We start from the raw sequence: 57671 nt of genomic DNA on the forward strand, positions 1-57671 counted from the left end.
ATCACCGAACTGGACATCCAAGGCGGCTCCGCGCAGACCTACCAGTCGGTGACCAACGACTGCCTGGCCGTGTCCCGCTGCGTCGGCATCACCGTCTGGGGCGTACGCGACAGCGACTCCTGGCTCGGCGCCAACACCAGCCCCCTGCTGTTCGACACCAGTGGCAACAAGAAGGCCGCCTACACCTCGGTCCTCAACGCCCTCAACTCGGCCACTCCCAACCCCACCCCGACGCCGACCCCCACTCCCACGGTGACTCCCACCCCGAACCCCACCCCGACCCCGACCCCGACGCCCACGCCGGGCACCGGGGCGTGCTCGGCGACGTTGAGCACGGTCAGCAGCTGGCCGGGCGGCTTCCAGACGACGGTGACGGTCACCGCGGGCTCCTCGGCGGTCAACGGGTGGACCGTGCAGTGGACCTGGCCGAGCGGGCAGAGCTTCAGCAGCGTGTGGAGCGGAACGCCGACCGTCTCCGGCTCCAACGTGTCGGTGAAGAACGCCGCCTACAACGGGTCCATCCCGGCGAACGGGTCCACGACCTTCGGCTTCACCGCCAACGGTTCCGCGGCCACCCCCACCGCCACCTGCACCAGCCCCTGACCGGCAGGTAGGTGGGTCCGGCCGGTGTCCGCACCGGCCGGACCCGGGAGCGCCACGGCGTGGCGGCCATGACAGAGCAGCGGCCGGCGGACCGGCCGGGCCGGTTCCGCCGGGTTCGGGCCGGGTGGTGGAGACACCACCCGGCCCGAACTCATTGTGCGCGGCTCACCCGTCCCACGGACTCAGGCGACGGTGGCGGTGCCGACGAGGGCGCGGGCCTGCCCGGGGCTGAGCGTGCGGCCCTGGGCGAACAGGTCGGTGAACAGGCCATCGCCGAGCGCGGCCCGCGCCATGCCGGTGGCGCGCCGGGCGTCGCCCTCCTCCGCGGGCGTGACGGTCAGGCTCGCCGACTCCCGGACGGCCGCCGCCGCGCCGAGCAGTCGAGCGGCGAGAGCGGGGCGTCCGCCGAGCGCGCACGCGCCCGCCATGCCGGACAGCGCCAGCGCGATGTCCCCGGAGGCGCCCAGGTCCATCGCGATCGTGAACGCCTCCCCATGCCTGGCGAGTGCCGCGTCCGCGTCCCCGCGCAACTCGGCGACGTAGCCCAGTTCGATGAGCACGCTCGGCGCGTACAGCGGTCGTCCCGGCCCGGTGCCCTGCCGGTCGGCGGCGCCGGCGAGGTTGCGCAGGTGCTCCTCGGCGACGTCCAGATCGCCCTGCCTGCGCGCGGCGAAGGCGAGGCCCATCTCGGCGAACACCGCGCCCAGAGGAGATGCCTGCTCGGTGGCCAGCTCCAGCCCTTCCTCGCAGTAGGCGCGCGCCGCCGGGTGGTCGCCGCACTGCATCGCGATCCAGCCGAGCCAGGACAGGCGGCCGGAGACGTCGGTCCAGAGCCCGAGGTCGGAGGCGATGCGCAGCCCCTCCAGGTGCAGGTGGTTGGCCCGTTCGTGGTCGCCGGTGAGGCCCGCGTGCGCGCCCAGCCACTCGGTGGCCTGCAGCAGGCCCCACCGGTCGCCGAGCTCGCGGAACAGCGCCGCGCTGCGGGCGCCGTCCCGTTCCAGCGCGGCCGTGTCTCCTCGCACATGCGCGTGCTTGGCCCGCAGGCCGAGCGCCGCCGCCACGCCCCACGCGTCCCCGCCGGCCTCGAAGGCGTCCAGGGCCCGGGCGATCGAGGCGCCCGTGGCGGCCACGTCGCCGAGGTCGATCTCGGCGAACGCGAGAAACCACTCGGCCCTGGCTCGTGCCCCTGGGTCGTCCACGCCGTCGTAGGCGCGCAGCGCCTCCTCGTGGCGGGCCGGCCAGTCCGCGATGTCGCCCAGCAGGAACGAGATCCCGGTGTGCCAGGCCGTCGCCCGCGCCCGAGCGCTTCGCAGCCCCCCGGCACCCGCCGTCCCCGGCATCGTCGCGGCCGGTTCGCCGGACGCTCCCGACGGCGCGCGTGAGTCGGCCGCTGTCGGCGCCGGCGGCGACTCGGCGGTCGCGGCCAGCGCCGCCCGGAGGGAGCGGCGGGCCTCGTCCAGGCGGCCGCGCAGGAACCAGTACCAGGTCAGCGCGTTGACCAGGCGCAGTGCCACGCCCGCGTCCCGTTCGCACAGTGCGCTGTCGAGCGCGGCGCGCAGGTTGGCGGCCTCGGCGTCCAGGCGCCGCAGCCACCGTCCCTGCTCGGGGCCGTACAGGTGCGGTTCGGCGCTCTCGGCCAGAGCGGTGTAGTACCGGCGGTGCCGCCCGGCCATCCGCCGCGACTCGCCCGCCTCGTCCATGCGGTCGGCGCAGTAGGCGGCCACCAACTCCAGCAGGCGGTAGCGCGGGGCGTCGTCCCCCCGGTCGGTCATCACGACGAGCGAGCGGTCCACCAGCCGCGCCAGCACCTCGCCGGTGTCGTCGTCCTCCGCGCGGACGGCGTGGGCGGCCTCCAAGGTGCAGCCGTCCGCGTGGACGGCCAGGCGGCGCAGGACCGTGCGCTCGGCCGGGGTGAGGAGCTGCCAGCTCCAGTCGATCATGGCCATGAGCGTCTGCTGGCGCGGCGGCGCGCCGCGGTGCCCGGTCGCCAGCAGCCGGAACCGGTCGTCCAGCCCCGCGACCAGGCCGCGGATCCCGAGCGCCCGCACTCGCGTGGCCGCCAGCTCAAGGGCGAGCGGGATGCCGTCCAGCCGCCTGCACAGCAGCGCGACGGCCTCGGCGTTCTCGGGGGTCAGCGTGAACCCGCGCGCCGCGGCGCCCGCCCGGTCCACGAACAGGCGGACCGCGCTGAAGTGCTCCAGCGTCGCCGGGTCGGCCCGCCCGGCCGGGCCGGGAACCTCGAGCGGCGGGACGGGCCACACCACCTCACCGGCCAGGCCCAGGGGCTCGCGGCTGGTGGCCAGCACGCGCAGCCCCGGCGCGGCGCGCAGCAGTGAGGCCGCCAGCTCGGCCGCCTCCTCGATCACATGCTCGCAGTTGTCGAGCACCAGGAGCATGCGGCGGGTGCGAATCGCGCGGGCCAGCCGCTCGACCGGCCCGGCCGGCTCGCGGGGCCCGGCGACGTCGCGGACGTCCAGGACGGCCATCACCATGTCGGTGAGCGACTCCAGCGCGTCGCGGGCTCCGGCCCGGTCGAACGCGCCCAGCTCGGCGAGCCAGGCTCCGTCGGGACAGGACTCGGCCAGCGGGGCGGCGGCCTCCATCGCCAGCCGGGTCTTGCCCACCCCGCCGGAGCCGGTCAGCGTGACCAGCCTGGCGTGCTGGAGTGACGCGCGCACCTCGGCCACCGCGTCCTCGCGGCCGATGAGCCCGGCGATCGCCGTGGGCAGGTTCGACCTCGGCCGCGCCACCGCCCCCACGCCGGCCGGGTCGTCGCCCGCGTGGTCGTCTCGCGCCGGGCCGAGCCTTTTCGAGCCGTCGTCGCCCGCGTGGTCGTCTCGCGCCGGGCCGAGCCTTCCCGAGCCGTCGTTTCCCGCGTGGCCGTCTGGCGCCGGTCCGAGGCTTTCCGAGCCGTCGCCTCCCGCGTGGTCGTCTGGCGTCGGTCCGGACATGCCGGGGTAGGCGAATCGGGCCGCCGCGTCCAGAGGGACGGTCAGCGCCGGGTCCTGAGAAAGGATCGACCGGTGGAGGGCGGCGATCTCGCGGCCGGGGTCCAGCCCCAGATCCTCCGCCAGGTGGGTTCGCAGGCGCTCGTAGCTCTCCAGCGCCTCGGCCTGCCGTCCGTCCCGGTACAGGGCGAGCATGTGCAGGGCGCGCGGCCGTTCCCGTAGCGGGTGGCGGGCCACGTGGTCGCCGAGGTCGTCGGCGACCACGGCGTGCAGGCCGAGCGCCAGCCGCGTCTCGGCGAGGTCCTCCAGCGCGGTGAGCCGTCGCTCCTCCAGCGTGGCGACGCTCGCCTGGAGGAACGGCTCGTCGGCGAAGTCGGCGAACGCCGGCCCCCGCCACAGCGCCAGGGCGCCGGACAGCAGGCCGGCCCTGGCCCGCGGGTCGCCGGTCTCGCGCGCCTGGGCCGTCATCGCCGCGAACCGCCGGGCGTCGACCGCGGCGACCTCCGCCCGCAGCACATACCCGGGCGGAGGTGACACGACCAGGTCGCGGCCGCCCGGCTCGGCGTCCTCCAGCGCTCGGCGCAGCTGGGAGACCTTGGCCGACAACGTGCCGGACGGGTTGCCCGGCGGCCGGTCGCCCCACAGGTGCTCGACGAGCCGGTCGGCGGACACCGGCCGTCCTTCGTACATCAGCAACGCCGCCAGCAGGGCGCGGACCTTCAGGCCGGGCACCGTGACGGGGACGCCGTCACCGGTCCACACCGCCACCGGTCCGAGGACCCCGAAACGCATGACCTTCACGATAACGCGCCCCGGACCCACCCCACCGCCCCGCGCGCCGAACCGGTCTCCGGTGGGATGCGGCGGGTCAACGGGGGGTGAGGGCCTTGGCGATCAGGGCGCTGATCTGGTGGTAGGCGGTGTAGTCGCCGGGGGAGACGGTGGTCTTGGCCAGGGCGGTCACGACGCCACTGGCGGTGTCGGCGTAGGCGGCGGTGCCGCCGCTGCCGGCCATGCCGAACCGGGTGGGGGCGTCCAGCGGACCGGAGAAGCCGATGTCGTAGCCCAGGCCCCGGGTGGCCGGGAACCCGATGACCTCGTCGACGCCGGTCACCGCGGCGGTGGTGATCTCCCGCAGCCGGTCCGGGGAGACCAGGCGCACCCCGTCCACCTCGTCCATGAGGGCGGCGTACACGCGCGCGATGGCGCGGGCGGTCATCACGCCGCCGGCCGGGATGTCGGCGGTGAGCACGTCGGGCCGGTTGCAGTAGGCCGCCGTCGGCATCGCCGCCGGCGGCGCCGCGGTCCAGCCGTCCACCACCCTGAAGAACGGCACCTGCTCGGCCATCGCCGCCATCATCTCGGGGGTCATCTCCATGGCCCCGCCCGCCGGGTCCGCGAGGCGGGCGACGCGGCCGAGCTCGGCCGACGGGACGCCGAAGTACAGCTCGTCGGCGACGCCCAGCGGCGCCGCCACCTCCTGGCGGAGCACCTGCGAGATCGGCGTGCCGGTGACGCGCCGGACGATCTCGCCGACGATGTACCCGTACGACTGCGGGTGGTAGCCCGTCTTGGCGCCCGGCTCCCACCACGGGACGGCGCCGGCGATCGTCGCGCACATCTTGTGCCAGTCGATGAGGTCCTCCGGTGTGGTGTCCACCGGCAGGGCGGGCACGCCCGTGGAGTGCGTCAGGGCGTGCCGCACGGTCGCGCCCTGCTTGCCGTGCGCGCCGAACTCCGGCCACAGTTCCACAATGGGCATGTCGTAGGACAGCGCGCCGCGTTCGGCCAGGACGTGCACGACGGCCGAGGCCGCCCCCTTGCCGGTCGAGGTGACGTGGAAGGGCGTGTCCGGCGTGACCGGCCTGCCGGTCGCCGCGTCGGCCGTGCCCGCGACGGCATCGACGACGAGCTCGCCGCGCCGGTACACGGCGACCTGGAGGCCGAGCTCCGCGCCGGAGGCGACGAGCCTGTCGATGGCGTCCTGGACCTGCTGCTGAACGTCCTTCATGAGTGTTCCTTTTAGATGGTGAGGTGAGGTCGGGAGGCCGGCGCACGGGTGATGACGACGGCTCTGGTGAGTCAGTGAGTGAAGGGGCGTCTGGTCCGCGCGTCGCGTAGTGCGTGGGCCCACCAGGTCAGCTCGTCCAGCACCGTCTTGACCGTCGTGTTGCAGGTGGCGGTGGCCTTGGGCCAGGTGCCGTCGGAGGCGTACTGCTCCCAGTAGCACGGCAGGCTGACCGCGCCGCGGATGGCCACCGCGTGCAGCTCGGCGAAGATCTCGCGCAGGTGGGCGGTGGCGTGCAGGCCGCCCGACTCGCGGCCGTAGGCCACGAAGGTGACCGGCTTGGCCCGCCACTCGTCGTAGAACCAGTCGATGGCGGTCTTGAGCGGCGCGGGGAAGCTCCGGTTGTACTCCGGGGTGACCACCGCGAACGCGTCGGCGGCGCCCAGCCGGGGGCCGAGAGCCCGCACCTGGTCGGGGAGGGTCTCGTCGTGGTCGCGGAGGGTGTCGGGCAGCCGGGCCTCGGCCAGGTCCACCAGGTCGACCTCCAGGTCGTGGCGTTTGCGGGCCTGCGCCGCGAACCATGCGGCGGCGGTGGGCCCGAACCGGCCCTTGCGGGTGCTGCCGACGATGACCGCCAGCCTCAGCGGTCCGCTGTCCGTCATCTCCGGCCTCCCTCGGGTCGTCTCGGCGCCGTGGTCTCGACTGTGCCGGGAGGCGTTTACGGTTTGCTGCCGAGCACCCGTCAACAGACCGCAAGGCGCGTCGCGCACTGGGGAACGACCGGCGCGGACTAGCGCGGACCGGCGCGGGCCAGCGCGGGCCAGGGCGGGCCGGCGTGGCCGGGTGCGGCGGCCGTCCACCGGCCACCCACCGGCCGTCCGCGCGCGCCGGCGACCCGGGCGCGAAGGATCGGACGGGCTCAGGGGGAGGCGCGCAGCGTGAGGGACAGGCGCGGGGCCAGGGTGGTGTTGCGGCGGTGGCCGAGGCGGTGGACGGCCAGCTCGAGCGCGTCGCGGGACCCGACGAGGACCACCCACGAGCGGGCCCGGGTGACCAGGGTGTAGAGCAGCCTGCGCTGCAGCATGACCCCGCCGTACTCGGCGACGAGCGGGGCGACCACGATGGGGTACTCGCTGCCCTGTGAGCGGTGCACGCTGATGGCGTACGCGTGCGTCAGCTCGTCGAGGCGGTCGAAGCCGTAGGTCACCGGGCCGCCGTCGTCGATGTGGATCTCCACCAGGCGCTCGGCCACGTCGATCGCGGTGATCGTGCCCGTCTCGCCGTTGAAGACGCCCTTGTCGTAGTTGTTGCGGATCGGCATCACCCGGTCGCCGACGCGGAAGACGGTGTCGCCCGACCAGTGCTCGGCCTTGCCCTCGCCGGCCGGGTTGAGCCGCTCCTGCAGGACCCGGCCGATGGCGGCGGTGCCCGCGGCGCCCTTGCGCATCGGGCACAGCACCTGCACCTGGTCGGCCGGCACGTTCTGCTTGCGCGGGATCGCCTCGGTCGCCAGGTGGACCACCCGCTTGGCGACCTGCTCGGGGTCGTCCAGTTCCTCGAACCAGAAGCCGCCGTCGCCCGGCAGCGCGGGCACCTCGCCCGCCCGGACGCGGTGGGCGGCGCGGATGATGGCGCTGCCGCCGGCCTGGCGGAAGACGTGGGTCAGCCGGACCCGGGGGATCTCCTCCACGCGCAGCAGGTCGGCGAGGACGCTGCCCGGGCCGATGCTCGGGAGCTGATCGCCGTCGCCGACCAGCAGCAGGTGGCTGCCCGGGGTGAGGGCCGAGGTGAGCCGGGTGGCCAGGTGCAGGTCGAGCATGGACGCCTCGTCCACCACGATGAGATCGGCCTGCGCGGGCGTCTGCTCGAACAGCGTTCCGGAGCCGGGGTCGGGCTGGTGGGCCAGCATGCGGTGGATCGTCGTGGCGGGCAGGCCGGTGAGCTCCGACAGCCGCTTGGCCGCCTTGCCGGTGGGCGCGGTGAGGGTGACCGAGCCGCCCATCGCCCGCACCGTCGCGGCGATCACCCGCACGGTGTGGCTCTTGCCGCAGCCTGGGCCGCCGGTGAGGACCGAGACCGTGCTGGTCAGCGCCGTGGTGACCGCCGCGCGCTGGTCGTCGTTGAGGCCGGGGTCCTCCTGGAACGGGCGCATGGGCAGGGTGGAACGCGCGTGGTGCAGGCGGGCCAGGTTGGCCGCCAGCCGCACTTCGCGGGCATGCTGCTCCTTGGCGTACACCGCGGTCTGGCGGGCGTCGGTGAGGGAGGCCTCGACGACCACCCGCCGCTCGGCCGCCAGGGCGTCCACCATCTGCCGGACCAGCTCGTCGTCCTGGCCGAGCAGGTCGGCGGCCTGGGCGAGCAGGGTGGGCAGCGGCAGGAAGCAGTGCCCCGAGCCGGCGGCCGCGGCCTCCAGCCGGTCGATGATCGCGGCCTGGACGCGCTGCGGACTGCGCTCCGGCACCCCGGACCGCAGGGCGATCTTGTCGGCGGTGGTGAACGCGATGCCGCGCACCCGGCCGATGAGGCGGTACGGATCGCGGGTCAGGATGTCGGCCGACTCGGCGCCGAACGCCTGGTACACCTTGGCCGCGAGCAGCGGGCTGACCCCGAAGCCCTGCAGCACGACCATCAGCGCGGCGACGGCCTTCTGCTCGGCCCACGCCTCGACGATCTGCGCCTGGCGCACGGGGCCGATGTTGACGACCTCCCTGAGCCGGTCGGGCTCGGTGTCGATGACGGTCAGGCTGGACTCGCCGAAGTGGCTGACGATCGCGTGGGCCAGCCGGGGGCCGATGCCGCGGATCAGCCCCGAGCCGAGGTACACCCGGATGGCGCGGACCGTGGACGGCGCCACCCGCTCGCACGCGGTGACCGTCATGCGGCGGCCGTGGCGCGGATGATCCTCCCAGTCGCCGGTGAGCCGCAGCGTCTCTCCGGGTTGCACGCCCGCGAGGACGCGGCCCGCGGCGACGAACCCGGGCGCATCCTCGGCGCTCATGCGGGCGACCGTGTACTCGTCCTCGCGGACGTACACGAGCTGCTCGACGGAGACCTCCACGAGACAGATACAACCACCCGGCACCGACACCGGCGGTAATCCCGTCGCGGCGCCGGCGCGCGGATCCTAGGCTCTACGCTGTGCGCAAGCCCATCCTGCGTCCCACGGCGCGCGTCCTGGTGGCCGACGAAGCCGACCGGCTGCTGCTGCTCCACTTCCACGACGCCACCTGGCTGACGCCGGGCGGCGGCATCGACCCGGGCGAGACGGTGGAGGTCGCCGCGGCCCGCGAGCTGCGGGAGGAGACCGGCCACCGCGTCACGCCCGACCTGCTCGGGCCCGTGGTCGCCACCACGGCCGGTCACTGGCGCGGCGGCTGGGACGGCAAGATGTACTACTCGGTCGAGACCTTCTTCTTCCTCCGGGTGGCCGAGCTCGTCATGGACACCTCCGGTCTCATGGAGTACGAGCGGCGCGACATGGTCGGGCACCGCTGGTGGACGCTGCCCGACCTGCGGGTCACCGAGGAACGCGTCCGCCCACTGGGGCTGGCGGGCCTGCTGGAGCGGCTGTACGCGGGCGAGGTGCCGGACGAGCCGGTGGCCCTGCCCTGGCACCATCCCGAGTTCGCGCACCTGCCCGTCCCGCCGCCCCGCCGCTGAACGGCGGGGACGGCCGGCGACGCCGGGCCGCCCCGGTCACCGGGGCGAAGCCCTGTCTCCGAGGTCACCCCGGTCACCCGAGTCATCCCCACGCCGGCACGGGCGCCCCCGGGGGTCAGCCGGCGAACGGCGGCGGGCTGTCGGCGCCGAAGATCTGGCGAACCTCCGACTCGCCCGCCCAGCCCGGCCAGTGCTGCTTGTGCAGGTCCATGAACGTGGTCGAGAACTCCACGGCCGCTTCCTTGGAGGCCGCCTCGATCATCGCGTAGCTGGCGATGACCTCCTTGGCCTCGGTGAAAGGCCCGTCGGTCACGGTGACCTCGCCGGAGGAGGCGACCCGGATGCGGGTGGCCATCACGGTCGGGGCCAGACCGCCGGTGTCCAGGAGCACGCCGGCCTTGGCCATCTCCTCCCCGTAGCGGAAGATGGCGTCCATCAGCTCCTTGGGGGGCATGCCCGCCGGCGAGTTCTCTTCGGTCTTCAGAAGAAGCATGTAGCGCATGGTGGTGCTCCTTGTACGTGCGTGGGTCCGGGGAGGACGAGCCGCGTGTCTCGCGGCCTCTGCTCACGCGTCGACCGGGAGAAGGCGCATTCGACACGACCGGCGAATCTTTTTCCACCGATTTCGCGCTGCCTCGGGCGCGGCCCGTCCGTGCCCCATCATGCACGCAGGCGGCACCCGCGTCCTCGGTGTCGCCGGCGACCGCAGCGATCGGCGGGCGGCCTCAGGCCGTCGTCTCGGCGCGCCGGCGCACGTGCTCGGCGAATTCCAGCCACTCCTCGGCCACCGCGCACGCCAGGTCGGCGATCATGTAGGCGCAGTGCGAGGGCATGGTCCCGCTGAGGTCCTCCCAGCCGCGCACCCCGGCCGTGTGCTCGTTGAGCCAGCGCAGCAGCGTGCGCCCGGAGTCGGTGAAGCGGACCGAGGGGTCCCGCTGGAGCTGGTGGAGGATCGCCGCAGGGTCCTTGGGCCGGTCCGCGCGCCCGGCGGCGGCGACCCGCCGCAGCCGGCGCTCGGCTCCCGCGGGCTCGCGGCGCTCGTCCCGGGCGCGCTGCTGCGGCGGGATGGGGTCCTCGCCGCGCATCATGCGGTTGCGCACGTCGCGGGCCGTGCCGAGCGAGATGCCGGCCTGCTCGGCCACCTGGCGCAGCGACGCGTCGGGGCGGGCGGTGAACAGCTCGCAGGCGCGGCGCCGGCCCTCGGCGCTGGTGAGCGGCCGGACGCGGCCGTCGCGCCCGATGCGGCTGAGCGGCTGCGGCACGCCCGGCGTGGCCGCGCGGCGGATGGTGTCGACGGTCTTGGCCGACAGGCCGGTGACCGAGGCGATCGCCCGGTCCGACCACTGGGGCCGCGAGACGACGATGCGGGCGGCGGCCGCCTCGCGGTCGGCGAGCGACAGCGGCAGGCCGTGGGCGGTGTTCGCCTCCACGGCCATGACGAACGCGGTCTCCGCGTCCCCGTCGAAGAGCCGCACCTTGATCTTCTCGTCGCCGCGCAGCAGGGCGGCGCGCAGCCGGTGCATCCCGTCGATGACGCGCATGGTGCCGCGGTGCACAAGGATGGGCGGCAGGTCGTCGTCGGACTCGGCGAGCAGGCGGGTGTGCCCGGCGTCCTCGCCGGAAAGGCGCGGCGAGTCGCCGGGCGACAATGCGCTGATCGCCATTATCTCGTAGTCGCCGGCGTCATTGGCGACCGCCGAGAGAAGCATCCCGCACGGCGTGACGCGCCGGTCGGCGAGCGCGTTCGCCTCACCTGCGGTCGTGATGTCTGCGGCCGGCATCAGGACACCTCTCCCCGTGTTCCGTCGGCGCCACGCGTTCATGCGCACGCCTGGCCATAGGCGGCTGATCCGCGACATGCCGGATGCGTGAAATCGGTGAACGGTGATGGAGCCCTATCGTCATGCGCCGGGACGAACGCCGCATCTTCCCTGTTGCTGTCCTGCGCGAGAACGTGGCCGCGGCCCGGTCGTGACCGGTGTACCCAGGCTGTGGAATAACACGAAAAAGTGGAACTCTGGGGTTGCGCGGCTGCCGGGAAACGGGTATTGGAGATGCCGGGCGCGGCGGACCACCCCAGAATTCCCCGCCATTAACGCCGCTCCGCTTGCCCTGCGCATGCCGGCTCCCCAGAATTTCTCTGGTAACCGTTCCGCTTTTCTTCGCCAGCGAAGACCCGGGCCGCGTGACGGGGAATTCGCGCGGCGGCGATCTCACGGAAGGCGCGCGCCCGCGAGACGGCGACCCCGGTCCATGGCACGCCGGAGCCTGATCGGGTTCCGGCCCGAGTGAGGAATGCGATGGCTCAGCAGACGCTCGAGAAGAACGGCATGGCGATCCCGTACGCCGGATGGTTCCTCGTCCAAGCCAACGTGATCATGATCACTCCCCTGCTCGTCCCGGTGGCGAACCACTTCCACGTCGGCCTGGCCGCGGTCACGCTCGCGCTGACCGCCTACCTGCTGCTGTTCGGCGTCATGCAGCCGTTCTACGGGCTCCTGTCGGACTCCGCCGGACGGGTGCGGGTCATGCGCCTCGGGCTCGCCGGGGTGTCGCTGGGCAACCTCATCGCGGCGCTGGCCCCCAACGTCGCGCTGCTGATCACCGGCCGGGCCGTGGCCGGGGCGTTCGCCGCCGCGCTGGCGCCGGTGACCGTGGCCTACATCGGCGACCGGGTGCCGCCGGGACGGCGCCAGCGGGTGATGGCCGGCCTGATGTCGGTCGCGGCGATCGGCACCGCCACCGGCACCATCAGCGCCGGCGTGCTGAACGATCTGATCAACTGGCGGGCCGCCATCTTCCTCGTCGCGGCGGGGGCGGCGGTGCTCGCGGCGCTGTACGGCAGGCTGCCGGAGACGCTGGCCGTCAAGACCAGCGGCCGGGACGCGCTCAGGCGGCTCGGCCAGGTCTTCCGCGGCGGGTGGTTCCGCTTCCTGACGATCTTCGCCTTCTTCGAGGGCGCGGCGATGGTCGGGTTCTACAACTTCTTCAGCTCCGCGCTTCAGGTGCACGGCAAGAACGCGGCGATCGCCGGCATCGTCACCGGCTCCTACGGCCTCGGCGCCGTGGTCGGCGGAGTGATCGTGCGTTCGATCGACTCGCGCGTGACCGCCGCCGGGCTGTTCGGCGGCGGCTGCACGCTGCTGCTCGGGGGCTTCCTGGCCGCGGCCTTCAGCCAGACCATTCCGGCGATCCTGGCGGCCGGCCTGCTGGCGGGAATGGCCCTGGCCATCGCGCAGTCGACCATCCAGACCTGGATGATCGAGGCGTCGCCCCCCGACGTGCGCGGCACGGCCGCGGCCGTGGTCGCCTCCGCGGTGTTCACCGGGGCCGCTCTGAGCACGGCCGCCGTCGGCGGGCTCGCGGCCGGCGGCCAGTTCCGCCTGCTGTTCGGCATCGCGGCGCTGGTGACCCTGCCCGTCACGATCGTGGGCGCGCTCGCCCGGGCCCGGTTCTCCCGCGCCACCGTCCCCGCCTGACCCCGGCGCCGCCGCGCGCCGCGAAGCCACACCAGACCTACGAACCGAACTGGAGATACCCGACATGACACGGACGGTTGTTGTCACCGGAGGGGGCACGGGCATCGGCTACGCCGTCGCCGCGGCCTTCGCCGAGCAGGGCGCGCACGTCTACATCACCGGGCGGCGCGAGCCGGTCCTGGCCGAGGCGCGTTCGCGGCTCGGGGACGGCGTGAGCACCGTCGTCTGCGACGCCACCGACCCCGACCAGATCGAGGCGCTGCGCGACCAGCTGCCCACGACGGTGGACGTGCTGGTCAACAACGCCGGCGGCAACCGCGACCTGGACGGCCCCGGCCCCGGCGCCCCGCAGTTGGGCGCGGTCGGGCTGAGCGGGCAGGGGCCGCGCACGCCGGACAACCTGCACGCCCTGGCCGCGGCGTGGCGGGCGAACCTGGAGGGCAACCTGGTCAGCGCGGTGCTGATGACGGCCGCCCTGGACAAGCAGCTCGCCCCCGGCGGCGCGGTCGTCCACATCGGGTCCTTCGCCGCCGACCGGGGCGCGGGCTCCTACGGCGCGGCCAAGGCCGGGCTGAACTCCTGGAACCTGTTCCTGGCGCGCCAGCTCGGCGCCCGCGACATCACCTCGAACGTGGTCTCGCCCGGGTACATCGCCGACACCGAGTTCTTCCGCGACCGCAACGGGCAGCAGTTCCACGACGCGCGGGTGGCCGAGACGATGAACGGGCGCGCCGGTTACCCCGAGGACATCGCCGGAGCGGTCGTCTTCCTGGCCTCCCCGGCGGCCCGGCACGTCACCGGTCAGGTGCTCAACGTCAACGGCGGCGCGCTCACGACCCGCTAGGCGACGCGGCCGGTGCGCTGGACGAGCCGTCCGACCTCGTGCGCGCATCCCCAGGACAGGCCGACCCCGGCGCCCGCGTGCCCGTAGTTGTGGATGACGCGGGCGCCGCCGACCGTCTCCTCCTCGAGCCGGACGCGGGGACGGCCGGCGCGCAGGCCGGTCTCCACGCCGAGGACGCGCGCGCCGGCGATGCGCGGGTCGACGGCGGCGCAGCGGGCGATGATCTCCTCGGTCTGGACGGGGTCGGGCTCGCGGCTCCAGTCGTCCCTGGTGGCGGTGCCGCCGCAGACGAGCCGGTCGCCGTGCGGCATGAACGCCGTCAGCTTGGGGCCCTTGCTGAACTCGTAGAAGTAGTCGGTGACGCCGGGGTTCTCGACGATCACGTGCTGGCCGCGCATCGGACGGACCTCGGGGTCGCCGGCCAGGCGCTGGGCGTAGGCGCCGGTGCAGTTGACGACGACCGGTGCCTCGGCGGCGGCCTCGTCCAGGGACGCCACCGAGCCGATCTCCAGGGCGCCTCCGGCGGCCACCAGCCGTTCCGTCAGGTGCTCGAAGTAGGCCGGCATGTCCACGATGGGCACCGTCATCCGGAAGGCCAGGGCGAAGCCGGGGTGCTCCTCGGGCGCACAGGGCTCGTAGCCGGGCAGCCGGTGGATCCAGGAGGCGTCGGCGATCTCGGTGCGGCTCGCCCACCGGCCGGGGGCGACCCGCACGCCCGTGCCGGGCTGCCCGGCGAGCCGGGCGAAGGTGTCCAGGCCCAGGCGGTGCCAGGCGGCGACGGTCTCGTACGGCTCCCAGCTCGCGGTGTCGGCGGGGTCGGACAACAGGGGACCGCTCAGCACGGCCATGGCGGCCGCGGAGGTCGTCTCGCGCGGCGGCTGGTCGCCGCGCAGCCGCACCGCCAGGCCCTGTTCGGCCAGGTGCACGGCCGTGGTGAGCCCGATGACGCCGGCGCCGACGACCAGAACATCTGTGCGCTCTGTCACGCGTTCACTCCTTGGTCACTGAAAATCGGTCACAGGAAAGCGGCCGCCGCTCCTCGGTCACGAGAGAGGGCCGCCGCGGAAGGACGGGGGGCGTGACGGAATGCCGGACGGCATGAATCCCCCCATGGTCCTGGAAATCACTGAGCCTGCATTGTCGGGTGGCTCCGCGTGCCGGAGCAAGGGTGCCACCGCCCGTAGGGGGCACCCGAAAACACCCATAAAAGGGATGAAGAATCCTATTTCGCAATACCTGTGCACGCGGCCGCATGGAGCGCCGATGTGGGATATTCGCAGGTGCCCCGTACGATCCGACGAGCATCCGCGCATGGATGCCTTTCCCGTGAATCGAGGTCGATGACGTGCCCGAGCAGACCGCCGACCCCGGCGTCCAGCAGCCGGTCCAGGTCAGCCCGATCGGTTACGTGGTGACCGGCTACGCCCGGCCGCAGGACGCCCCGGCGCAGGCCACGGAGAACTACGGCGAGCCCGGCAAGGTGGTCGTCTACGACCGGTTCGCCGACGGGCTGGCCGGCCTGGAGCGATGGTCGCACATCTGGCTGCTGACCTGGCTGCACTCCCAGGACGACGACGAGGCCGGAGCGCTGAAGTGCGTCCCGCGCGGCGGGGCGAGGGGCGGCGGGCACCGGGGGGTGTTCTCCACCCGCTCACCGAACCGGCCGAGCCGTCTCGGGATGAGCCTCGTGCGCGTGCTGCGCGTCGAGGACGGCGTCGTCCACTTCCAGGGCGTCGACCTGGTCGACGGCACCCCGGTCCTGGACATCAAACCCTGGGTCCGCGGCACCGACATCCCCCCGGACCTCCCACGCTGACCACCTCGCGCGTGCCATCACCCGGCAGGTCGGGGAGATCACGGGCACACGGCGAAGGGCCCGCGACCGGGGGGTCGTGGGCCCTTCTCGTCCAGCCAGGCGGCGCGTACGCGGTCCGCAGCCGGTGCGCCGCCCGTGTTCGTCGTGCCGGCGGTGCCGCCGTCAGGGGCGGGCGGCGATGCCGTAGGCGCGCACCTCCATGAGGTCGCCGCTGAGGTAGCCGTCGTGGGGGCTGGTGGGCCCGGCCGCGTGGGTCGGCAGGCCGCCGACGACGACCTTGCGGATCGACGGCTCGCGCAGCAGGATCCGCGCCAGCTCCTCGTCGTCGCTCACGACCGACAGCGCAAGCGTGTCCTTCAGCGGCGTGACCGGGTCGCGCCGGCTCCACGGCAGCACCCACACGCACGCGAACGGCAGCTCGATGCCGCCGCCCGGGTGGTCGGGGCGGTCGCACACCAGCACGGCCGGCCGCAGCGCCGCCGACCCGTCGCCGAGGTCGGCCACCCCGCCGTCCTGGTACAGCGGAGCGGTGACCTCCACCGCCCCGGCCAGCCGGGACGACAGGTGCGCGCGCATCGCCCGCGCCTGCTCGATCGGCATGACCGGAAGTTGCGCCTCGCTGGTCTGGGGCGGAGCGGCGACCAGGGCGGCGAGCCGCCGGGCGATGGCCTGCCCGAGCTCCATCGGGTCGCCGTCGGTGAACACGGCGCTGGCGTTGGTGCACCGCAGCCCCGCGTCGTAGGCCACCGAGTCGCAGATCACCTCCAGCGCCCGGTCGGTGATCGGGCCGGTGTGCAGAAGCTTGGACCTGCCCGGCCCGCGCGGCACCAGGCCGGGGTTGTCGGCGTAGCGCCGGATGGCCGCGTCACCGCCGAAGACCAGGCTCAGGTCGGCCGCCTTGACCAGCGCGTCCGCCGTGGCGTGCCCGCCGGGCAGCAGCGACAGGCGCGAGGGCTCCATCCCCGCCTCCAGCGCCGCGGCGATCAGCCGCGACGGGGTGAACGGGTCCCGGGTGCCCGGTCGCACGAGCAACTGGTAGCCGTAGGCCAGCGCGTGCACCCACTGGGTGTGGGTGCCCGGGTTGTTGCTCGGCGCGATCACCGACAGGGTGTCGCCGCGCCGCAGCCACACGGCCCTGATCTCCCCGGCCCCCACGGTCGTCGCGGCGCCCGCCGGACGCTCGGCGGCCACGCGCAGCGGGGCGTTCGCGCAGGTCTCGGCCATGTCGGTGACCGAGCGCCGCGCCACGGAGATCGGCACGCCGGCGCTGCGCGACTGCATCTCGCAGTAGTCGGCCGGCGTGAGCCCGTTGAGCGTGGCCGTCCCGAACAGCTCGCCCATGCGGCGGAAGGTCTCGGCGGACGGCGCCTCGCCGACGGGGCGGCGCCGCAGCTCCGCGACCGTCAGTGTGGCGGCCAGCGGCGGCGCCATGTCCACGTCGGCCAGATGCGTGCCGTCGACGCCGCGCAGCGGCACCGTCTCGGCCGACTTGGCGGCGACGCCCGCCCGGATGAGCGGGACCTTGTACGCCGTTGCCACGGCCATCAGTAGACCCCCTCGATGATGGTCTCCTTGGCGGTCTCGTTCGGCCGCACGTCGGAGACCTCGACGCCGGGGTGGTCGTCCAGCGGCGCGCGCAGCGTGACCATGTCGCGCTCGACGGTGGGCGGCATGAACAGGTCGCGGGTCAGCGAGGTGATCTTGACGACGCCGCGGGTGTCGACCGGCACCGTCGTGGTGAGGTCGACGGGGTCGACGACGTCGACCACCGTGTAGGGGTAGAACGGACGGAAGACGCACGGCGACGGGTCGCCCTCGACGCGGGTGCGCTGCGGGGCCATGCCCATCATCGTGTTGCCGTACGCCCCGGCGAACTTGGCCCCGGGGAAGGCCTCGTTCTCCAGCAGGCTCAGCGTCTCGGCGTCGATGCTGGTGCCGCCCCAGATGAAGCCGCGCGCCTTCTCGCGCAGCGGCTCGTACACGTCGGGCCGGGCGACGATGCGCTCCAGGATGCGGGGGGTGCTGGAGACGGCCTGGATGTCCTGCGACAGCAGCACGTCCCTGACCTGGTCGAGGATGTGGTCGATGTAGCGGTCGGACTCGTCCTGGCGGCCGGTGGCGATGCACCGCTTGACCCAGCGCGGGTCCAGGTCGACGAAGTAGGCCAGGAAGCCGCGCAGCTCGGTCAAGTTGCCGATGTTCTTGGCCATCACGTGCGGGCCGGTCGGCCCGATGTGCAGCCATCCGGCCTGCTTGCCGCCGGTCGGGAAGCCCTGCTCGTCCAGGAACATGCTCTGGTACTCGATGTTGCGCCTGCGCGAGGTGGCGTCGACGATGCGCTTGGGCGCGCCGGTGGTGCCACCCGACTCGTACACGCCGAAGCGCCCGGGCCGGTCGAGGCAGCCGCGGGGGACGAGCGTGTGGGCGGGGATCGTGCTCCAGTCGATCTTCACGTCGGCGAAGAGCCGCTGGAGGTCGTCGTAGGTCTTGACGTCCGACAGTGGGTCGAACCCGAACGAGGCGGCCTGCTCGATCCAGAACCGGCTGCCGGTCGAGGGCGAGAAGTGCCACGTCATCGTCGCCACGACCAGCTCGTCGAGGTCGGGTGCCTGGTCGACGGGCGCCTCGAAGACGGCGGCGAAGTCATCGGACATGAAATTCCCTTTCTCGGATCGCCAGCGGGGCCCGCGGCGCGGCGTGGTGCCGGCCGCGGGCCGGGGCGGACCGCCGGCGCGGGTCAGTTGTGCTGGAGATGGCCATGGCCGTGCTTGTGCTCGGCCTGGTGACCGTGGCCGTGGCCGTGGCCATGGCCGTGGCCCGCGTGGTCGGGGGGCAGCACGCCGCCGTGCGCGGCGAGGTGGCAGGGCGGGCAGAGCAGGCGGCCGCGGTGGTCGTGCAGCACGGCGGTGCTGGTGAGCTCCTCGCAGCCGTCGCAGGGGGCGTGCGGCCGGGACTTCTTGGCCGCGGGGGCCTCGTCGGCGACCGGCTCGATGAGCAGGATCTCGTCGACCGGGGCGGCGAGGATCCGCTGGATGCGCTCGGCCTGCGCCTGGGAGAAGCGGGCGCGCTCCTCGGCGGTGGCCGTGCCGCCCTCCACCTTGTGGGCCAGCGCCCACAGCTCCTCGCCGCGGAACGCCTCGCTGCCGGGCTTGGCGGTGACCCGCAGTCCGGCTCCGTCGGAGACGCGCCAGAAGGTGAAGGCCACCTTGCCGTTGTCCTGCAGGATCATGTGGCGGTTGCCGACGGTGCACCCGGTGAGCACCTGGACGGCGTCTATGGCGCACCCGTCGGTCTCGCCGACCGCGACGACCTCGTTGTCGGCGCCGTGCCGGCCGAGGTGGGAGATGGCGACGTGCGCGATGCGCAGGCCGACGGCCGACCCCGGGCACTTGTGCCCGTGGAAGCCGGTGACCTGCGTGTAGTCCTCTATATAACTCATCGATGGCTCTTCCTGTCGATGGATATGGCGTGGGGGGCGGCCGGCAGCAGCCGGACGTCCGCCTCGCGGTCGTTCTGTCCCTCGTAGAAGGCGCGCACCGTGATGCGGTGCAGGTCGGTGGCCGAGACGATGAACACCCACTGGCCGGACTCCTCGGCGAGCAGCCGGTCCAGCCGGGTGCAGGTGTCGCGGCGCGGGTCCTGCGGCCAGGGGACGCGGTGGGTGTGATAGTTGCCGACCACCGCGAGGCCGTGCTCGTCGCAGAAGTCCTCGGCGTCCATGAGCTCGCGGGGGTGAGCTATCCACCCCCGCTGGTCGTTGGGCGTCTCCGAGGGGATGGCGTACTGGTCGACCAGTTCGTCCATGTCGTCGGCGATGTCCGGGTCCCTGCGCATGTTGGCCAGCAGGGGGAGCACGGCCGCCACGTGCAGGGTCGTCCCCGCCTGGCGACCGAGCAGCAGGCCGAACGCCTTGCGCTCGGACACCTCCCCCTCGATGTAGTGCCCGGTGAGCTTGCGGACGACGTGCCCGGCGATGCCGGCGAACAGCGGGCGCGGCAGCGTGATCTCGCGGACGTCGGCCGGCGTGGCCCGGACCTCAGTGGTGGGCAAGAGCGGTCTCCTTCACCGGCTTGCCCAGCAGGCGCCTGGTCTCCGCCGCCCACGCGCGGGCCTGCGCGACGGTGTACATGGTGAGCTCGGAGGAGTGGCCGAGGTAGGAGGAGACGTCGAAGATTCCGGCCAGCTCCTCCTCGCTGAGGTGCTGCGCGACGCCGTTCTGGCGGATCAGGTCCTCCAGCGGCGTGCCGGTGCTGCGGGACTCCTGGCTCAGCTCGTAGACGTGCTCGTGGGCGGTCTGCTTGCCGATGTGCTTGCCCAGGGCGAGCATGAGGCGCTCGGTCACGATCTGCCCGGCGACGACCTTGGTGTTCTCCAGCAGCCGGTCGGGGTGGATCTTCAGACCGTCGACGATGAGACGCGTGATGTCGCAGGCCGCGAGGGTGTAGTGCGACACCTCCGGCACGCACGCCCACTCAAGGCGCAGCGACCGGGAGTCGCGCTCGTGGTCGCCGCTCATCGCGGCCAGCGCCACGCCGACCGTGCCGGCGGACAGGCGCGACAGCATGACGGTCTGCTCGCACGCCTCGGGGTTGCGCTTGTGCGGCATCGTGCTGCTGCCGACCCGGCCGAGCCGCCACTCCTCCTCCACCTCGCCGAACTCCGGCCGCGCCAGCAGGCGGACCTCGTCGGCGATGCGGCCCATGGTCCCGGCGACGATCGCCAGGGTGGAGACGAACTCGGCGATGCGGTCGCGGGCGACGTGCCAGGCCAGCGGCGCGGCGCTGAGACCGAGGCGGGCGGAGAAGCCGCGCAGCAGGTCGATCGCCTGGTCACCGAAGCCGGCCATCGTGCCGACGCCGCCGAACAGCTCGGCGGTCAGCACGCGCGGGCGCAGGGCGCGCAGCCGCTCGCCGCTGCGCAGGATCTCGTCCATCCAGCCGGCGATCTTCAGACCGAAGCCGATGGGCAGCGCCGGCTGGGCGTGCGTGCGGCCGAGCGCGACGGTCTCGGCGTGCGTCTCGGCCAGGTCGGCCAGCCGGGTGACGATCGCGAGCAGCTCGTGCTCCATCGCGTCCACGACGTCGCGCATCTCCAGCGACTGGGCGGTGTCCTGGATGTCCTGGGTGGTCGCGCCGTAGTGCACGAACTCACCGGCGCCGTCCGGGACGGACGCCTGGAACACCCGCAGCAGGCCGACCAGCGAGTGGCTGGTGCGCCGGATCTCGGCCCGGACGGCGCCGAGGTCCAGCCGCTCGACCTTCGCCGCGGCGGCGATCTTCTGGGCGGCGTCGGCCGGGATGATGCCGAGGGCGGCCTGCTCCAGCGCCAGCGCGGCCTCCACGTCGAGCCAGCGCTGGAAGCGGCAGCGGTCGCAGAAGATGCGGCGGCTGGCGGCGGTGCTGTAGCGGTGGCCGTAGAAGGCGGAGTCGACGATGTGGCTGCGCTCGTGGCGGCACGGTTGGTCGGTGCTCATAGGTTCTCTCCTGAGGCGATGAGGCCACTGCGGCGGGACGCAGAGGTCGCGACCCGGTTGCCCTTCGGACGCCGGCTCGCGCGGGCGTAGGGGCTGTGGCCGTACGGGGGCTGGTCGGGGTGGACGGGGGCGTTCGCCGCGATGTCGAGCGCGACCTGCCGCGGTGACATCCCTCGCGTGCGGGAGCCGGCGATGACGTCGATCACCAGTTCGCGCGTGAGGAAGGCGACGTTGTCCAGCACCTCGTGCGGCTCGGGCAGCGTGGCGGGTCCGAAGAGCGTCTCCATCGAGGCCGACCCGCCGATGCCGCCGATGAAGTCGGGCACGACCAGCACGCCGCGCTCGTTGAGCACCTGCTCGGCGGCCTCGCTGAGGCCGCAGTTGGCGCCGACGACCACGACGGGCGCCTGCAGGGCCTCGGCCTGCTCGACGGTGATGGCGTTCTCGACGGCGGCGAGGATCAGCACGTCCACCGGCAGGTCGAACAGCGTCTCGCCGGGCAGCCACGCCAGCCGGGAGGTCTGTTCCGACACCGGCCGCGACTGGTCGTGCTCCAGCATCGCGGTGACGTCCAGGCCGCGCGGGTGCACCGCGCAGCCGTAGGCGTCGGCGACGGCGACGATGGCGGCGCCCTCGGCGACCAGCGACTCGGCGGCGGCCCTGCCGAGGTTGCCGAAGCCCTGGATGGCGACGTGCAGCCCGGTCGCCAGGTACCCGGCGCTGTCGGCGGCGGCCAGGGCGGAGTGCGCCACGACGTGTCCGGCGCGCCGCTGCCCCACGGTGCGCCGGCCGACGGAGGCGTCCAGCAGGCCCATGCGCGCGAAGTACTCCTCGTCGGAGAAGCCCTGGGCGTTCTTGACCGCGTACTTCACCGACCGCAGCCCGACGCCGGCCGCGAGGCGCTCCAGGTCCTCGAACCGGGTGCCCATGTCGCAGCCCATGCTGTAGCGGGTGGTGAGCTCGCCGGAGACGAACGACAGGAAGCGCGAGATCACCTCTTCGGCGTCGGCCGCCATGGGGTCGTAGGCGAGCCCCGACTTGGCGCCGTCGACGTTGATGCCGAGCACGCGCTGCTTGAGCGTCATGCGCTCGGCCAGGTCGATGAGGGTCTGGACCTTCAGCCCCGGCTGGACGCGGAACCCGCCGGCGGCCAGACGGCAATCTTCCCGGTCATATACCAAATAGCCCGGGCAACCATGTACAGGGTCGGTGTATTCGATGACACGTGGCATGTGCAACCCCCCCAGGGATCTCCAGATCGGGGCGAATCTGTGAGTGTTCGTGATGGTGCACATCGGCCATATCGATCGTCAACGAACGCGGTATTCACTTGTACGGGGGGGTGGGGCGCCGCGCTTTCCGGGTGGCCGCCCAACACTGGGGTCGGTTTCGGGGGCGGGTAGGGGGTGGCTCGCGCGCCGGAATGTGGGGGAGATGTCGCGTGGCCGGGATCACCTGCGCGGGCGCGTGGGCGCGCGGCCGTTCGCCGGGCCGGCGGCGGCGCGCGGGACGGGCATACGGACTGTCCCGTCCCGCTTTTTCGTGCCGCCGGATATCGCTGATCATCGCAAAGGCGTACAACTGCTCAAAGCCCGCACTTGTCCGCGGAACCGACAGAAGCGACTCTGGGCAATTTGCCGTGTATGTACGACGGCATCCTTATCTCGGGGGTGGGAGGCGGTGCCGCCGAAGGCATTTTATCGGTAATGAGAAAAGTTTGGCAGGTGCGAATCAATCGCATTTACCGCCTGCCACCGCCCGGCGGCGCGGGGTCAGGCCACCTCCTCCTCCCACGCGAAGGCCTGGAGCGCCGGGTCCACGGGGGCGCCCGTGAGCCGGTTGGCGTAGGTGGAGATGGTGTAGGCGCCGACGCCGAGGACGACCTCCAGGGCGTTGCGCGGCGTGTGCCCGGCGGAAAGGAAGGCGCGCGTCTCCTGCTCGGGGACGGCGCCGAGGTGGTCCATCACGGCGAGGGTGAAGCGCCGCAGCGCCTCCAGGCGGGCATCCGGCAGCGGCGCCCGCGTCCGCAGCGCCTCGACCAGCTCGGGCGCGGCCTCCAGCCGGGACAGCGCCGCGGTGTGCATCGCCACGCAGACGTGGCAGGCGTTGCGGGTGACGACGGTCATGACGACGACCTCCCGGTCGAGCGGGGCCAGGGTGGTCCGCTCGAACAGGGCGTTCGCCCCCAGGAACCCCTTGAGCGCCTCGGGAGAGGCGGCCATCCGCGCCACCGCGGCCGGGAGGTGGCCGAGCTTCTCGCGCGCGCCCTCCATGGCGGCGCGGGCGCCGGAGGGCGCGGACTCGGGAGTCAGATCGGGGAAGACGTCGGCGGACGTACCGGTAGATGTGCCGGTAGATGTGCCGAGGGACGTGCTGGGGGACATGGGGCCCTCTTTCCGTACGCGGCGGCGTCGCCGCAAAAGGTCAACCTGATTGCCCATATAGTAAACATGGTTGTCCGATCGTCGCAACGAGGAGTCCGCTGTGGAACCAGGAGGAGGGCCCGACCGGGCCCGGTGGAACGCGCCGGCGCCGGGCTCAGCCCCGGCGGCCGGTGGTGGCGATGCCCTGGACGAAGTAGCGCTGGCCGAGGAAGAAGACCACCACCAGGGGGAGCGTGGTGACCACGCTCGCCGCCAGGACGATCTCCCACTTCGGGTCGCCGCCCTGGTAGAACTGGTCGACGATGGCCTTCAGCCCGCGCGGCAGCGTGAACAGCGCGGGGTCCTGCAGGTAGATGAGCGGCCGCATCAGGTCGAACCAGCTCGCCTTCAGCTCGAAGACGAAGGCGATGATCAGCGCCGGCCGCGACAGCGGCAGCGCGATGCGCCAGAACAGGTCGAAGTACGACGCCCCGTCCACCCGGGCGGCCTCGAAGACGTAGCGCGGCACGCCCAGCAGGAACTGGCGCAGCAGGAAGATGTAGAAGGCCGAGCCGAACACGTTGCCCGCCCACAGCGGCACCTGGGTCCCGGTCAGCCCGAGGCCGTTCCAGATCAGGTACGTCGGCACCAGCGTGACCACCGCCGGCAGCATCATGGTCGCCAGCACGCTGCCGAACAGCAGGTTGCGGCCGGGAAAGCGGAAGTAGGCGAACCCGAAGGCGACGAACGCGCTGGACAGCGTGACGGTCGCCGCGGCGGCGACCCCGACGACCAGCGAGTTGACCAGCCAGCTCAGCACCGGCGCCGCGTCCCACGCCGCCAGGTAGTTCTGCGGCGCGAACGGCCGCGGCCACGGCAGGAACGGGTCGGCGAACGTGCGGTCGCGCGGCTTGAGCGAGGCGACGACCAGCCAGACGAACGGGTACAGGAACACCGCGGAGGAGGCGGCCAGGATCGTGGAGAAGAAGACCTTCCGCGTGCCGCGGCCGGCGGGGTCGGCGGCGGGCCCTCCCGTCTCGGCGGGCGCCGCCACCGGGGCGGCCCGGTGGTCGACGGCGGTCATCTCGCGTGCCCCTCGGACGCCGCCACCATGGTGGCGGGGTGGTCGACGGCGGTCATCCCGCGCCCTTCGGGCGCCGCCACCGTGGTGGCGGGGTGGTGGGCGGCGGTCATCCGGCGTGCTCCTCGGCCTCGTAGTACACCAGCCTGCGGCCCACCCTCACCTGGACCAGGGTGATCACCGCGATGACCGCGAACAGCAGCCACGCCAGCGCGGAGGCGTAGCCCATGTGGAGGAACTGGAACCCCTGCTGGAACAGGTAGACGACGTAGAACAGGGCTGCGTCGCCGGAGGACTGCTGGGCGATCTGGTTGCCGAAGAACATCGTGTACACCTGGTCGAACATCTGCAGCGAGGTGATGGTGTTGATGATCACCACGAAGAACAGCGCCGAGCTGATCATCGGCAGCGTGACCGCGCGCAGCCGCTGCCAGGGTCCCGCGCCGTCGATCATCGCGGCCTCGGTGAGCTCCTTCGGCACGTTGCGCAGCGCCGCGAACAGGATGATCGTGGTGGACCCGAGGTTCCACAGGGACATCAGGACGATGCCCGGCAGCACCCAGTCGGGGTCGGTGGTCCACTGCGGCCCCTGGACCCCGAACAGCCCGAGGAACTGGTTCACCATGCCGGCCTGGCCGTTGAGCAGGAACAGGAACAGCACGCCGACCGCCACGTACGGCGTCATGGACGGCAGGTAGAAGATCGTGCGGAAGACCCCGGCGGCGCGGCCGGTGACCCGGTTCAGCACCAGGGCGAGGGCCAGGGCCAGCACGATGGCCAGCGGCACGTGCGACAGCGTGTACAGCACGGTGTTGCCGACCGCGCGGGCGACCTTCGGGTCCTGCGCCATCTTCGCGTAGTTGCCGAGGCCGGCGAAGCGCGGGCTGTCGATCAGGTCGTAGTCGGTGAACGACAGCACGAGGCTGGCCACCATGGGCCCGGCCTGGAAGACCACCAGGCCGATGAGCCACGGCAGCAGGAAGACGTACGCCCACCGTGTCTCGCCGCGCGGCCTTCTCACCTTCGCGGCCCGCGCTCGCCGGCCGTCGGAGGGTGCTCTCCGGTCACTCCCACCCGATCCTGGACCACAGGGCGACCATGCTGTCGTCCTCCATGGTGTCGCTCTCACGGGTCGCGGGGAACGCGGGGATCGCGGGAATGTGGTGCGTCATGTTCTCCACCTTCCTTTCGTGTGGTTCCTCGTCGCCGGCCGCGACCGCCCGGGCCGCGGCGCCGTCGTCAGTGGTTCACGTCGTCGAGGGCGCGTTGCGCCTCCTGCTGGGCCTGCTTCAGCGCCGGCCCGGCCTTCTGCCTGCCGAGGAGCACGCGGGTCGCCGCGTCCTGCCACGCCTTGGTGAACTCCGCGGCGGCTCCGGACTGCGGCACCACGAACCCGGCCCGCTGGACCGAGCGGATGGTCGTGACGGCCTGGTCGTAGGGGCGGTGCCCGCTCGGCTTCACGACCTGCGAGAAGATCACCTCGTCGGCCTTCATGTTGCCGGTGTAGGTGCCGATGTTGACCTTGCCCTCCTCGGCCCGCTTCCGCGCGCGCGCCTTGGCGGCGGCGATCCAGGTGTCGGCCGAGGTCATGGTCTTCATCCACGCGCAGGCGGCGTCGGGGTTCCCGGCGCCCTTGGGCACCACCCACGCGTTGCCGCCGACGTTGTTCACCGGGTCGCCCTGGCGGTCCTTGAACGGCAGGACGGTGATGCCGGCGCCAGGGTTGGTGCCGGCCATCGAGCTGACCAGGAACTGCTCGGTGAGCATCGCGCCGATCTGGTCCTTGGCGAAGGGGTTCTCCGCGCCGAAGTAGTCGAAGGTGTCGGTGAACGCCTTGAGGCTGGTCCAGCCGCCCTGCGCCTGGACCAGCCCGGAGACGTAGTCCAGCGCCTCCACCACCTTGGGGTCGTCCAGGTGGGCGGTGCGCCCGTCGGGCGAGAGCAGGTCGGCGCCGTTGGCCTTGGCCCACAGCGGCAGGAACTCCGGCAGCTTGGGGTAGAAGCCGAACCGCTCGATCTTCCCGCCGCTGCTCTTGGTCATCTTCGTGGCGAGGCGGGCCAGGCCGTCCCAGTCGGAGGTGTCGATGGACGCGGGGTCGACCCCGGCGTCCTTGGCCGCCTTGTCGTTCACCAGCAGGATGATCGAGTTGTAGAACTCGGGGATGCCGTACCACTTGCCCGCGTACCGCACCTGCTGCTGGGCGGCCGGGTAGTAGTCGCCCGTCGGGATCTTCTGGGTGGAGACGCAGGTGTCCAGCGGCTGGATGGCGCCGCGGGCGGCGTAGCCGCCGATGCGCTCGCGCGGCATGTACACGACGTCCGGCGGGTCGCCCGCCGCGACGGCGGACAGGAACGCCTGCTCGTCGAACTGGCCCTGGTTGATCTGCACGGTGGTGTCCGGATGGGCCTTCTTGAAGGCGTCGACGCGCACGGTGGCGATCTCGTCGGGCAGGCCGAACCCCATCGTGGTCAGCGTCCCGGATCCGCCGCCGCGCCCGCCGCCCGCCGCTCCGCCCGTCTTGGCGCCCACCCCGCCGCACGCGGCGAGGGCTGCGGCCATGACGGCCACCGTGGCCGTGCGGCTCACGCGCGAACCGTCCAACGACGCACCCCTTTCGCCCGGCACCCGGGCGTCTCACGCTGAGCTCCAGGTGAAGTGCGGTCTTCCCGCACAACGGCGCCTAAACGTGAACGCCGCTTTTCCAGGGGTCGAGTCCGTGGAGAGGGCTCACGCGCCGGGGCCGGCGGCCGCGCGGAGGCGGTCGCCGGCCGGGGAGCGGCGCCGTCAGCGGAGGCGGGGGAGGACCTCCTTGGCGTAGAAGTCGAAGAACGCCTCCTGGTCGGGGCCGATCTGGCTGATGTAGACCTCGTCGAAGCCCGCGTCGATGTACTTCTTGATCGCCTCGACGTGCTCGTCGGGGTCCGGGCCGCAGGGGGTGGAGGCGGTCGCGTCCTGCTCGCTCACCATCTCGGCGAGCTGCTCGAAGTGGCGGGGCAGCGGCAGCAGCTGGGACGCCTCGCCCTGGATGCCCTGCGTCGGCCACAGGCGGTGGACGGTCTTGCGGGCCTGTGCGGCGTCCTCGGCGTGGCAGACCTTCAGCCCGCCCTGCACCGGCTTGCCCTTGCCGCCGGCGGCGTGGAACTTCTCCACCAGCTCGGCGGCCGGGCCGGTGCAGATGTAGCCGTCGCCGATGCGCCCGGCCAGCTCGACCGACTTGTCGCCGAAACCGGAGATGTAGACCGGCGGCGGCTGGTCGGGCAGCGTGTAGAGGCGGGCCGTGTCGACCTTGTAGTGGGTCCCGCGGTGGGTGACCAGCTCGCCGGTCCACAGCCTGCGCATCACCTCGACGGCCTCTTCCAGCATCTCCAGCCGTTCGGCGGCCGGGGGCCACCGGGTGTCGAGGATGTGCTCGTTGAGCGCCTCGCCGGTGCCGACGCCGAGCCGGAACCGCCCCTGGCTGATCGCCGCGCTGGTGGCGGCCGCCTGGGCGATGACCGCCGGGTGGATGCGGACCAGCGGGCAGGTGACCGCGGTCGTGACGGGCAGGGAGGTGGCCTGGGCGATGGCGCCGATCACCGACCAGACGAACGGGCTCTGACCCTGCTCGTCCAGCCACGGGTGGTAGTGGTCGGAGATCCACAGGTTCTCGAACCCGGCCCGTTCGGCCAGCTCGGCCTGGCGGACGAGCTCTCTCGGCCCGTGCTCCTCGCTGGACAGAAAGTATCCGAAGGTGGTCATCGTCGCCTCCTCATCGCTTCTCGGTCTCGAGCCCAGCCCTACCCAGGTGGCCCGGGTCAAACGGCCCGCCGGCGCCCATGCTCGCCCGCCCAGGTGCGAGCCCGGCTCACATGACAGGAAAAGTCAGGAATATTGCGGGTGGCCGTCGCCATGTCTCCGGATCGCCGCTAATGTGACACGAGTTGTCCATGAGGTTTCTGTGGCTTTGTCAGGGGCAAAGCGCGGTGATGGCCGCGCCGGCTGTCGGCGGTCGGGACGGTGATGGGAGCATTGATGGGCCAACACGGGCCGTATGACGGCCTGGGGGACGAACACCTCCCCGGGTCGAGAGGCGAGCACGTTCTCCAGGGGTTGTTCTCCACCCGAGAGCGGGCGCTTCGCTTCTACAACCGGCAGGTGTCGGACCATCTCACTGCCGAGATGCGGGAGTTCGTCGCCCGTCAGGAGATGGTCTTCGTCGGCACCTCCGACTCCCGGGGCAACTGCGACACCTCCTTCCGCGCGGGCCCCCCCGGGTTCGTCCGGGTGCTCGAGCCGTCCCGGCTGATCTACCCGGAGTTCCGCGGCAACGGCGTGTTCGCCAGCATGGGCAACATCATGGAGAACCCCCACATCAGCCTGCTGTTCGTGGACTTCTTCGAAGACCGCGTGGGGCTGCACGTCAACGGCTCGGCCAGCATCACGACGGCCTACGACGCGGCGCGCCGCCACGGGCTCGTCGACGAGGACCAGACGGCGCCCGGCCGCCGTGCCGACCGCTGGGTCGTGGTCGAGGTCGAGGAGGCCTACATCCACTGCTCCAAGCACATCCCCCTGCTGGCCAGGCAGGATCGCAGGACCCTCGACGGGCAGGCCCGCAGGCCCGCGGGCGACGACCACTTCGGCGTCTCCCGCATGCGGTCGCTGGGGAAGGAGCGAGAAGGAGCGGGCCGGTCGGCTGAGTGACGCCATGAACATCGACATCGGACTGATCCGCCAGAGCTGGGCTCTGGTCGAGCCGGTGGCCGACAAGGTCACCATGCACTTCTACGCCAAGCTGTTCGCCGACTATCCGAGCGTGCGCGAGATGTTCCCGCCCGCCATGGACGTCCAGCGCGACCGGCTCCTTCAGGCGCTCACCCGCGTCGTGCTGAACCTCGATGACGCGGACGGGGTGGTGGACTACCTCGGCCAGCTCGCCCGCGACCACCGCAAGTACGGGGTGCAGCCCGAGCACTACCCGGCCGTCGGCCGCTGCCTGGTCATCGCGATGCGGGCCAACGCGGGCGGCGCCTGGCGCTCGGTGTACGACACGGCGTGGATCGACGCCTACCAGTTCATCGCCGACGTGATGATCAAGGCGGCCGAGCAGGAGGCCGCCTACGTTCCCCCGGCGTGGAACGGCGTCGTGGTCGGGCACGAGATGCGCACGCGCGAGATCGCGGTGATCACCGTCGAGCCCACGCAGCCGTACGCGTTCAAGGCCGGCCAGTACGCGACCGTGCAGACGCCCCACTGGCCCAAGGTGTGGCGGCCGTACTCCATCGCCAACGCGCCGCGCCGCGACAACCGGCTGACCTTCCACGTGCGGGTGGTCTCGGGCGGGTGGGTCAGCACCGCGCTCGCCCACCACACCCGGGTCGGCGACACCGTGCTCCTCGGGCCGCCGCGCGGGTCGCTGCTGCTCGAGCGGGCCAGCACCCCGCACCTCATCTTCATCGCGGGCGGCACGGGGCTCGCCCCGCTCAAGGCGCTCATCGAGGAGTCGATGTGGCTGCCCGAGCGGCCGAGCATCGACCTGTTCCACGGCGTCCGCCACCACGGGGACGCCTACGACCTGCGTGATCTGCGTGACCTGCGCACCCATCACCGGCGCCTGCGGGTGGTGCAGGCGGTCTCCGACGAGCCCGACGAGTGGCGGCGGGAGAACGCGGTGGACGCGCTGCTCAACCACCGCGTCTCGCTGGACGGCGACGTGTTCGTCTGCGGGTCGCCGGACATGGTGCAGGTGACGGCGTCCCGGCTGCTGCACATCGGCGTGCCCGCGCACTACATCCACACCGAGTTCACTCCCGGGGCGCCGACCCTGGTGTACTCCTGACCGGCGCCGTCAGGCCGTGACGGGCGGCAGGGCGGCGGTGGCGGTCTCGCGGTCGGTGCCGGTGGCCATCAGCAGGTCCACGGTGATCGAGCGGAGCTGCGCGGTGACCACCCGGGTGGAGAACCCGGCCGCCTCCTTACCGGAGGCGCGCACGCCGTCGGCCACGGCCAGGGCCGCGCGCCGGGCCCGCACCGGCTCTACCCCCTCGGCCAGTTCGTCCCTCAGCAGGCGGACGACCTCCGCCAGGCTGTGCAGGCGCTCCGGGAGGGCGCCGGGCATGGGCTCGCGGTCGCGGAGGGCGGCCAGGGTGCGGCGCAGCATCACCCTGGTGTTGCGCAGCGCGAGGTCGATGGGGGCCGCCGCGGCCTGGTAGCGGGCGAGCCGGGAGCGCGAGCGCCAGCGCAGCGGGCTGAGCAGGGCGATCTCCCGGCCGGTCTGCAGGGCGGAGGCCAGTTGCTCCACGGCCCTGTGCGAGCCGCGGGCCTTCTCCAGCGAGTCGGCGGCCAGCGGCAGGTCGGCGGCGGCGATCGCCTCCGCGGCGCCCTCCAGTGCCTCGGCCAGCTCGTTCAGGACCACCCGCCCGTGCCGGTGGGCCAGCGCGAGCGGGTCGATGGGGAACAGGCCGACGGCGGCGATGCCCACGACGCCGCCGACGAGCGCGTCGAGCATGCGCGCGGTCCCGCCGGAGCCGCTGGGCGGCAGCAGGGTGGCGACCAGGACGGCCGACGAGCCGGCCTGCAGGGCGATGACCGGGCCGCTGTCGAGCAGCACGGCGCAGGCCATGGCGAGCGCCACCACCAGGGCGATCTGCCAGGGTCCCGAGCCGATCCAGGCGACCAGCAGGTCGCCGACGCCCACGCCGAGGCTGACCCCGGCCACCATCTCGAGCATGCGGCGCACCCGGCGGCCCATGGAGACGCCGATGCAGACGACGACCGCGACGGGGGCGAAGAACGGCGCGGGATGGCCGAGCAGGTCCTTGGCGACGATCCACGCCACGGCGGCGGCGACCGAGCACTGCAGGATGGAGGGAGTTCGCGCGGCCAGCCGCCGCAGCCTGCGGCGCACGGTCGGTCCTACTGTCATGGTCCGCATCCTGAGTAGGTTACGGTCACCCGGCATCATATCGGTCAAATCCCTGGCTGGAGCTGCGGTGATCTGGCCCTTCGCAGATTTGAGCGCTCAACCGAACGGTAGGCTGGTGCGGTGGGCGATACGCGGTGGCTGGACGACGACGAGCAGCGGACCTGGCGCACCTACCTGTGGGCTTCCCGCCTGCTGTACGAGTCGCTCGACCGGCAGTTGCAGCGCGAGGCCGGCATGCCGCACACCTATTACATGATCCTGGCCATGCTGTCCGAGGCGCCCGAACGCACCATGACGATGACCGAGCTGGCCCAGCTGGTGCGCTCGTCGGCGAGCAGGCTCTCGCACGCCGTGGCCAAGCTGGAGGACCAGGGCTGGGTGAGCCGGTGCAAGCGCCCCGGCGATGCCCGCACGACCCTGGCCACGCTCACCGGCGAGGGGTTCGCGGCCCTGGTGGAGGCGGCCCCCGGCCACGTCGAGCACGTGCGGCGGGTGCTGTTCGACCGCCTCACCCCTGAGCAGACGCGCCAGCTCCACGAGATCTCCGGCGCCCTGCTGGGCGGCCTCAACGCCCCGGCCGTCGCCGACCTCGGCATGCCCGGCGGCCGCTGACCATCCACGCCGCCCGGCGCCCGCTGACCATTCACGCCGCGCGGCGCCCGCCCGCGATCAAGGGAGCACCCGGCCGACCATGCGCGCGTACATGCGCCCCGGGCTCGGGACCGACGGCGGGGCCAGGAAGCCGGGCAGCATGGGCAGGTCGACCGCGAAGGGCTGCAGGCGGTCGTACAGCGCGACGGCGTCGGCCGGACGATCCTCGGGCCTCTTCTCCAGCAGGCCGGCGATCAGCCGGTCGAGCTCCCCGGGCACGCCCGGCACGCCGGGCGGCCGCTCGTTCACCTGCTTCTCGAACACGGCGTACTCCGTGGGACCGACGAACAACTGCCGTCCGGTGAGCATTTCGTGCAGGACGCAGCCAAGGGAGTACAGGTCGCTGCGCGGGCTCGCCACCCCGCTCTGGATCTGCTCGGGCGACATGTACGCCGGGGTGCCGAGGATCTGGCCGATGCGGGTGAACTGCGCGACGTCGGCCTCGCGCAGCATCGCCAGACCGAAGTCCAGCACCTTGACGCTCCCGTCCGGGCACAGCATGAGGTTGGTCGGCTTGAGGTCGCGGTGGCAGATGGACAGGGCGTGGGCGGCCGACAGCACGGCGCAGGCCTGGGCGGCGATGGCGGCGGCCCAGGGCACCGGCAGCGGGCCGTGCTCGCTCACCAGGTCGGCCACGGTGACGCCCTCGATGAACTGCATGACCTGGAACAGGCGGTGCTCGAAGGTGCCGAAGTCGTAGAGGATCGGCGCGCCCGCGTGCTCCAGCCGGGCCAGGATGCGGGCCTCGCGCATGAACCGCTGCTCGAGCTCGTCGTCGTGCCCGCCGGGAAAGCGCAGGAGCTTGACGGCGACCTTGCGGTCCAGGCGCCGGTCGTGGCCGCCGTAGACCGCCCCCATGCCGCCCTGGCCGAGAGGCAGGTCGTCAAGCACGTACCGGTCGCCGATGACCATTCGCCCCTCCTGATGATCTATCGGGGAAAAATACACCCTCAGCCCTCGGGGCGCAGATGACCGCCGGCCAGCCCGTCAAAGCCTAGCCGGACGAGCCTCTCACCAAGGGCGGCCGTCGCCCGCAGACGGTCCTCCAGGGCGAGCAGTTCGCGAAAGGCCCTGCCGTACGCGCGCTGCTCGGCCAGGGAGAGCAGCGGGACGCGCACCCGGCGCGCGTCGACCCTGCTCACGCCGGAGTAGGGCCGGGCGGCCGAGGCGCCGGCATGGCGCAGGTGCCCGGCCAGGAAGTCGGGGTCGAGCCGGTCGCGGTCGAGGCGGTAGAGGTGGAGCTGGGGCCCGAGCACGGCGCCCGGCTCGGCGACCACGCGGGCGGCGCCGTCCCCGGTCGCGACCGTCGCCACCACGTCCCCCGCCGCGAGAACGACGTGGCCGGCGCCGGCCGGGGCGCGCCCGGACGGCGGGCCGCCGTCGACCACGTCGGCCGCGGTGAGCACCGGCACCTCGCCGGTGTCGGTCGTCATCTTCGGCGGGCCCGGATGGATCGTGACGATGCCCGCCCTGACCAGCTCGCCGATGGTCGTCGTGGGCAGCTCCCGCGCCTGTCCCGGCGGCGCGACGCCCGGCAGCGCGCCGCCCAGCGAGGCCGCCGCGTCCGCGAAGCGCTCGCGCACCCGCCCGAACTCCGCCACCGCGTCCGGCTCGTCCGGCGGCCGGCGGTGGCGCGCCGGGCTGAGGTCCACCTCGTCGTCCAGCAGGTCGATGATGCGCACCGCGCGGCCGGGGGCCGGCGGCTCGCCCTCGGGGTCGGCGGCGAAGGCGCGCCAGGCGGCCTCCACGCCGGTCAGGCCGTCGGAGGCGTCCAGCATGAGCACCTGCGAGGGCGGACGCTCGCCGGGCTCGGGGCGGCGCAGCAGCCACAGGTCGGGGCCGCCGGCGGCGAGCGTCAGCACCGCGCGCAGCGCCCCGCCGCGCAGCAGGTTGCCCCGGATGCGCTTACCCGGACGGCGGCTGGCCGCGGCGGCCGGCATCAGGATGGCGACCAGGCCCCCGGGGCGGACGCGGGCCAGGCAGTGCTGCACCCAGGCGAGCTCGGACTCGCCGCGCGGCGGCAGGCCGTACTCCCAGCGGGGGTCGCCGGTGAGCTCCTCGTGACCCCAGGCGCGCTCGTTGAACGGCGGATCGCAGACCACGACGTCCGCGCGCAGGTCGGGGAAGCCGTCCTGCCGCAGGGAGTCGCCGGCGACCAGGTCGGCGCGGACGCCGCGCAGCAGCAGCCGCACGGCCGCCAGCAGCGCCGCCGTCTCGCCGCTCTCCTGGCCGAGCACGCGCGCCCCGGTGAAGGGAAGCAGCAGGGCGCCCACCCCGCAGGCCGGGTCGAACACGGTCGCGGGGCCGTCGTCCGGGTCTCCTGCGACCTCGGCGGACCCCTCCGGCTCCTCGACGGATCCCCCCGACCCCTCGGCGGAGCCTTCCGCGGGCTCGGCGCGGAAGCGTCGGGCCGGGCGGGCGCCGGCGAGCCGGGCCATCAGCTCGGCGTGGTCGGCCCGCGTGACCGACAGGCGGCGCGAGTGAGCCTCGACGTAACGCTCGCAGAGCAGTTCGAAGGCGACCGCCGGCCCCTGTTCGGCGGCCAGGTCGGCGAGCAGGCGGTACAGCCGGATGTCGACCAGGCTCCAGTCGACCGGCACGGGCAGGTCGGCCGTGGCCGCGGCGGCGGCCCGGTGCAGCCGCTTGGCGGGCTCCTGGCTGCGGGTGACGGCCTTCCAGCCGCCCGGGTCGCGCCGCAGGTACAGCAGGAACGCGCCCGCGCAGGCCACCAGGTCGCCCAGGCGCAGGTCGTCACCGGCGGCTCGTAACCGCTGCCACGCGCGGTCGCCGAGCGACATCTCATACGATTTGCCGTTACGGCGCAGCCAGTCCTCGACCTCGGGAAGGGAGAAGAGCGGGCTCGCGGCCGTGCCGCCCACAGGCTGGGGGAAGTCGTCGTAGCGACGCCGCCAGTTGCTCACCGCCGCGCGGCCGACATCGGCGAGCCGGGCGATGTCGCCCGCGTTCAACGTGGCGTCGTGTCCCATAAGCGTCGCCCCTTCCAGCTCGCCTACCGGTACCTTGGCGGCTCAGGGTCAGATTAGTCCACCTTGCCGCTCCAATCCACAGAATATGTGCTTGTGAAGTGTTTCAACCAATGATTTACTGAGGACATGTCAAACAACGCGTCGTTCACGTTGCGCTACGCGGCCCGCACCGACGTCGGCCTGCGCCGGCAGCAGAACGAGGACTCGGTGTACGCCGGTCCCCGCCTGCTCGCCGTCGCCGACGGCATGGGCGGGCACAGTCATGGCGAGGTCGCCAGCGCCACCGTCATCGCCGCGCTGTCCGTCCTGGACGGCGATCCGCCCAGCGGCGACCTGCTCGGGGCGATGGAGTCCGCCATCACCGAGGCCGTCCGGCGACTGAAGGACATGGCCGACCGCGACCCCAAGCTCACCGGCATGGGCACCACGCTCACCGCCATGCTCTGGGACGGCGGCCGCTTCGCTCTGGCCCACATCGGCGACTCCCGCGCGTACATGCTGCGCGAGGGCATGCTGTACCAGATCACGCGCGACCACACCCTCGTACAGTCGCTCGTGGACGACGGTCAGATGACCCCCGAGCAGGCCGCCGCGCATCCGCGCAGGTCGCTGCTCATGCGGGCGCTCGGCGGCAGCGGCTCGGTCGAGCCCGACCTGTCCCTGCGCGAGGCGCGCCCGGGCGACCGCTACCTGCTGTGCTCGGACGGGCTGAGCGGCGTCGTGGGCCCGCAGGCGCTGCACGAGACGCTGACCTCCCTGGAGGACCTGGGCGAGGCGGCCGACCGGCTGATCGCCCTGGCCAGGGACGGCGGCGGTCCCGACAACATCAGTTGCGTGGTGTGCGAGATCGGCGGCGGGGCCTGAGCTAGGTGCGCGCCAGGCGATCGGACGGGCGACGGTAAAGGACCGCAACCGCGCCTATCTGCCGAAACAGGACGTACGGCGTTGATGTCGCCGTACCCCTGTTCAAAGCGGGGTTATCGGGGTAGCACGTACTGCCGTGCCTCGAGCTGCCGTGATTATGAACCCGCTCCGGGTGGCCGACCCGGACCGCCACCGTGCCGACGTGACCGCCGAACTGGCGCGGCACGGCTGGGACGAGCCGTTGTGGTACGAGACCACCGCCGAGGACCCCGGCGCGGGCGTGACCGCCAAGGCCCTGGCCGAGGGCGTCGACGTGGTCTTCGCCTCCGGAGGGGACGGCACCGTCCGCGGATGCGCCGAGGGCCTGATGGGCACCGGCGTGCCGCTGGCCATCCTGCCCGCCGGCACGGGAAACCTGCTGGCCCGCAACCTCGGCATGCCCACCGCGCTGCCCGAGGCCGTCCGCGTAGGAGTCGCCGGGCGCACCAGGGCCATCGACCTCGGCGTCCTGGACGGGCGTCCCTTCGTCGTCATGGCCGGCATCGGGCTGGACGCCGCCATGGCCGACAGCACCAGCGAGAACGCCAAGAACCGCATCGGCTGGCTCGCCTACGTGAGCGGCGTGGTCAAGCACATCACCGACCGCCCCTTCCGCGTCACGCTGCGCCTGGACGGGCGCACCACCATCCGCCGGCGGGCGGTCATGGTGCTCGTCGGGAACGTCGGCCGCCTCCAGGGCGGGCTGGAGCTCCTGCCCGAGGCGCGCCCGGACGACGGGCTGCTCGACATCCTCATCCTGGCTCCCCGCACCCCGACGGACTGGCTCCACGTGGCCTGGCACGTGCTCACCCGCTCGCGGCGCCACGACCGGCGCGCCGAGCGGTACACCGCCTCCCGTGCCCTCATCACGGTGGACCCGCCCGTGCTGCACGAATGCGACGGTGACCCGATCGGCCACGCCACCACCATGTCCGTCGAGACACGCCCGAAGGCGCTGCTGCTACGCACGCCCCGCGGAACGGAGAGCTGACCCATGGGAACGGCGACCGCGGTACCGCAGACCAGGTCCATGAGCGGCGAGGAGCTCGGCGCCGACGACGCCTGGGCGACGCTGCGCCACTACGGCGGATGGCACCTGGTCCGCGACTCCTTCGTCCGGTTCCGCTACGCGGACGGCTTCAGTCACTCCCGCGCCCTGGCCTTCCAGATCTGCCTGGCGGTGATCCCCGGCGCCATCGCCGTCGTCGGGCTCAGCACCGTGCTGCACCAGGAGCGGATCGGTCAGGTCGTGCAGCTCGCCATCCGCCGGTTCGTCCCCGGCGACGGGGTCGAGGTGGTCAACGACGCCCTCGCGGTCAGCCGCCACCACGCCGGCGCCGGCGGCGCCATCGCGCTCTGGCTCGGCCTGGTCACCGCGCTGGTCGGCCTGACCACCGCCATGGCCCAGGTCGAACGGGGCGCCAACCGGATCTACGGCGTGGAGCGGGACAGCCCCTTCCGCCGCAAGTACACCAAGGCCGTGCTGATGGCGGTCAGCGCCGGCTCCTTCATGACCCTCGGCTTCGCGACCATGGTGGGCGGCCAGGCCATCGGCCGCTCGCTCGCCCAGGTGTACCACTGGAGCGACACGGCCCTCACGGCCTGGACGCTGCTGCGCTGGCCGGTCGGCTTCCTGCTGGCGCTGCTGTCGGCCTCGGTGCTGTTCCGCGCCGCGCCCCGCCGCAAGCAGCCCGGTCACACCTGGCTCGCCGCCGGAGGCGTCGTCGCGCTGACGCTGTGGCTGCTGTTCACCTGGGGGCTGACGTTCTACATCGAGCACACCGGTTCGTTCGGCACGACCTACGGCCCGCTGACCGCCGTGATGGCGCTGCTGCTGTGGTCGCTGCTCAGCTCCGTCGCGCTGTTCCTCGGACTGTCGTTCGCGGCGCAGCTCGAAGCGTGCCGGGGCGGGGTCGGGGACCCCATCGTCCCTGACCCCGGACCGAGCGGGACCGAACACCGCATGGGAGGCGACAAGGTGGGAGAAAGACGGTCATGAGCATCTTCACAACCGGGCGCCGGCTCGGGCACGCGATCGCCGATCAGGCCCGGCCGAAGGGACGCCGGCACGGCTGGGCCCGCAGGCGGATGGACAAGGACGCAAGGCTCGGGCTCCGCCTGAGCCTGGCCTCAGGGGCGCTGTTCCTGGTCCTGGTCCCGTTCACGCTCCTGCTGGTGCTGGTGAAGACCTCCTTCGGCCCGCTCAACCGGCTGGACGAGGGCGCGGCGAACTCCCTGCACGCCTACGCCGTCGACCACCCCGCGTGGGTGAGCTTCCTGCGGCTGTGGACCGACGTCTTCGGCCCCGGGCCGTGGCGGATCGTGGTCGGGGCCGCCGCGGTCTGGCTGGTCTACAAGCGCGCCCCCCGCCTGGCCGCCTGGGCGGTCACCACGATCACCGTCGGCGGGCTGCTCGGGCTGGCGCTCAAGGTGGTCGTCGCCCGCGCCCGGCCCCACCTGCCCAACCCCGTGGACCTGGCGCCCGGCTCCTCCTTCCCCTCCGGGCACGCCGTCAACGCGACGCTCGGCGTCGGCATCGTCCTGCTGCTGGTGATGCCGCTGCTCTCCCACCGGCAGCGGGTGGCCGCCTGGATCACGGGCGCGATCATCGTGCTCGGCGTGGCCTACACGCGCGTCGCGCTCGGCGTCCACTGGGTGAGCGACGTGGTGGCGGGCGTCGTGTTCGGCGCCGCCGTCGTCGCGGCGACCGCCGCGGCCTTCGAGACCTGGCGCCGCGACATCGGGCGCCGACCGGCCGAACCACACCGCGAAGGCGTGGAGCCGGAGGCTATGCAGGACATCTCAACGAAGGGAACTGCGCATGGTCACCGACACTAGAGTGGTGGCGAACCGGGACACGGGCTGGTCACAGACCGCCGCGTGGACGCTCCGCCTCCTCCTCGCGCCTCTCGCGGTGCTGGCGGTGGTGACCCTCGGCGTCGGATGGCTCATCATCAAGCCGTTCCACAGCGAAGTCGCCGGCGAGATCGCGGTCAACCAGGGCTTCGCGGCCGACCGCACCCCGCTGTTCAACACGCTCACGCACTTCGGGTCGATGCTGTCGGACACCCCGGTGATCGTCGTGCTCACCGCGATCGCAGCCCTGACCTTCCGCTTCGCCTTCGGGCGCTGGCGCGAGTCGGTCTTCATCATCCTGGCCGTCTGGTCGCAGTCGATCGTCTTCCTGCTGGCCACGGTGTTCATCCAGCGCCCGAGGCCGACCGTCCACCACCTGGACCCCGCGCCGCCCACCTCCAGCTTCCCCTCCGGGCACACCAGCGCCGCCGTCGGCTTCTACTGCGGGATGGCCCTGGTGCTCACCCTGCACGCTCATCGCCACACCGTGCTGAAGGTCCTGTTGTGGACGGTCGGCCTGGCCGCCCCGCTGATCGTCGCGGTCTCCCGGCTCTACCGCGGCATGCACCACCTGACCGACGTGAGCTGGGGCCTGGTCCTCGGCTTCGTCTGCCTCGCCGTCGTAGCCCACGCCATCCTCGGCACCCCCCTGCTCCCCGGCAGAAAATCCACCACCCGTCCGATCCCGGCCCCGCACAGCGGCTGACCACATCGCCGTCAGGCCGGCCTTCACGTGTGGCGGTCGATTCCAGATCGACGCGACACAGTGCTCGATCTTCGGCGCGAGGAAGCACGGCGAGACGCCCGGCTGGACGCCCCAGCCGGGCGTCTCGCCGTCTAACGCAAGTCGTCCGCGGCTTGGGCCGAAATTGTCGGGCTTATCAGAAATGCTCTGGGTTGATGCCTTGTCGTCGCCACTCGTCGAGAGGGAAGAGCATGAGTGCGGTCACGCCCGAGATGATCGACTACTACGTAGGGCTCCTCAAGGATGTGCACCGACTGAATCACTATGTCAGCAACGCGATGTTCTGGATGGTGGTGCGAGGGCGGGCGGAGCCACTCACGGTCCGCGATATCGCCCGCCGACTCGATGCCGACCTTGACATGACGACTCTCCGCACGGTGCTGGAGCGGGGGCAGGAGCGCACCCTCGTCCTGGAACAGAGCGACCACGGTGTGATCATGCTGGGATACAACATCTGTGTCAGCGCTTCCGACCTCTGGGACCGCCTGACCAAGAACGCCCAAGCGTGGGCCTTCGGGTGGATGGTCAACAACGCCAATGAGTTGCTCTATGCCGCCGACGGCAGCCTGGTCACCAGGCTGAACGTCTTCTGGCCCGAACCCGAGCAGTGCACGGGCCGGGACCCACGGGCGCTGGACCACCACCTCGGTGCGATTCGGGAGATTGTCGCACGGAGGGACGCTGATGAACGGGCGGGAGCATTCGACTCTCCCCCCTATCCCCGATATCCGCACTGGGCGACCGCCCTGGCGACCATGGAGGCGATGACAGGCGCTCGCCTGGACCTCGACCGGTTCACCCGGAAGCAGCCGTCCATCCGAGCCCGCGGCCTGGGCTGATCTCGCTCGGCGCACAACAGCCACGAGTGCCCGGCCACCTTCGGTCGCCGGGCACCGCGCGGTCGCCGGCTCGGCGGGCCACCGGACGGGTTCAGGGAAGGCCGAACAGGACCGTGACGCGGTCGGGTCCGCGGCTCATGACGACCCGGGGCCCCATTTGCTGTGCCGGACCTTGGCGCGCATGGCGAAGGGCGTCTCGCCGTCATGCCGAACTCAGCAGAAAGGCGACGAACCGCCCTATCGCGAGTGGGTGTGTCTCAGATGCCGAGGCGGCCGTTCTTGTGCGGGTCGGGGTGACTGAGGAGGGATCGCCCGGCGGCATACCGTTGGTCCCGGTGCCAGCCGAGCCTCAGCGAGGGCGGCCGGGGGGTTGTGGCTGGTCCGGGAGTTGTCCACGTCGTGGGGCTGGAGCCAGAAAGCCGAAGGACACACGGTCTGGTTCGAGCTCCGCTCATGACGCGCCACTCGGTCTGGCCGCCGATTACGCGAACGGCCGGACTACTCGGACACCGGAACCAGCGACCGGCGCATCGGCTCACGCCGTACACGGCGCCGGATTCGCCGTAGAACCTCCCCACTGCTTCGGCGCCGGTGGCTAGCAGCTCCACGCCGAGGGAAGCTGCTACCGCGTCGTGTCTTCAGCGAGGTGCCCGCGCTTGCGGTGAGAGAGGGTCAGGGGGCCGGGGTGAGGAGGTTTTCGCGTTCTACGGCTTCGAGGGAGAGGGTCTTGTAGCCGACCTCCTCGAACAGGACCGTGACGCGGTCGGGTTCGCGGCTCATGACGACGCCCGGGCCCCACTCGCTGTGCCGGACCTTGGCGTGCATGGCGAAGGGCGTCTCGCCGGCGTGCTCCTCGGGGATGTTCTCGGTGGCCGTGCCGGCGCGGCAGGTGTCGCAGTTCCCGCAGGCCCGCTCGTACGGCTCGCCGAAGTACTCCAGCAGCGTCCGCCGCCGGCATCCGGTGGTCTCGGCGTACGCGCGCATCATGTCGATGCGGGACTCGTCCACCCGGCGCCGGGTCGCGTCGAGCTCGGCCGCCCGCGCCGCCGCGTCCTCGGGCGAGGGACCGTCCTCCACGGCGCGCAGGTCGCCCCGCTCGGTCACCGTGACCGCGCCCGTCCGCTCCAGCAGGTTCACCACGCCGGTCAGCTTGGAGGAGCCGACGTCGAGCAGGTCGCGCAGCTCCCGCGCCGGGACCACCCCGCCGTGCTCGCCGACCAGCGTCGCCACCCGCACCAGCATCTCCTCGTCGACCCGGCCGCCGGCGAAGAACCTGCGCAGGCCGAGGTCCTCGGGCCGGTAGAACAGTACGGCGGAGGCCGGCTCCTGGTCGCGTCCCGCCCGGCCGATCTCCTGGTAGTAGGAGTCGAGCGAGTCCGGCGGGTCGGCGTGCAGGACGTACCTGACGTCCGGCTTGTCGATGCCCATGCCGAAGGCCGAGGTGGCGACCACCACGTCCAGATCGCCGTCACGGAACAGCTCGTGGACCCGGTGCCGGTCGGCGGCCTTCATCCCCGCGTGGTAGGACTCGGCCCGCCGCCCGGCCTCGCGCAGCGCGGTCGCGTACTCCTCGGCGGACCGGCGGGTCGCGACGTAGATCAGGCCGAGGCCGGGACGGGCGGCGGCGTCCTCGATCAGGGCGCGGCGCTTGTCCTCCTTGCCGACGAACCTGCGCACCTGGAGGTCGATGTTCGGCCGGTCGAAGCCGCGCACGACCAGTTCGGCGTCCGGCAGGCCGAGAGAGGTGAGGATGTCGTCGCGCACCAGCGGCGCGGCGGTGGCGGTCAGCGCGACCACCGGCGGGTGGCCGAGCCGCTCGATCGCCTTGCCGAGCCGCAGGTAGTCGGGGCGGAAGTCGTGCCCCCACGCCGAGACGCAGTGCGCCTCGTCGATCGCGATCAGGGACGGCCGCGCCTCGCGCAGCCGGTCGATCACCTCGGGCTTGGCGAGCTGCTCGGGGGACAGGAACACGAACTCGGCGGTGCCCGCGTGCACCTGGTCGAGCGAGGCGTCGCTGGTGCCGCCGGACTGCGCCGAGTTCACCGCGACCGCGCCGCCCGCGTCGGCCTCGGCCAGCCCGGCGACCTGGTCGCGCTGCAGGGCGATCAGCGGGGAGACCACCACGGTCGGCCCGTCCAGCAGCAGGGCGGGGATCTGGTAGACGGCCGACTTGCCGCTGCCGGTCGGCATGACGACCAGGACGTCCCGCCCGGCGAGCAGGTGCTCCATCGCCTCGCGCTGGCCCGGCCGCAGGTCCTGCCACCCGTACGCCTCGCGGGCCACCGTCCGCAAGCGCCTGCCGTCACGGCCGGAGGCCCTGCGCAGCGCCGTCCGCAGCCGCTCGCTCACCGTGATCCGGGTCCTGCCGCTGCCCGCCTTCGGCTCGGCCTTCTCGGAGGCCGCCGCACGGGTGCGCCCGCCCTTCCCGCCGGACCCGCGGTCGCCACCGGGCTGTCTGCTCATGAAGGCTCGCTCCCCCCTCATCGTTCACCGGCCGCGACCCGGCGTTCACCGGTCGCGGCCGGCGCGGCGCCGTCGGCGGGCCGCACCCTTCAGTGCCCCCGAAGGGGCCTCTTAAGCCGGTGACCGGCGGGTTCCGCGGGGCGGCCGGGGCGGGTGCCGCCCTTAGGGGCCGGCGGCTACCGCCGTGCCGGAGGGGACGCCGCCTCGGCGCCGCCCGGCGCGGTCGCGGCCTTCTGCAAGAACGGGGTCAGCAGACCGGGAATTCCCTGGTCGGCGAGGCGCAGGGCCTCGCCGAGCTCGACGTCCCACACCCCGTACCCCTGACGGCCGGCCGCCGTGGTCGCGGTGAGGGTGGCCAGGCCGGCGCGTCGCTGGAAGAACGACCTGCGGATGTTCCAGCCGATGACGCCGTCCAGGTCCAGGGCCACGCGGCGGCGCACCAGCGTGCCCCACCGGGTGACCAGGTGGCCCGGCGTCAGCGCGTGGCCGAGGGCGCGGTAGCGGTCGGCCGCGAGAGGCACGGTGGCGACCGTGCCGAGCAGGGCGAGCTGCCAGCCCCAGGCGGGCCACCCGTCCCACTCCCACAGCGCCGCGAGCGCCGCCGTCACCGGCAGGCACACGGCGAGCGCCCGCGTGAAGCGGCGGCGGAGCGCGGCCGGGCCGTGCGGGGTGAGCTCCGCCGTCAGCGGACCCGCGGTGCCGATCACCCGGCCCGCCACCGCCACGGCCTCCGCGCGCGGGGCGGGGGGCAGCAGCATGGAACCGCCGCGCTGCGCGCCGCGCCCGACCCGCAGGCCGGTGGCCACGGCGATCAGCCGCGCGCCGCCCGCCACGCGCAGCGGCAGCGGCTCGCTCACCTCGATGCCGCGCAGGCGGCGCTCCTCCAGGGTGGTCGCCCGTGTGGTGACCAGCCCGCGGGTGACGTGCAGCGTGCCGCCCGCCGTGCGGGTCAGGCGGAACCGCCAGAACGCCAGCACGTACCCGAGTGTGGAGGCCACCGCGACGAACACCGCGAGCACGGCCACCACGGCGGTGACCTGCGCCCACAGCGCTTCCTGGCCGAGCCGGTCGACGACCTGCCGCACCGGGCCCACCTGGAGCAGGTCCACGTTGCCCTCGCCGGCGATGCGGGAGAGGAAACCGGCGAGCACACCGGCGGTGATCAGCCCGGACATGGTGAACGGCCCGTAGCGGATCCACGCGGGGTGAAGAGCCGCCAGCTCGGTCTCCACCGCCACGCGCCGGAGCCGTGGGACCTCCCGCGTCCCGCCTTCACGGCCGCCGGTCCCGTCACGGCCGTCCGGCCCTCCGGCGGGGAGCGGCCCCTGGCTCCCCTCGGCGGACGTCGAGTCCGCGGGCGGGCGGTGCAGGAGCTCCTCGCGCAGCCGGGCGACCTCGTCGGCGCGCAGCGCGTCCAGGCGCAGGGCGCCGCCGCGCTTGGTGTCGGTGCGGCCGGTGCCGATCTCCACCCGGGCCAGCCCCAGGAGGCGGTGCAGCATGTGGGAGGTCGCGTCCACGGTCCTGATGCGGTCGCGCGGCGCGGTGAGCACCTGCCTGCGCAGCAGGCCTTTGCGCACCTGCACGTACTGCGGGGTGACGCGGTAGGTGGTGGTGAACCATCGGAGCGTGCCCAGCACCAGCGTGAGCGCCAGGCCGGCCAGACCCCACAGGCGCCCTCCCTGCTCGCCCTGACTGAACCCGGCGATCAGCAGGCCGGCCAGGGCGGGGATGTTGCGGATGGTCTCCTGCACCGGGTGGACGAGCAGCATCCGCCTGCTCAGCCGGCGCCACGGCGCCTCGTCCCTCGTGCTCGCCTCGTTTCTTTCCGGGGCGCTCACGTCGCGTCACCCGTGGTCGCCTCGGTGCGCGCGGTGAGCTCGTCGACCAGGCGGCGCGCGGTGTCGCGGCCGAGGCCGTGGACGCGCAGCGGGCCCGCGGCCGAGGCGGTGGTGACGGTGACGTTGACCAGCCCGAACAGCTGCTCGAGCGGGCCGCGCTCGCTGTCGACCGTCTGGATGCGGGAGATCGGCGCGATGCGCCACTCCTGGCGGAGCCAGCCCGACTGGGTGTAGACGGCGTCGGCCGTCGTCTCCCAGCGATGGACCTTGTAGCGCCACCAGGGCATGACGGCCACGTGGGCCACGGCGAGCACGGCCGTGACGGTGAACGCCACGACGTGCGGGCCGCGGTCACCGTCGTCGAGCAGCAGCCAGGCCACCTGCACGGCGGTCAGCACGAGCCACCCGAGGACGGCCCGTACCGTCCAGAACCAGATCGCGGTGCGGCTGACGCGGTGCCGTGGCGGCCGGAGGGAGAGATCAGCGGATTCCACGTCTCTACTCTGGCAGCACCACGGCGCTGCGTCGCAGTGGGCTCCATCCGGAAATCAAGCAGACAAATGTCATATCCCGCCGAACGTCATGCCAGGGCGCACTGGGTGTTGTTGAGCGTGAAGGCGGCGGGGGCGGTGTTGGTGCCGCTGTAGGAGGCGCCGAAGCCGAAGGAGGCGGAGCCGCCGGGGGAGATGGCGCCGTTCCATCCGCCGTCGGCCGCCGTCACCTGACGGCCGTTCTGGGTGACCCGGGCGTTCCAGGCGTTGGTGACGCGCTGGTCGCCGGCGAAGGAGAAGGCCAGGGTCCAGCCGTTGACCGCCGCGCCGGTGACGCTGATCGTCACCTCGCCGTTGAACCCGTTCTGCCACTGGCTGGTCACCTTGTAGGCCACCTTGCACCCGAACCCGCCACCGGAGGTGGGCGTGGGTGTCGGCGTCGGGGTGGGTGTCGGGGTGGGCGTGGGTGTCGGAGTCGGGCTGGGCGTGGGCGTCGGTGTCGGAGTCGGGGTGGGCGTGGGTGTCGGCGTGGGTGTGGGCGTGGGTGTCGGCGTGGCGGTGGAGTACGTCAGGCCGTAGCCGTAGTCGAACAGGGCCGGCTTGCCGTCGCCCGCGTTGATGGGTTCCTGGGAGAACTGGCGCATCCACGTCATCGGCAGCTTGCCGCTGGGCGCGTAGTCGCCGAACAGCACGTCGGCGACGCCGCCCCCTTCGGTGCCGGGCAGCCACGCGGCCACCAGCGCCCGCCAGCCGTCGATCTGCGCGGCGATGTCCATCGGCCGCCCGGAGACCAGGACCACGATCACCGGCACCCCCGAGGCCCGCAGCCGCGACAGCGTGGCGAGGTCGGTGCTGTCCAGGGACAGCGACGACGGCCGGTCGCCCTGGCCCTCGGCGTACGGGGTCTCGCCCACCACGGCGATCGCGGCCCGGTAGGAGGAGTCGATGCCGCTCCCGTCCCGGTTGTAGGTGACGGTCGTGCCGGACCCGGCCTTCTCGCGGATGCCCTGCAGGATCGTCGTCCCGGTGGTGGTCGCGCCGGAGGACCCCTGCCAGCTGATCGTCCAGCCGCCGCTCTGGTTGCCGATGTCGTCCGCGCTCTTGCCGGCCACGAAGATCTTCCCGCCGGACTTGGCGAGCGGCAGCACGTTGCCGTCGTTCTTGAGCAGCACCTGCGACTTGCGCACCGCCTCGCGGGCCAGCGTCCGATGGGCGGCGCTGCCGACCGTGGAGGTGTAGGAACGGTCGGTCAGCGGCTTCTCGAACAGGCCGAGCTCGAACTTCTTGCGCAGGATGCGCCGGTTGGCGTCGTCGACGCGCGCGGTGGAGACCCGGCCGGCCTGCACCTCGGCCTTGAGTAGCGAGATGAACTTCTTGTAGTCGTTGGGCACCATCACCATGTCGATGCCGGCGTTGACGGCCGTCCTGACCTCGTCGGCGGTGAACCCGGACTGCCCGTCGAGCTGGTCGATGGCGGCCCAGTCGGTGACCACGAAGCCGGTGAACCCGAGCTCCCCCTTGAGCACATCGGTGATCAGGTAGCGGTTGCCGTGCATCTTCTGGCCGTTCCAGCTGCTGAAGGACACCATGACCGATCCGACGCCGCGGTCGACGGCGGCCTTGAACGGCGGCAGGTGGATGGCGCGCAGGTCGGCCTCGCTGATCTGGGTGTCGCCCTGGTCCTTGCCGCCGGTCGTGCCGCCGTCGCCGAGATAGTGCTTGGCGGTGGCCAGCACGGAGGCGGGCCCGTTGAGCGCGGAGCCCTGGAAGCCGTCGACGATCGTCGTCATCTGGCTCACCAGCTGCGGGTTCTCGCTGAAGGACTCGTAGGTGCGCCCCCAGCGGTCGTCGCGGGCGACGCACACGCAGGGCGCGAACGTCCAGTCCACCCCGGTGCCCGAGACCTCCTCGGCGGTGGCCCGGCCGACGCGCTGGGCGAGGTCGGGGTCGCGGGTGGCGCCGAGCCCGATGTTGTGCGGGAAGATCGTCGCGCCTCCCACGTTGTTGTCGCCGTGCACCGCGTCGACCCCGTAGATCATCGGGATGCCGAGCGGGGTGGACAGCGCCTGCCGCTGGAAGTTGTCGTACATGTCGGCCCAGCCGGTGGCCGAGTTGGGGGAGGGCGCGGACCCGCCGCCGGAGAGCACCGAGCCGATGCGGTAGGTCGCGAGGTCCGACACCGGGTTGAGCACGGCCCGTTCGGCCTGGGTCATCTGGCCGACCTTGTCGTCCAGGGTCATGCGGGACAGCAGGTCCTCCACCCGGGCGGAGACGCTCAGGCCGGGGTCCTTGTACGGCGGGTCGGCGAGCGCGGTGGCCGCGTGCGGCCGGTCGACGACGCCGAACGCGGCCAGGGCCAGCATCGCGACGAGGGTCGTCCTCAGGATCTTGCGCGGGTGGCGCGGCCGTGACACGGCGGTCATCGGTTCCTCCTCGATGTCGCCGTGACGGTAAGAAGCCGCCGCGCCGCGGGTCAACCGGGCGACCCGTCCACCCCAGGTGACCTGCGGTAACGTCAGAAACTTTCAGGTGGGGGCCGGCGTCGTCGCGGCCCGCGTCAGCCGTCGTAGCGGTAGTAGCCGGCCAGGTCGGGAAGCAGGCCGACCGGGTCGGTGCGGATCGTCGTGCCGGTGCGCAGGGCGTTGATCATGCGGCCGGCGCCGATGTAGATGCCGACGTGGTGCGTCTTCACGGTCCGCTTGCGGATCTTTCCGTAGAAGACCAGGTCGCCGGGGCGCGCGGCGGCGGCCGGGACCTTGCGCAGGCGGCGGACGTGGTCGTCGGTGGTGCCGCCGCCCAGCACGTCCTCCTTGTAGGCGAGCTGGTACACCCACCGGGTGAGTCCGGAGCAGTCGAGGCCCTTGGTGGTGGCGGCGGGGCACGGCCGGATGGAGCCGCGGTAGCCCTGGCAGGTGCCGAGCGAGGGGCCCGGCCGGGCGCCGTGGCCACCGCCCCAGACGTACGGCACCGGCCCGCCCGGCCAGCGCGTCTGCTTCTGGCCTTCCTGGATGGCCATGGCGATGGTCACCACCCGGTTCGGCTCGCCGCCGACCAGCAGGGGAGCCGACCCCGCGGCCAGGACGAGAACGCCCGCGATGACGGCCGCGCGGACAGCCCGTGCCACGTGAACCCCCCGTTCCGCCTGTTACACGTCCTCACCATTCTCATCAAGCCGGTGGTAGGTGTCGGCGGATGTCCGGAAATGTCACCTCAGGGACACCTTGTGCGTCGCACGGCGGACGTCATGAGGCCCGGCCGGGCCCGTTGCAGGGCCCGGCCGGGCTGTGGTCTCGCGCTCCCAGGGCATATCGAGACCACGTATGGGGGGGTCAGGCGGGCGTGCAGGTCACGGAGGAGGGGACTCCGCTGCCGCCGTTCGCCGTGAAGCCGAACGCCGTCGACCCGCCGGCCGCCAGGCCGCCGTTCCAGGAGAGGTTCTTCACCGACACGCCCGACCCGGACTGGGTGTAGGTCCCGCTCCAGAGCTGCGTGATCGTCTGGCCGCTGCTGGGGAACGTCCAGGCCACGGTCCAGCCGGTGATCGCCGCGCTGCCGCTGTTGCGCACGGTCACGTCGGCCTGGAAGCCGCCGCCCCAGCTGCTGGTGACCTTGTAGGCCGCCGCGCACGCCTTACCGGCCGTCGGGGTGGGCGTCGGGGTCGGAGTGGGAGTCGGCGTGGGAGTGGGCGTCGGGGTTGGCGTGGGCGTGGGCGTGGGAGTGGGCGTCGGGGTCGGAGTGGGAGTCGGCGTCGGCGTGGGGGTGGGCGTCGGGGTCGGAGTGGGGTCGGGGCCCGAGCCGGGCGCGTTGCCGTAGATCTTGGTGCCGCCCGAGTACACCGGGATGTTGGTCACGGTGACCGGCGTGGCGCCGGGGGTGGTGGCGACGCCGGTGTAGGACCAGTCGTTGGTGGGGTCCCACGACCCGGAGGAAGTGGCGATGCGGAACTGGGCCTCCCGCCGCGACTCCGACTGCCCGGCGGGCGCGATGGTCGTGCCGGAGCAGTCGATCGTGACGTAGTAGACCTTGCCCGAGTACTGCGTCGGCCCGGTCGGCGCCTTGCACTGCGTGTAGGCCGATGCCAGGGTGATCTGGCTCGGCGTGGTGTCGCCGTCAAGGGTGAAGTAGTAGCGGAACGACCCGTCGGTCAGCGCCCGCGCGGGCCAGGCCGAGTGGTTGACCAGCAACGCCTTGATCTCGGTGTAGGTGGAGCCGGTGGAGTTGAGCGACGCCTGCAGGTAGATCTCCGGCCCGTCCGGGGTCTCGGCCACCGGGAAGTTGGCGAGCGGCGTGCCGCCGTACTCGCGGTACAGCCGGGCGAGCGCGCCGGTGAAGGCGGCGTTGTAGTCGGTCGCCACCTCGTTCATCACGTAGTCGCTGCGGCTGTCGGCGTAGGCGTCGTCGTTGGACTTCGGCCCGCCGACCAGAGCGCCGTACAGGATGTGCCTGCTGTCGGCCGGCTCGTTGAGGCTGTTGGACCACGACCCGTGCGCGGTGCGGTGGTGGGGGTTCCTCGGCGGGTTCGCGCCGAAGCCCACCATGTAGGAGGACCTGCGCGGGTTGTCGCCCAGCGCGTAGTTGATCTGCCGGACCCCGAAGTCGTGGTAGCGGGTCTTGCGCGTGGCGTCGCTCAGCCAGTCGCTGTAGACCAGGGCGGCGAACGCGGTGTTGGCGGCGTAGCGCAGCGAGCCCCAGGTGTCCAGCACGGCCTCGCCGCCGGGGGAGTAGTTCACCTTGGCGCCGTTGACGCCGACGGTCCACCAGTCGAGCCAGCGGTTGGCGTCGTCGACGTACTTCTGCTTGCCGGTCAGCTTGGCCAGCAGCACGTACGCGCCGTAGGACTTGTCGTCCCAGGCGATCGTCCACTTGTAGGAGCGCGTCGTGCTCTGCGGCTCGGTGCCGAGGTTGTCGTAGTAGGTCTCCGCCTTGCTCAGGTAGGAGGCGTCGTTCGTGGCGCGGTACAGCCAGATCGCGCCCCAGACCAGCTCGTCGTTGTAGCCGCTCCACGACTTGTAGTAGCTCGCCGCGTCGGTGATGCAGTCGCTGTACACCTTCCTGACCGTGTCGGCGAAGGTGTAGAGCTGCTTGGCGTGCGTGAGCAGCGTGTCGGCATAAGTCGGGTTCGTCGGGCGGAAGACCATGGAGGAGGCCGCCATCGCGGCCGCGGTCTCACCCGCGAGGTCGGAGCCGCCGCAGGAGGCGTCGATCTTGTAGGCCGGGCGCTCCATCGGCATCACCTCGGCCGGACCCCACCACGCGTGGTCGGTCCCGCCGTTGCCCACCTGGCCGTACAGCACGTTCGACGACGGATGGGCCTTGATGAAGTAGTCGTTGACCCACTTGAGGTTGTCCAGCAGGTACGTCAACTGGCCCGAGCTCTGGTAGGCGTCGCGGTACTCCACGGCGCCCCAGGCGAGCATCGTCGTGCTCGCCGCCATCGGGAGGCCGAACTTCACGTGGTCGCCGGCGTCGTACCAGCCCCCGGTGAGGTCCAGTCCGGCCGAGCGGCCGTCGTTCATCCCCGAGTCGCCGCGCCAGGTGACGCGGTTGCCGGCCGGCAGGTCGCCCGACCGCTGGGCCTCATAGAAGAACAGCGACTTCTGCAGCGCCTCGCCGTAGTTGAAGGTGGCGGCGGCCGCCGGTGAGGAGAACACAGGGAAGAGCGTGGCCGACGCGGCGAGGATCGCCAGGCCGGTGAGCGCGCGTCTGAGGGACATCGATCGCCTCTCGAGCCGGGGAACTGGTGGAGCGGATATGGGTGCGCCGCGGGGGCGGTGGTGGTCGGCGGGGGTGCGACGGGGGTCAGGCCCGCCGCACCCCGCTGTACCGGGGGGCGGCCGCGGTCAAGGCGTGCCGCGCCCCTTCGGCCGGGGGTGCGACGGCGTGTCAGGCGCCGCCGCACCCGCGGGGGGGCCGGGGTGCGGTGGCGTGTCAGGCGCCACCACACCCGCGGGAGGCCGGATCAGGGGAACAGTCGGCCGTACTCGGCGAGGGCGACGGCGACGTCGACCTGCGCCCAGAAGCGGTGGTAGTTGAACGTCGGCGCCGGGCCCGTGCCGTCCAGGTAAGCCTGGACCTTCGGCCAGCTCGGGTCGTTCTTGTACCAGCTGCGGATGGAGATGAAGGTCGAGCTGGAGTTGATCGTGTCGCCGTTCGGCATCTTGCCGCTCCAGCCGGACGGGACGTAGATCGGGTCGTCGAGACGGTTGTAGTCCGACTTGGTCTCCGGCACCGACACGCCCTTGCTGTCCTGGTCGTTCGCCCAGATGCCGTCGAGCAGAGCCTTGGCCATGTTCTTCGCCGCGGTGTTGCCGGCCTTGGCGGCGTAGTATATCAGGACCTTGGCGTAGGAGCCGGCGACGCCCACGTCAGTGGTGTAGTCGGCGATCGACACGTGCAGGCTCGCGTTGGACCCGGGGCTGGAGGCGTTCCAGGTGTCGGGCTGGCCGGTCCACTTCAGCGTCGAGGGGATCTGGAAGGTCCCGTCGGAGTTGATCGTGGTGTTGGCCATGGCCCACGCGACCCACTTGTCGAGGATGGCCTTGGCGGTGGTGTTGCCGCTGGCGTAGTACAGCTCGGCCACGCGCTCCAGCGACCACGCCTGGAAGCCGAACCACTGGTTCGACGGCGGGTCGTGGTAGACCGGCTGCCAGTCGTAGGCCATGCCGTAGAAGGTCGGCGTGCCGGACGGCGGCGCCGCGTAGTGGCCCTCCCAGCTGTTGGTCGCGCCACCGGCGATCGCGCCCTCGGTCGACTGCAGCCAGCGGTAGAACTCCAGCTGACGGGTCAGGCTGGTGCTCCAGTCGGTGACGGCGGTCGCACCCTTGGGCTTGAGCGCGTCCACGTTGGACAGGGCCCAGGCCGCGAGCGGGTTCTGGTAGCCGGAGTGGTTGTGGCTGGAACCGATGCGCCACGCCCAGCCGGCCGAGGTGTCGGTCGCGCCGCCCCAGGCGTAGTACCAGGACAGCAGGTAGGCCGAGCTGTCCTTGCCGGTGCCCGCCGCGCAGGAGGTGCTGGTGCAGCCCTGCTTCTTGAAGTACTTGTCGTACATCGCGTAGCGGAGGTAGTCGCCCATCTTCGCGGCCTTGGCGACGGTGGCCGAGATCTGGGAGTCCTTGCCCTGCGCCTTGGCCCAGGTGTAGGCCCAGTACGCGGCCTGGACGGCGCGCGCGTCGGCGTCGGGGGCGTTGGTGTACTTCCACTGCTTGGCGTAGGACGCGTCACCGGTGAACAGGTCCAGGTAACCGTTCGGGCCGCCGAACTTCATCGTGTCGCAGGACGGCTGGGGGATGGTCTCGAAGACCGACTCCTCCGGGCCGCGCTGGTAGGTGTTGATGTAGGCCGGCTTGGTGGTGCCGTCGCCGCAGCGGCCGAAGCCGTAGGTGTTGTCGACGTCCAGCAGCCAGTGCATGCCGTAGATGTCCTTGTTGCCGTACGCGCTCTGCAGTTCCGACGCGATCGGGTCCTTGCCGACCGAGACGCCGCTGTCGAGCTTGGACGGGTACTGCGAGATGTTGTTCCACTCACCGGCGTAGGTGGCCGGCTTGCTCGCGTCGTAGAACGAGTTGGTGGGCTGGTCCTGCTGCGAGGGGATGATGTACTTCTCCATCGTCGCCCAGGCGTTGTTGAAGTTGGTCCACGTGCCGGTGACCTGGCCGTACACCGCTTCCAGCCACAGGAAGTAGCTGAACGCCTCGGAGGTGGTCTCGTGACCGTGGTCCGGAGCCTCGACCATCAGGGTCTCCACCGAGTGGTAGGGGACGCCCTGCGGGGAGAAGTACCCGTTCGACGAGTCGTGGATCTTGTTGTACATCGTGGTGAAGCGGGTGATGTACTCGTTGCCGCCGCTGGTGCCGTCGTTGTCGGCCTCGGTGGCGGCCACGGAGGCGGAGGTCCAGCCGCTCGCGGTCGAGGTGAACGTCGCGGTGCCGGCCGTGGTGTCGGAGTCCTCGGCGGCCGCGATGCGCACGGTCTGCGGGGTGTTCCAGTTGGAGGTGGTGAACGTCAGCGACGCGCCCGAGGAGATCGTGAGGTCGGCGTCACCGCCGCTCGCCTTGGCCGTCGTCACGGTCACGCTGCTGGAGGGCTGGCGGGACAGGCTCACCGTGTAGGTGGCGGAGCCGCCCTCGGGAACCAGGAGCGAGCTCGCGCTGGTCACGATGCTGGAGGTCTGCGTGCCCGACACCGTGATGCCCACCGGAGAGGAGGTGGTCGTCGCTCCGGAGTTGTCGGTCGCCTTCGCGGTCAGCGAGTAGCTGCCGGCCGCGACGTTGGTCCAGCTGTAGGTGTACGGCGAGCTGGTGTCGGTGCCGATCAGCGTGCTGCCCTGGTAGAAGTCGACCTTGCTGACCGTGCCGTCGGAGTCGGCGGCGCTGGCGGCGAGGTTCACCGTGGCGGGCGCGGTGTAGGTCTGGCCCGCGGTGGGCGAGGTCAGGCTCACCGTCGGCGGCTGGTTGGTGGGGTTACCGCCACCGTTGCACGTCGTGCCGTTGATGGTGAACGACGTGGGCTTGGAGTTGGTGCCGGTGTGGGAGCCGTTGAACCCGATGCCGACCGACTGGCCACTGCCCACGTTGCCGTTGTAGCTCATGTTCGTGGCCGTGACGTTCGCGCCGCTCTGGGTCCAGTTGGCGCTCCAGCCCTGGGTCACGCGCTGGCCGTTGGCGAAGGTGAAGCCGAGCGACCAGTTCGACCAGGCGTCACCGTTGTTGGTGATCTTGACGTTCGCGGTGAAGCCGTTGTTCCAGTCGCTGGTGCTGTAGTCGACGGTGCAGGCGACGGCCGCGGATGCCGGTACGGAGGCCAGGACGGTGAACAGGCCCGCCACCAGGCTGGTCAGCGCCAGCCACACGGCACGTCTTTTCATCCGTGACCGTGGGAGCGCTCCCGCTCCTAAGGATGTTGTTGACATTCTGGAGGTACTCCAAAGTGATGAATGGCGATGGACGGTACAGAAGTTGGCACAACGTCAGGTCTCGTACCGGGTGGTGCAGAAGTGGACTTATGGGAGCGCTCCCACCATGGATTCTGCTGGGTACACCAAAGATGTCAATGACATGTCAGGCGGATTTCAGGCGACGGACGCCTCCGGCGTCGCCAGCCTGCCCGTTCTTAGCTTCGCCTTATGTCGGTGGGCGGAGCGCTGTTGAAAGTTTCAACTGGTCATGAAGCGCCGTGAACGGGTTTCCCGGCCGTCCGCCGGGCAGGCCGGGGAGTGGCGGCCGGAGCTTTCCCTGGGTGGGTGCGGGGCAGGTCGGACGGGTGCGGCGGCCCATGTCACGGCCGGAAATGATCGCTTGGTCGTGACGCCGGCGTGGGGGCGTCCGCTCGGCTCGCCGCCCCGGTCCGGGACCCACGGAAATGATCACGGCTGGATGCCTGGTGTGAGATATCCCGCTTTGTCTGAAGGTGACGGTTTTGGGCCTTTGGGTACAGGGTGGAGTCATGAACAGAGTCGATCCGAGAAACCTGAGCGTGCGAGATCTGCGCGCCGAGCTCCAGGAGCTCGAGGAGTCATGGATGGAGACGCTGCTTCGCGGTTCCGAGGATGCCGTGGACGACTTCGCGTCACGCACGCGGGAGCTCGAGGAGGAGTTCGACCGCCGTCAGCGGGAGCGAGCCGGTGAGGCCGCCCCGACCAGCCAGGACGCCGGACTGAGCGGCCAGGACGCCGCACTGAGCGGCCAGCACCCCGCCCCGATCAGCCAGGACCCCGCTCACACCAGCCAGGACCCCGCTCACACCAGCCAGGACCCCGCACTGAGCGGCCAGGACCCCGTCTCGGGCGGCAAGGACGCCGTGCCGGGCGGCAAGGACGCCGTGCCGGGCGGCCTGGAGAGCGATCTGGGGCCGGTCGCCGGGCGCGAGCCCGAGCGGACGGCCTCCCAGGCCATGGGCGGCGAGCCCCGCAGGGAGGCGCAGGACGGGCTTGGCCCGGACGTGGACGTCGAGTCCCGCCGGGAGGCGCAGGGCGAGCTTCGCCTGGACGTGGACGGCGCTCCGGCCGCTCCGCCGTTCCCCCACGAGGACGTCTCCACTCCGGTCGCGTCGCCGGCCGGGCCGGAGGCCGCCCCGTCACCGGCCGTCTCCGAGGCCGCCCCGTCACCGGCCGCTCCACCGGTCGGCCCGGAAGCGGCAGTGTCGCCGGCCGGGCCGGAAGCCGCTGTGTCGCCGGCCGCCCCTGAGGCGGGCGTCCCGTCGGGCGGGTCGCCGGCCGTCCGTGAGGAGCCGGCGGGGGCCTGTCGCGGGTGGGACGGCGCCGGTGTCGCCGGGGACGGCGGTCGCGGCCGGGCCATCCGGCCGGGCAGACGCCGCAGAGACGGCGTCCCCGCCGTCCGTGAGCAGCGGTCGCCGGGCAAGGTGGCCTGACCCAGAGGTTCTCCCATGAACGTTCGGGGCCCGTCCGAGGAGATCGGACGGGCCCCGCGAGCGTTCAGGCGGTGTCGTCAGCGGATGTCACCGAAGGTGTCGTCAGCCGGTGACACCCAGAGCCGGGCGCTGCCGCGCCTGGGCCTGAGCCTGGGAGCGTGCCTGCGAGCGGGCGTGAGCCTGGCCGTGGCCCTGGTGCCGGTGCCCACCGTGGGCCTGGCCGCCCTGATGGCCGCCCTGATGGCCGCGGTGACGGTCGCTTCGGGAATGGTGGCGGTGTCCGCCGCCCTCGCCGAGCACGCCGGTGATCGTGCGCACGTTGGCGAACTCCACCAGGCGGTCGTCGTTCCTGTTGTGGTGATGACGGATGTTGCGCGCCCTGTCGTCCACCTTTCTGTCGTCCGCGCGGACCTCATGCCTCCCCTTGGCGGCGCTGTCGTCCTCTTCCTTCTTCTCCACCTTCTCCACGCAGACCTCGGGGCAGGCGCCGCCGGGACCGAGGTCCTGGTGGATCGTCGCCGAGAGGCTCGAGTCGAACGACGCGCTGCCGGGGAACAGGGCGGTGATGGAGTGCGGTCCCTCCTCGAGGGCCGGGGGCACGAGAACCGCCTGCCCGGTGGCGTCCAGCGGGGCGGCGCCCCGGCTGATCCCGTCGGCGAGGAACACCACCTGGCCGGTCGGCGGGGTCGTGCCGTTGGTGCGCACCGTGGCGGTGAGGCTCAGCGGCCCCCGGTGCCCGGGGTCGGAGCAGGAGGTGGTCAGCGTGACCGTCGTCCTGCCCCCGCAGATCGGCCGCCTGATCCGGGCGTCGTTCAGCGCGACGCCGGCGCCGGTGCGCGCCAGCACGCGGCCGTTCACGATCGCCCTCGTGCCGATGTCGACCCCGGCGCCGGCCAGGACGGTGCCGTCGAGGACCGCGCCCGCGCCGATGATGGTCCTCCCGACGACCCGCCAGAAGACGTTGCACGCCCGCGCGCCGCCGGTGAGGGTCACCGTGCTCCCCGGCAGGGCGTTCAGCGAGCCGGGGCCGGAGGTGCGGAAGATGAAGACCGCGTTGGGGTCTCCGTGCGCGTCCAGCGTCAGGTTGCCGGTGATCGCGAAGGAACCGCCGGTGGAGTCGTACACCCCCGGCCCGCGGGTGGTCCCCCCGAGCTGCGGCGGCACGGTGGCGGTCGCGACGCGGCCCGCCGCGTCGTTGTAGGCGGTGGACAGCGCCGTCTGGGCGAGCGCGGCGATGGGGTCGCCCGTGTGGGTGACACCGATCACCCTGCCGGGCGGGAAGCCGGTGACGGCCGCCCCCGGGCTCACCCCGAGGTTCCCGGTGACGAGCGAGGGGCCGGTGTTGTGCACCGACGTTCCGGCCAGGAGTCCGAACGCGGCCGCCGGGCCCAGCGGCACCGGCGCCGTGGCGGCGCTCGCGGCGTGCGGTGTCGCGATGACGGCTCCCATCGCGACCAACGCGGGGAGGGCCGCCGCCAGCAAGGAACGAACGAAATGTCGTGCCCCCGCACGAGAACGACTGCCATTGTTCATGAAGCGGTCCTTTGCTTTTGGTATCGCTATGAGAAAACGCATTGCCGATGATGCGTCTGGAGATCCTCACGGTACTGATCGTTGGACCCGTTATCCTCGTGCGACATGCGGATGATTTAATTCCGACGCCATCTGCGGATAAAATGGAAAAGTGTCCCGTTGCCGGTGGAAGGGCGCCGTTTCCGGCAACGCCGCTAAGCGTGCCGCGGGGTGAAATGGGCGGGGCCCGCTCCGGTGGGAGGGCGGTGGCCGAATCGCCGGGGAATGCCCGTGGAAAAGATCGGAATCCGGACATGAGAAAGGCGGGCGGGCGCATCGCGCGCCCGCCCGCCGTTCGGCCGGAGACGGGTGTCCCGTCCGGGGCCGATCTCACCAGGGAGGGTCTCCCCGGCTCACGGCCGCCGTCGTGCGGCGCCCGCGACCGGGGACGATCGTCGTTTCAGGAGCAGACGAAGGATGCCGGGGCCGGCGTCGAGGGGCCGTTGGCGGTGAAGCCGACGGCGACCGACTGCCCGGGAGCGATGCTGGGGGCGTAGCTCGGCGCCTTCGCGGTGAAGGTGGTCCCGCTCTGCGTGAGCGTGGCGTTCCAGCCGCTGACCAGGGTGACGCCGGAAGGCATCGCCCAGGTCACCGTCCAGTTGTTCCAGGCGGAGGTCCCGTTGTTCTTGACGGTGAGCTGGGCCTGGAACCCGCCCGACCAGGCGTTGGTGATCGTGTACGCCGTCCCGCAGGCGCCGGCGGTCGGGGTCGGGGTCGGGGTCGGGGTAGGCGTGGGCGTGGGCGTGGGAGTGGGCGTGGGCGTGGGAGTGGGCGTGGGCGTG

Annotated in this window: 45 protein-coding genes (1 of these 45 running past the window's edge); 15 read left to right on the plus strand and 30 right to left on the minus strand. The window is 72.3% G+C overall.

Annotated features, from left to right (window positions below; translation table 11 throughout):
- A partial coding sequence (locus ABZT47_RS15750; protein ID WP_354841518.1) for a cellulose binding domain-containing protein occupies window positions 1-603 on the plus strand: 603 nt, incomplete at its 5' end.
- Window positions 604-785: 182 nt separating this feature from the next.
- On the opposite strand, the gene ABZT47_RS15755 is transcribed toward ABZT47_RS15750, so the two are convergent.
- The 4 genes from ABZT47_RS15755 to ABZT47_RS15770 all read right to left on the minus strand — a co-directional run bounded on the left by ABZT47_RS15755 (window position 786) and on the right by ABZT47_RS15770 (window position 8617).
- Window positions 786-4343 (minus strand): BTAD domain-containing putative transcriptional regulator, encoded by a 3558-nt coding sequence (locus ABZT47_RS15755; protein ID WP_354841521.1) that lies wholly within the window; start codon window positions 4341-4343, stop codon window positions 786-788.
- Between the two features lie 76 nt (window positions 4344-4419).
- Window positions 4420-5562 carry a serine hydrolase domain-containing protein gene (locus tag ABZT47_RS15760; RefSeq protein WP_354841524.1) on the minus strand — a complete coding sequence of 381 codons (1143 nt, stop codon included), beginning with the start codon at window positions 5560-5562 and terminating at the stop codon, window positions 4420-4422.
- A gap of 71 nt (window positions 5563-5633) precedes the next feature.
- Complete coding sequence (locus ABZT47_RS15765; RefSeq protein ID WP_354841527.1) at window positions 5634-6221, minus strand: NAD(P)H-dependent oxidoreductase; 588 nt, start codon at window positions 6219-6221, stop codon at window positions 5634-5636.
- A gap of 257 nt (window positions 6222-6478) precedes the next feature.
- Complete coding sequence (locus tag ABZT47_RS15770; protein ID WP_354841530.1) at window positions 6479-8617, minus strand: ATP-dependent RecD-like DNA helicase; 2139 nt, start codon at window positions 8615-8617, stop codon at window positions 6479-6481.
- Window positions 8618-8697: 80 nt separating this feature from the next.
- Here ABZT47_RS15770 and ABZT47_RS15775 point away from each other — a divergent pair, with 80 nt between their 5' ends.
- Window positions 8698-9219 (plus strand): NUDIX domain-containing protein, encoded by a 522-nt coding sequence (locus tag ABZT47_RS15775; RefSeq protein ID WP_354841534.1) that lies wholly within the window; start codon window positions 8698-8700, stop codon window positions 9217-9219.
- Window positions 9220-9334: 115 nt separating this feature from the next.
- Here ABZT47_RS15775 and ABZT47_RS15780 read toward each other — a convergent pair whose 3' ends face one another.
- Window positions 9335-9721 (minus strand): YciI family protein, encoded by a 387-nt coding sequence (locus ABZT47_RS15780; protein ID WP_354841536.1) that lies wholly within the window; start codon window positions 9719-9721, stop codon window positions 9335-9337.
- 223 nt (window positions 9722-9944) lie between these two features.
- Window positions 9945-11000 (minus strand): ParB N-terminal domain-containing protein, encoded by a 1056-nt coding sequence (locus tag ABZT47_RS15785; protein ID WP_354841539.1) that lies wholly within the window; start codon window positions 10998-11000, stop codon window positions 9945-9947.
- Between the two features lie 519 nt (window positions 11001-11519).
- Here ABZT47_RS15785 and ABZT47_RS15790 point away from each other — a divergent pair.
- A complete protein-coding gene (locus ABZT47_RS15790; protein ID WP_354841542.1) occupies window positions 11520-12698 on the plus strand; it encodes an MFS transporter in 1179 nt (392 codons plus the stop codon).
- A 64-nt stretch (window positions 12699-12762) separates the two neighbouring features.
- A complete protein-coding gene (locus ABZT47_RS15795; protein WP_354841544.1) occupies window positions 12763-13542 on the plus strand; it encodes an SDR family oxidoreductase in 780 nt (259 codons plus the stop codon).
- Here ABZT47_RS15795 and ABZT47_RS15800 read toward each other — a convergent pair.
- On the minus strand, window positions 13539-14528 hold the full coding sequence (locus ABZT47_RS15800) for an FAD-dependent oxidoreductase (protein ID WP_354841547.1): 990 nt from the start codon (window positions 14526-14528) through the stop codon (window positions 13539-13541). The genes ABZT47_RS15795 and ABZT47_RS15800 overlap by 4 nt on opposite strands.
- A gap of 359 nt (window positions 14529-14887) precedes the next feature.
- Here ABZT47_RS15800 and tsaA point away from each other — a divergent pair, with 359 nt between their 5' ends.
- On the plus strand, window positions 14888-15358 hold the full coding sequence (gene tsaA, locus ABZT47_RS15805) for a tRNA (N6-threonylcarbamoyladenosine(37)-N6)-methyltransferase TrmO (protein WP_354841550.1): 471 nt from the start codon (window positions 14888-14890) through the stop codon (window positions 15356-15358).
- Between the two features lie 162 nt (window positions 15359-15520).
- Here the strand turns inward: tsaA and ABZT47_RS15810 are convergent, their stop codons facing one another.
- From ABZT47_RS15810 to ABZT47_RS15860, 11 genes are all read right to left on the minus strand, one after another.
- Window positions 15521-16903 carry an aldehyde dehydrogenase family protein gene (locus tag ABZT47_RS15810; RefSeq protein ID WP_354841553.1) on the minus strand — a complete coding sequence of 461 codons (1383 nt, stop codon included), beginning with the start codon at window positions 16901-16903 and terminating at the stop codon, window positions 15521-15523.
- On the minus strand, window positions 16903-18012 hold the full coding sequence (locus tag ABZT47_RS15815) for a phenazine biosynthesis protein (protein WP_354841556.1): 1110 nt from the start codon (window positions 18010-18012) through the stop codon (window positions 16903-16905). Before ABZT47_RS15815 ends, ABZT47_RS15810 begins: the two co-directional genes overlap by 1 nt.
- Window positions 18013-18095: 83 nt before the next feature.
- Window positions 18096-18797 carry an FmdE family protein gene (locus tag ABZT47_RS15820; RefSeq protein ID WP_354841559.1) on the minus strand — a complete coding sequence of 234 codons (702 nt, stop codon included), beginning with the start codon at window positions 18795-18797 and terminating at the stop codon, window positions 18096-18098.
- The gene (locus ABZT47_RS15825) at window positions 18794-19408 is read right to left on the minus strand and encodes a hypothetical protein (RefSeq protein WP_354841562.1); all 615 of its coding nucleotides are present in this window, start codon (window positions 19406-19408) and stop codon (window positions 18794-18796) included. Before ABZT47_RS15825 ends, ABZT47_RS15820 begins: the two co-directional genes overlap by 4 nt.
- Window positions 19395-20831, minus strand: coding sequence for an adenylosuccinate lyase family protein (locus ABZT47_RS15830; protein ID WP_354841565.1), 1437 nt, complete (start codon window positions 20829-20831; stop codon window positions 19395-19397). The genes ABZT47_RS15825 and ABZT47_RS15830 overlap by 14 nt, the downstream gene beginning before the upstream one ends.
- Window positions 20828-22012, minus strand: coding sequence for a Glu/Leu/Phe/Val dehydrogenase dimerization domain-containing protein (locus ABZT47_RS15835; RefSeq protein ID WP_354841568.1), 1185 nt, complete (start codon window positions 22010-22012; stop codon window positions 20828-20830). The genes ABZT47_RS15830 and ABZT47_RS15835 overlap by 4 nt, the downstream gene beginning before the upstream one ends.
- Before the next feature lie 591 nt (window positions 22013-22603).
- A complete protein-coding gene (locus ABZT47_RS15840; RefSeq protein WP_354841571.1) occupies window positions 22604-23215 on the minus strand; it encodes a carboxymuconolactone decarboxylase family protein in 612 nt (203 codons plus the stop codon).
- A 154-nt stretch (window positions 23216-23369) separates the two neighbouring features.
- Window positions 23370-24278: a carbohydrate ABC transporter permease gene (locus ABZT47_RS15845; protein ID WP_354841574.1), complete on the minus strand. Its 909-nt coding sequence runs from the start codon at window positions 24276-24278 to the stop codon at window positions 23370-23372.
- 106 nt (window positions 24279-24384) lie between these two features.
- Window positions 24385-25296 (minus strand): sugar ABC transporter permease, encoded by a 912-nt coding sequence (locus ABZT47_RS15850; protein WP_354841577.1) that lies wholly within the window; start codon window positions 25294-25296, stop codon window positions 24385-24387.
- 218 nt (window positions 25297-25514) lie between these two features.
- Entirely contained in the window at window positions 25515-26861 is a 1347-nt protein-coding gene (locus tag ABZT47_RS15855) for an extracellular solute-binding protein (protein WP_354841580.1), read from the minus strand.
- Between the two features lie 198 nt (window positions 26862-27059).
- Window positions 27060-28013 carry an LLM class F420-dependent oxidoreductase gene (locus ABZT47_RS15860; RefSeq protein ID WP_354841583.1) on the minus strand — a complete coding sequence of 318 codons (954 nt, stop codon included), beginning with the start codon at window positions 28011-28013 and terminating at the stop codon, window positions 27060-27062.
- A gap of 273 nt (window positions 28014-28286) precedes the next feature.
- Here ABZT47_RS15860 and ABZT47_RS15865 point away from each other — a divergent pair, with 273 nt between their 5' ends.
- Entirely contained in the window at window positions 28287-28958 is a 672-nt protein-coding gene (locus ABZT47_RS15865) for a pyridoxamine 5'-phosphate oxidase family protein (protein ID WP_354841586.1), read from the plus strand.
- A 4-nt stretch (window positions 28959-28962) separates the two neighbouring features.
- The gene (locus tag ABZT47_RS15870) at window positions 28963-30093 is read left to right on the plus strand and encodes a globin domain-containing protein (protein ID WP_354841588.1); all 1131 of its coding nucleotides are present in this window, start codon (window positions 28963-28965) and stop codon (window positions 30091-30093) included.
- A 9-nt stretch (window positions 30094-30102) separates the two neighbouring features.
- On the opposite strand, the gene ABZT47_RS15875 is transcribed toward ABZT47_RS15870, so the two are convergent.
- On the minus strand, window positions 30103-31179 hold the full coding sequence (locus tag ABZT47_RS15875) for an FUSC family protein (protein ID WP_354841591.1): 1077 nt from the start codon (window positions 31177-31179) through the stop codon (window positions 30103-30105).
- Window positions 31180-31299: 120 nt separating this feature from the next.
- On the opposite strand from ABZT47_RS15875, the gene ABZT47_RS15880 reads away from it, so the two are divergent.
- A complete protein-coding gene (locus ABZT47_RS15880) occupies window positions 31300-31791 on the plus strand; it encodes a MarR family transcriptional regulator (protein WP_354841593.1) in 492 nt (163 codons plus the stop codon).
- Between the two features lie 57 nt (window positions 31792-31848).
- Here the strand turns inward: ABZT47_RS15880 and ABZT47_RS15885 are convergent, their stop codons facing one another.
- Window positions 31849-32742: a serine/threonine-protein kinase gene (locus ABZT47_RS15885; protein ID WP_354841595.1), complete on the minus strand. Its 894-nt coding sequence runs from the start codon at window positions 32740-32742 to the stop codon at window positions 31849-31851.
- Window positions 32743-32780: 38 nt separating this feature from the next.
- Window positions 32781-34817, minus strand: a complete 2037-nt coding sequence (locus tag ABZT47_RS15890) for an N-6 DNA methylase (RefSeq protein ID WP_354841598.1) — start codon at window positions 34815-34817, stop codon at window positions 32781-32783.
- Window positions 34818-34943: 126 nt separating this feature from the next.
- On the opposite strand from ABZT47_RS15890, the gene ABZT47_RS15895 reads away from it, so the two are divergent.
- The 6 genes from ABZT47_RS15895 to ABZT47_RS15920 all read left to right on the plus strand — a co-directional run bounded on the left by ABZT47_RS15895 (window position 34944) and on the right by ABZT47_RS15920 (window position 40160).
- On the plus strand, window positions 34944-35681 hold the full coding sequence (locus tag ABZT47_RS15895) for a PP2C family serine/threonine-protein phosphatase (protein ID WP_354841600.1): 738 nt from the start codon (window positions 34944-34946) through the stop codon (window positions 35679-35681).
- A gap of 157 nt (window positions 35682-35838) precedes the next feature.
- Window positions 35839-36711, plus strand: coding sequence for a diacylglycerol kinase family protein (locus ABZT47_RS15900; protein WP_354841602.1), 873 nt, complete (start codon window positions 35839-35841; stop codon window positions 36709-36711).
- 3 nt (window positions 36712-36714) lie between these two features.
- Window positions 36715-37719: a YihY/virulence factor BrkB family protein gene (locus ABZT47_RS15905; protein ID WP_354841605.1), complete on the plus strand. Its 1005-nt coding sequence runs from the start codon at window positions 36715-36717 to the stop codon at window positions 37717-37719.
- A complete protein-coding gene (locus ABZT47_RS15910; RefSeq protein WP_354841607.1) occupies window positions 37716-38558 on the plus strand; it encodes a phosphatase PAP2 family protein in 843 nt (280 codons plus the stop codon). Before ABZT47_RS15905 ends, ABZT47_RS15910 begins: the two co-directional genes overlap by 4 nt.
- The gene (locus tag ABZT47_RS15915; protein WP_354841610.1) at window positions 38542-39282 is read left to right on the plus strand and encodes a phosphatase PAP2 family protein; all 741 of its coding nucleotides are present in this window, start codon (window positions 38542-38544) and stop codon (window positions 39280-39282) included. Before ABZT47_RS15910 ends, ABZT47_RS15915 begins: the two co-directional genes overlap by 17 nt.
- Before the next feature lie 230 nt (window positions 39283-39512).
- Window positions 39513-40160 carry a hypothetical protein gene (locus ABZT47_RS15920; RefSeq protein ID WP_354841612.1) on the plus strand — a complete coding sequence of 216 codons (648 nt, stop codon included), beginning with the start codon at window positions 39513-39515 and terminating at the stop codon, window positions 40158-40160.
- Window positions 40161-40832: 672 nt separating this feature from the next.
- Here ABZT47_RS15920 and ABZT47_RS15925 read toward each other — a convergent pair.
- From ABZT47_RS15925 to ABZT47_RS15955, 7 genes are all read right to left on the minus strand, one after another.
- Entirely contained in the window at window positions 40833-42623 is a 1791-nt protein-coding gene (locus ABZT47_RS15925) for an ATP-dependent DNA helicase RecQ (protein WP_354841615.1), read from the minus strand.
- 176 nt (window positions 42624-42799) lie between these two features.
- Entirely contained in the window at window positions 42800-44461 is a 1662-nt protein-coding gene (locus ABZT47_RS15930; RefSeq protein ID WP_354841618.1) for a PH domain-containing protein, read from the minus strand.
- Window positions 44458-44955, minus strand: coding sequence for a PH domain-containing protein (locus ABZT47_RS15935; protein ID WP_354841620.1), 498 nt, complete (start codon window positions 44953-44955; stop codon window positions 44458-44460). The genes ABZT47_RS15930 and ABZT47_RS15935 overlap by 4 nt, the downstream gene beginning before the upstream one ends.
- Before the next feature lie 86 nt (window positions 44956-45041).
- Window positions 45042-47375 (minus strand): glycoside hydrolase family 3 N-terminal domain-containing protein, encoded by a 2334-nt coding sequence (locus ABZT47_RS15940; protein ID WP_354841623.1) that lies wholly within the window; start codon window positions 47373-47375, stop codon window positions 45042-45044.
- A 134-nt stretch (window positions 47376-47509) separates the two neighbouring features.
- Window positions 47510-48076, minus strand: coding sequence for an NlpC/P60 family protein (locus ABZT47_RS15945; RefSeq protein ID WP_354841626.1), 567 nt, complete (start codon window positions 48074-48076; stop codon window positions 47510-47512).
- 205 nt (window positions 48077-48281) lie between these two features.
- Window positions 48282-50666, minus strand: coding sequence for a glycoside hydrolase family 9 protein (locus ABZT47_RS15950; protein WP_354841629.1), 2385 nt, complete (start codon window positions 50664-50666; stop codon window positions 48282-48284).
- 245 nt (window positions 50667-50911) lie between these two features.
- Window positions 50912-53815: a glycoside hydrolase family 48 protein gene (locus ABZT47_RS15955; protein ID WP_354841632.1), complete on the minus strand. Its 2904-nt coding sequence runs from the start codon at window positions 53813-53815 to the stop codon at window positions 50912-50914.
- 578 nt (window positions 53816-54393) lie between these two features.
- On the opposite strand from ABZT47_RS15955, the gene ABZT47_RS15960 reads away from it, so the two are divergent.
- The gene (locus ABZT47_RS15960) at window positions 54394-55317 is read left to right on the plus strand and encodes a DUF6158 family protein (protein WP_354841635.1); all 924 of its coding nucleotides are present in this window, start codon (window positions 54394-54396) and stop codon (window positions 55315-55317) included.
- Between the two features lie 102 nt (window positions 55318-55419).
- On the opposite strand, the gene ABZT47_RS15965 is transcribed toward ABZT47_RS15960, so the two are convergent.
- Window positions 55420-56766, minus strand: coding sequence for an ice-binding family protein (locus ABZT47_RS15965; RefSeq protein WP_354841638.1), 1347 nt, complete (start codon window positions 56764-56766; stop codon window positions 55420-55422).
- A gap of 523 nt (window positions 56767-57289) precedes the next feature.
- Window positions 57290-57671 carry the 3' end of a cellulase family glycosylhydrolase gene (locus ABZT47_RS15970; protein ID WP_354841641.1) on the minus strand. It continues 1289 nt past the right edge of the window, so only the last 382 of its 1671 coding nucleotides appear in the window; the start codon falls outside the window, past its right edge — the gene reads right to left on this strand; the stop codon is at window positions 57290-57292.

Origin of the sequence: Sphaerisporangium sp. NPDC005289 (assembly GCF_040607455.1) — a bacterium.
Lineage (GTDB): Bacteria > Actinomycetota > Actinomycetes > Streptosporangiales > Streptosporangiaceae > Sphaerisporangium > Sphaerisporangium rhizosphaerae.

Coding starts and splice junctions, on each gene's coding strand:
- ABZT47_RS15755 (WP_354841521.1), bottom strand. CDS start 4,343: ATGCGTTTCGGGGTCCTCGGACCGGTGGCGGTGTGGACCGGTGACGGC.
- ABZT47_RS15760 (WP_354841524.1), bottom strand. CDS start 5,562: ATGAAGGACGTTCAGCAGCAGGTCCAGGACGCCATCGACAGGCTCGTC.
- ABZT47_RS15765 (WP_354841527.1), bottom strand. CDS start 6,221: ATGACGGACAGCGGACCGCTGAGGCTGGCGGTCATCGTCGGCAGCACC.
- ABZT47_RS15780 (WP_354841536.1), bottom strand. CDS start 9,721: ATGCGCTACATGCTTCTTCTGAAGACCGAAGAGAACTCGCCGGCGGGC.
- ABZT47_RS15785 (WP_354841539.1), bottom strand. CDS start 11,000: ATGCCGGCCGCAGACATCACGACCGCAGGTGAGGCGAACGCGCTCGCC.
- ABZT47_RS15790 (WP_354841542.1), top strand. CDS start 11,520: ATGGCTCAGCAGACGCTCGAGAAGAACGGCATGGCGATCCCGTACGCC.
- ABZT47_RS15795 (WP_354841544.1), top strand. CDS start 12,763: ATGACACGGACGGTTGTTGTCACCGGAGGGGGCACGGGCATCGGCTAC.
- ABZT47_RS15810 (WP_354841553.1), bottom strand. CDS start 16,903: ATGGCCGTGGCAACGGCGTACAAGGTCCCGCTCATCCGGGCGGGCGTC.
- ABZT47_RS15815 (WP_354841556.1), bottom strand. CDS start 18,012: ATGTCCGATGACTTCGCCGCCGTCTTCGAGGCGCCCGTCGACCAGGCA.
- ABZT47_RS15820 (WP_354841559.1), bottom strand. CDS start 18,797: ATGAGTTATATAGAGGACTACACGCAGGTCACCGGCTTCCACGGGCAC.
- ABZT47_RS15830 (WP_354841565.1), bottom strand. CDS start 20,831: ATGAGCACCGACCAACCGTGCCGCCACGAGCGCAGCCACATCGTCGAC.
- ABZT47_RS15840 (WP_354841571.1), bottom strand. CDS start 23,215: ATGTCCCCCAGCACGTCCCTCGGCACATCTACCGGCACATCTACCGGT.
- ABZT47_RS15845 (WP_354841574.1), bottom strand. CDS start 24,278: ATGACCGCCGTCGACCACCGGGCCGCCCCGGTGGCGGCGCCCGCCGAG.
- ABZT47_RS15860 (WP_354841583.1), bottom strand. CDS start 28,013: ATGACCACCTTCGGATACTTTCTGTCCAGCGAGGAGCACGGGCCGAGA.
- ABZT47_RS15865 (WP_354841586.1), top strand. CDS start 28,287: ATGGGCCAACACGGGCCGTATGACGGCCTGGGGGACGAACACCTCCCC.
- ABZT47_RS15870 (WP_354841588.1), top strand. CDS start 28,963: ATGAACATCGACATCGGACTGATCCGCCAGAGCTGGGCTCTGGTCGAG.
- ABZT47_RS15875 (WP_354841591.1), bottom strand. CDS start 31,179: ATGACAGTAGGACCGACCGTGCGCCGCAGGCTGCGGCGGCTGGCCGCG.
- ABZT47_RS15885 (WP_354841595.1), bottom strand. CDS start 32,742: ATGGTCATCGGCGACCGGTACGTGCTTGACGACCTGCCTCTCGGCCAG.
- ABZT47_RS15890 (WP_354841598.1), bottom strand. CDS start 34,817: ATGGGACACGACGCCACGTTGAACGCGGGCGACATCGCCCGGCTCGCC.
- ABZT47_RS15895 (WP_354841600.1), top strand. CDS start 34,944: ATGTCAAACAACGCGTCGTTCACGTTGCGCTACGCGGCCCGCACCGAC.
- ABZT47_RS15900 (WP_354841602.1), top strand. CDS start 35,839: ATGAACCCGCTCCGGGTGGCCGACCCGGACCGCCACCGTGCCGACGTG.
- ABZT47_RS15905 (WP_354841605.1), top strand. CDS start 36,715: ATGGGAACGGCGACCGCGGTACCGCAGACCAGGTCCATGAGCGGCGAG.
- ABZT47_RS15910 (WP_354841607.1), top strand. CDS start 37,716: ATGAGCATCTTCACAACCGGGCGCCGGCTCGGGCACGCGATCGCCGAT.
- ABZT47_RS15915 (WP_354841610.1), top strand. CDS start 38,542: ATGGTCACCGACACTAGAGTGGTGGCGAACCGGGACACGGGCTGGTCA.
- ABZT47_RS15920 (WP_354841612.1), top strand. CDS start 39,513: ATGAGTGCGGTCACGCCCGAGATGATCGACTACTACGTAGGGCTCCTC.
- ABZT47_RS15925 (WP_354841615.1), bottom strand. CDS start 42,623: ATGAGCAGACAGCCCGGTGGCGACCGCGGGTCCGGCGGGAAGGGCGGG.
- ABZT47_RS15940 (WP_354841623.1), bottom strand. CDS start 47,375: ATGACCGCCGTGTCACGGCCGCGCCACCCGCGCAAGATCCTGAGGACG.
- ABZT47_RS15950 (WP_354841629.1), bottom strand. CDS start 50,666: ATGTCCCTCAGACGCGCGCTCACCGGCCTGGCGATCCTCGCCGCGTCG.
- ABZT47_RS15955 (WP_354841632.1), bottom strand. CDS start 53,815: ATGAAAAGACGTGCCGTGTGGCTGGCGCTGACCAGCCTGGTGGCGGGC.
- ABZT47_RS15960 (WP_354841635.1), top strand. CDS start 54,394: ATGAACAGAGTCGATCCGAGAAACCTGAGCGTGCGAGATCTGCGCGCC.
- ABZT47_RS15965 (WP_354841638.1), bottom strand. CDS start 56,766: ATGGGAGCCGTCATCGCGACACCGCACGCCGCGAGCGCCGCCACGGCG.